Raw genomic sequence first — 57,671 nt, 5'->3', positions numbered from 1 at the left:
CCACCGACACCGGCAGGGCCTTGGCCGGGTAGCGCAACAGCAGGATCAACCAGGTGATGACCAGCAGAATGCCGATGAACATGTCGCACAACCTCGAAAAGAGAGAGGGTCATCCTACCTAAGCGTAGGTGAGGTTGGCGATGGGCATCGGGACTTGCGGTGTCTGACCGGGCCTCTTCGCGAGCAGGCTCGCTCCCACAGGGGAGTGCATTTCAAGTGTGGGAGCGAGCCTGCTCGCGAAGAGGCCATTTCAGGCGACACAAAATCATGACAAAAAAAGCACCCGCCCAACCCGCTGCGGATAGGGGACGCAGCGGGCTGGACGGGGGCTTCTTGTTTTATCGATCAGTTATTGCGCGATGGTTTTCACCGACACGCCGCGTTCGATCGGGGTGGAGCGGCCGTAGATATCTTCGAAACGTTCGATATCGTCTTCACCCAGGTACGAACCCGATTGCACTTCGATAATTTCAAGCGGGATCTTGCCCGGGTTGCGCAGGCGGTGCACCGAGGCGATCGGGATGTAGGTCGACTGGTTTTCGCAGAGCAGGAACACGTTTTCATCGCAGGTCACTTCGGCGGTGCCGCTGACCACGATCCAGTGCTCGGCGCGGTGGTGGTGCATCTGCAGCGACAGGCATGCGCCCGGTTTCACCGAGATGTGCTTGACCTGGAAACGCCCGCCCATGTCCACCGAGTCGTACGAACCCCACGGACGGTACACCTCGCAGTGGTTCTGGGTTTCGCTGCGGCCCTGTTCGTTGAGCGTGTTGACCATTTGCTTGACGCCCTGAACCTTGTCTTTGTGGGCGATCATCATGGCGTCTTTGGTCTCGACCACGACGATGTTTTCCAGACCGATCACCGACACCAGTTTGCCGTTGCCGTGGATCATGCAGTTCTTGCTGTCCTGAATCACTACATCGCCTTTGGTGACGTTGCCGTTGGCGTCTTTCTCGTTGACTTCCCACAGCGACGACCAGCAACCGACATCGCTCCAGCCAGCGGTCAGCGGCACGACGCAGGCGCGCTGGGTTTTTTCCATGACGGAGTAGTCGATGGAGTTGTCCGGGCAGCAGGCGAAGGTGGCTTCGTCGAAGGTGATGGTGTCGGCGTCCTGCTGGCTGCGTTCGAGGGTCAGCAGGCAGGTGTCGTAGATGTCCGGGTCGTGCTTTTTCAGTTCTTCGAGGAAGCGGCTGGCGCGGAACAGGAACATGCCGCTGTTCCAGTAGTAACCGCCGGATTCGACGTACTCGGTGGCACGTTTCACGTCAGGTTTTTCGACGAAGTGCGAAACGCGGCTGACGCCTTCTGGCAGCAGCGAATCGCCGGTGGATTTGATGTAGCCGTAACCGGTTTCCGGTTTGGTCGCCGGTACGCCGAACAGGACCATTTCGCCGTTTTCGGCAGCGACGGTGGCCAGGGCCAGAGCACGTTGCAGGGCTTTCTGGTCTTCCAGTACGTGGTCGGCCGGCAGTACCAGCATCAGTTCGTCACGGCCTTCATTGACCAGCATCATCGCGGTCAGCGCTACGGCTGGCGCAGTGTTGCGGCCGAACGGCTCCATGAGAATGCGTTGGCATTCCAGTTTGCGATTGGCCAACTGCTCGTTGACGATGAAGCGGTGATCCTTGTTGCAGACCACGATCGGGGTGTCCATGCCTTCGAACACCAGGCGCTCGAGGGTCTGCTGGAACAGCGTGTGTTCGCCGGTCAGGGCGAGGAATTGCTTAGGGAACTGCTTACGCGAAAGCGGCCAGAGACGCGAACCGCTACCACCTGACAAGATCACCGGAATCATATTGTTTACTCCATAAAATCGATTGGTTAGAGGCACGAACGCTGTGTCGTTTCACTCTTGTTTTTGTCTCGTACCCGAACTGACAACCCGATTCATTGTGGGAGCGAGCTTGCTCGCGAAGGCGGCGTATCAGTCGACACATCTGTTGAATGTCAGACCGCTTTCGCGAGCAAGCTCGCTCCCACAGGGGATATGTGTCAGTCAGGAAAAATGATTAGCGAGTCGATACCGGGCGTTTCACCCAGACTGGCGACAGGCTGCTGCCGCTGCCGGTGACGTACAGCACCGCCGCTTCACCGCGCTCAAGGGCGACCGGCTTCACGTCGCCGACTTTCTTGTCACCTTCGTACAGCGCCAGGCTGACTTTCACCGGGTTGATTTCACGTTCGCCACGGCCCTTGGCGGCCACGTTCGGCACCACGTCGGTCTTGCCGTCGGCAGTCTTCAGGGTCAGCGGCTTGTCGCTGAGGTTCTGTACGCGCACCAGGGATTTCTGCTTGTTCTTGAACGGCGGCTCTTCAATCAATTGCGGCGCGCCGGAAGCGTTGTTGACCAAGGTGTAGTAGTGGTCACCGGCGAGTTTCACCGGCAGGGTCTGGCTGCCAACTTTGGCGCTGTAATCACCGCCCGGCATGAAGCTGAAGTCACTGCTGGCCAGTGGCGCAACGTCGCTCAGGTTGGTGCTGCCGACAGTGGCGCTGACTTCAGCGTTGCTGGCGTTATAGACACGCACAAAGGTCGAGCCTTTCGGTGCGGTCGGGCCGTACAGCGCGGCGTCGCCACCGGCGAAGGCAGGCACGGAAAGCACGCTGAGGCCAGCAACCAGTGCGAAGCTTTTAGCGAGACGACGAGGAGTAGTAGTGAAAGTCATGGTGTACCTCTCTTTCAGTTTTGCGCCCGATCGGGCGTCTCGGATTTAGTGTTGATGGCTACGTTTTGTTGGCGAGCACCGGCTTGTTTAAGCTCTGCGACCCACTGCGGGTCGGCGTCGCCGATTTCGTTGTTCACAGGCAGATAACGTTCAGGAAACTCCCAGATCAGCACCTGTGGCGGGCTGTTCTTGAAGTCATCGCTTTTCAGGTAGCTGAGCATCGGCAGGATCGGGCCGTGGCCGTCTTCGGCGTAGCTCACCACGTCGCTGTGCAGCGCTTGTTTCAGCGCACCGACGAAGTTCCAGTTGGGGTTGGCGCTGTAGCTGGTGCCGACCAGTGCCACCGGCACTTCATTGCTGGCGAACAGCGCGTCGTCACCGGCAGGCTGCTCGCCAGCCGCGACGGTATTGCGCTTTTGCAGCGGCTCTTGCGCCGGCATCAGGTTTTCGAACAGCGGATCGAGCGGCAGGAACAGACGCAGGTCGCCCTTGTGCGTGACCTTCTCGGCTGGCGTGGTGACGAAGCGCTGCGGCTCGCCGCTGAGCGGGAACTTGTCGGCGATGGTTTTCGCCAGGGTGTTGGCGGCGATCTCGGCGCCTTCCGGCGTCCAGTGGGTGTCAGTCCGCAGGAACACTTGCTGACCGTTCTGCTTGGCCTGTTGCAATGGCTTGAGCAGGTCCGGGGCGAGGATCTTGTCGGCCGCCACACGTTGGTGGAAATCCTGATAGAGGTTTTCGTGGATGCTCGCCGGTTTCACTTCACCCAGATGCTCCGGGTACAGACGAACCTTGGCCGGCACGATCGCCATCACCAGTTTCACGCCTTTCGCTTTCAGGGTCTGGCGTACGCCTTCGACCAGCGCGTAGTTGCCTTGCAGGTTCAGCTCTTCGTTGACGATCGGGTTGAATTCCTCATCGCTGTACAACCACTGATCGCGACCGAGCACCACGCCCGGACGACCTTCGTTGAACAGTTTGAAATCCAGCGCGGCCCAGAGATTGGTGCCCAGACGCTTGATCGGGAATTCATCGTCGTAGTGGGTTTCCACAGCCTTGGTCCAGCGACCGTTGAGCACCGTAGCGTCGGCATTGGTGCTGAAACCGAAGAAGCTGCGAACCGACCACAAACCAAGGACCAACAGGGTCACCAGGAACAGGGCAATGTAGAAGATGCGTAATGAGCGGGTCATGTCAGATCCCTCAGAACTGGAAGTAAAGGAACGGCGAGAAGCTTTGCGCCGAGAGTTTGAGAATCGAGGCGATGAACAGCAGCAGGATCAGACCGCGCATCACGTAACGGGACCAGTCCGCCGTCCAGTAAGCCGGCTGCACCTGGGCTTCGACGCCGACGGTGTAGCCAGGTTCATGGATGCTCGCCGGGTTTTCGCCGGGTGCGGCTTTGATCATTCCCGGGGTCGCGGTGGCAGGGCCGTTGGCCTCGACGTTGACTTCAGGCTTGGTCTTGGCTGGCGGCTGATTGGTGTACAAATCGCGCAGACCGAAGAACGCCAGCGTCACGTACGCAACAACCAATGTCGCCACTTGCAGGCCGGTGAGGCTGGCCTGATTGAGTTCCGACAGCGACCAGTCGCCAAAGCTGAACATCGCGCCGTACATGCGCCCGGCAACGTGCAGGTTCTCGGCACGGAAAATCACCCAGCCCATGACCACCAGCAGGAAAGTCAGCGCCCAGCGGATCGGGTTGAGGCTGCGCGGCGAGGTGTTCAGGCCCAGCGCTTTTTCAATCGCCAGCCACATGCCGTGCCACGCGCCCCAGACGATGTAAGTGATGTTCGCGCCGTGCCACAGACCACCGAGGAGCATGGTCAGGAACAGGTTGCGATAGGTCATCAGCGTGCCTTTACGGTTACCGCCGAGGGTGATGTACAGATAGTCACGCAGCCAGGTCGACAGGCTGATGTGCCAGCGGCGCCAGAACTCGGTGATCGACTGACTGATGTACGGCTGCTTGAAGTTTTCCATGAAACGGAAACCCATCATCAGGCCCAGACCAATCGCCATATCGCTGTAGCCGGAGAAGTCGAAATACAGCTGCGCGGTGTACGCCAGCGCGCCAAGCCAGGCATCGCCGGTGGTCGGGTTTTGCAGGGCGAAGCAATGGTCAGCGACCACCGCGAGGGTGTCAGCGATGAAGACCTTCTTGATGAAACCCTGCATGAACCGCGTGCAGCCCTCGGAGAACTTGTCGAGGGTGTGCGTGCGGTTGTTGAACTGGTCGGCGAGGTCGCGGAAACGCAACACCGGGCCGGCGATCAAGTGCGGGAAGATCGCTACGAACGCGGCGAAGTCGATCAGGTTGCGCGTGGCCGGGGTGTCGCCGCGATACACGTCGATGATGTAGCTGATCGACTCGAAGATGTAGAACGAGATACCGATCGGCAACAGCACGTGGGTGAGGATGAACGGCTCAAGACCGACCGAGGTCATCATCGCGTTGATGCTGTCGACACCGAAGTTGGCGTACTTGAAGTAGCCGAGGATGCACAGGTCAACCGCGACGCCAAGCAACAGCCAGCGCTGCGCCGGTTTGGTCCGCACACCGGCGGCACCGACTTTAAGGCCGATCCAGTAGTTCCACAGCGTGACAGCTGCGAACAGCGCGAGGAAGTCCACACGCCACCAGGCGTAGAACACGTAGCTGGCGATCAGCAGCAGCAGGTTGCGATAGCGTTGCCCGCTTAAGTAGTACAAGCCGAGAAAGATCGGCAAGAACAGAAACAGGAACACGTTGGATGAAAATACCATCCCGATCTCTCCATGTTTGAACCAACAGTCAAGGGCCAAAGCCCCCCCAAACCCCCCGTGGTCGTGGAGGGGTGAAACGGTGTTTCTGTCAGGGTTGTGCCGGGCCTTGAAAACTTGCCCTCACCCCCCGCCCTCTCCCGGAGGGAGAGGGAGCCTGATCTCCATGGTTTTCAAAAATGGAGATCGACTCGGTATTTCTGTGCAGCCTGATCTCGATTGTTTTTCAACACCTGAGATCAACTCGGTATTTCTGTGCCGCCTGATCTCGGTTGTTTTTCAACACCTGAGACCGACTCGGTATTTCATTTCGGCGTAACTCGCACAGCCACCTCGGTCAGTCCCCTCTCCCTTTGGGAGAGGGTTAGGGTGAGGGGCTTTTGCTTTATGAGCCTTTGTTGCCCTTCTCATGCGACGGGTCGTAGACCTTGGTCAGATCCCCACCCAGGCGGAAAGTCTTGAACGGCTGCATGCCGTGCTTCTTCTCGATCACATCCGGCGCACAGGTGTAGAGCGTGCAAAACGGTTCGAGCCAGGCGAATTTCATGTCCTCTTTCAGATCGGTCATGTCCTGCTCTTTGCCGTTCTTCTTCTCGAACTCATCCGGGTCTTTCACCCCCGACAACACTCGATCACCGAGACGTTTCAGCGCGCCGTTGTTTTCCTGACGCAGATCGACACCGTTGACCTGGGCGAAACTGGCGATCATCGCCAGCGGCGGCAGGGCGTAGTTGTGATAGGCGAGAGCGCGTTGCTGACGCTTGAGTTCGTTCGGCAGGAAGCCGTCGGCATCGACTTGATTGACGCCAACCTTGTATTCCTTCACTGCCCAGTCAAACAGGTCGCGGCGGTTGGTCGCGACCGAAGTCGCCATCACCGACCAGGCGGCCCAGTACGAGTGGTTGTTGGTTTTTTCCAGCGGCAGGTTGTCCCAGTCGCTGACGACCTGATCGGCCATTTTGCTGAACCACGCCTCGATCAACTGCGCCTCCTGCTGATGCTGCGCCAGCGGGTGCGAGTCGGAGAACTTCAGACGAATGTACGAAGAGGCCATGCTGCCCAACGCCCATTTGCGCATCGACTTGCCGGTGTGGTTGAAGTCTTTCGACATCAACGCATCGGCCTTGGCCCACGCGGTCAGCCAATTCAGCGTGCAATCGAGTTGCTCCGGGCGACCGTCGCGCATGAACTGCATCACCCGTTTGGCGGTGCCGCGTTCCAGCGTGGTGATGTCTTTGGTGGTGTCGCGAAAGGCTTTTTCCGACTGCACGTTCAGCGTTGCGCGGGCCTTGTCCGAACCTTCGTATTTGCTGCGAAATTGCAGCGGCCCGGTGTACGGCGTCGGCATCGCATCGCAGCCTTCGCTTTTGTCACCGGTCTTGAATTTATCCACAGGCGCAAAATAGCCCTGAGGTGGACGCAGTGGCGCGGCGGCCTGCGCGGTGCCGGCGAAGATTGCCAGCCCGAGCAGCGTCGGCGCTAAAAGAGTTTTCAGTTTCGAGTTTCGCATAGCAGACCTCATTGCCCGACCTGAGCGGTTTGTTGCCCAGCGCCCGGGAATACGTTGCGTTTGCAGATTTTCGCTTCGACTTTCTGTGGCGCGGTGCCCGCTTCCGGGCCCTGGACTTCGACCGCCAGCAGGTTTTGCGAGGCCCAGTCTTCGTCCGTGCGCAGCTCAAAGGCGAAACGACCGTCGGTGTCGGAGGTTTCCGGTTTCTCGATCTTGATGTCCTCGTGGCGACCGTTCATGTACCAGAGGGTGGCTTGCAGGGTTTTCACCGAAGGGTCGGCGAAGCGGATGTCGACCTGATGGCTGCTGTTCTGCAGGTTCAGGTTCTTGCTGTTGACCAGCAGTTCTTGTTTGCTGCCCGGCTTGAGCGTGGTGCTCGCGGACATTTGCGCGTCTTTGCCTTCGCAGCCGTTGTCGAGAAGAGACATCATCTGGCGATAGATGGTTTCCTGGTCGAGGCGGTACAGCGGCGAGAATTCCCAGATGAGAATTTTCGGCGGGGTCTTCTGGAATTCGTCGCTGCCGAGGTACTGCAACATCGAACCTTCCAGACCACCGCCGGGGAAGGCGACGTTGAGAATGTCAGCGCCGATGGCTTCTTCGAGGAAGCCGGCGAAGTTGTAGTTCTTGCCGCTGTGCGAGGTGCCCACAAGGGTGATTTGCGGGTTGCCGGAATCACCGAACAGGTCGCCATCGCCAGCCTCACCTTTCGGCTCGGTGGTGAACTGGTCCATGTACTGGATCGCGTAACTGGTGCCGCACAGTTGCCCGGCCATGTTGTGCAAGGTACCGGTCTTGCCCATGCGCCCGGAGCGCTTGGTTTCGAATTCACGCTTGGGAATGTCGGCGAAGGCCGGGATCTGCTTGACCTTCTCGGCAACGATTTTCGCCGTGCGCTGTGCGCCGTAAGGGGTCCAGTGCTGGTCGCCGCGGAAGTAGAAATCGTGGGCGGGCAGGGTGTCCGGCAGCGATTCGTTGGTCAGCGGCGACAGATCCGGCACCACGTAACCCATCTTGGCGAAACGGCCGAGCATGGTTTTGTAATTGCCCAGCGCTTTCTCGTAATCGAACGCGGCTTTTTCCTGCGGGTTGAGCTTGTTGCGGTTCACCAGGCCACGGGTCGGCTGGTAAACGATCACCAGCTCTACGCCTTTGGCTTTGAACGCATCGTGCAGCTGTTGCAGGCGTTTGTAGCCGGCCGGGGTGGTGTTGAACTCGGTGCGCAAATCTTCCTGAGTCCGGAACAGCCAGTCGCCTTGCGCCTGCACCAGGGTGGTGAAGTTTTGCTGATAACGCGTGGTGTAGTTCTTCGCGTCATGGGCGGCCGGGCACAGGTTGCAGCACGGTTCGGCGCTGAACTTCGGCGGTGTGGCAGCGGCGCCTTCATCGGCGCGCGCACCGTTGCTGGCCGCGAGAATGCCCACGGTCAGGGCCGACAGGCTGAGTAATTTGATCAAGTGTGGGTGCATAAAATTATCCTCAGTCCTGCATTTCGGTCTGGCGTTCGACAGGGTCGATCAGCACGGCTTTCTGCTGGCGCACCAGCAGGTCGAGAATTTCATCCTGGCGCTCGCCGAGGATGCCGTTGAAGCTGATGCCGCTGGATTTGGTCGGCGCCAGCATCGACACGCGATACAGCTCGACACTCAAAGGCGAATCGATCGACAGCGGGCCGCTGCCATTGGCTGCCAGTTCACCGCCAACGACGATCAGCGACACCTGTGCATCGAACGGGTCGAGCTTGATGTCACGGTCGGTGTCGGTGAGGTCTTTGATGTGGCCGTAGACACCGGTCAAACCGTTGGCCATGGCGACGTTTTCGTAGAGGCGGATGTTTACGCTGTTACGAATGCGGATGCCGTGGCGCTTGTTGCTGATGACCTTGTTGCCCCACAGCAGGTTGTCGGCAGACTCGTAGAGGGTGATGCCGTCGGTGTGGTTCTTGTAGATCTCGTTGTAGGCAATGATGTTGTTGACGCTGTTACGGTCGATCACCAGGCCCGAGAGGTGGTTGTCGAAGCTCTTGTTGTTGAAGATGAAGCTGTCGTTGACCTCACGGGAAATAATGATCCCGTGCTTCTTCTTCGTACCGTACACGGTGTTCTCGGCAATGATCAGACCGTGGGAACGGTCGTGCGGGTCGATGCCGTAGACGATGTTGTCTTTGTAGGTGTTGCCCTTGACCACGAAGTCGCGGGTCTCGTAGCAGTAGAAGCCGTACCACATGTCGGAGAACTCGGAACCGACGATCCAGCCGGTCGGTTCAGGACGCTTGAGCACCTTGGCCATGTTCGGCGTGTACTGGGAAATACTCACGCCGTAGGACTTACTGTTGGCGTAACCGAAACTGGCCATCTTGCTGTTGACGATGTAGGTCTCGGTGCCACCCCAGGCGAGCAGGAACGGACGGAATTCCTTCGGCGAACGGAAGGTCGCCGGGCCGTTGTCCTTTTCGCGCCAGCCGGTGACTTTGGTGTCACGCACAAACAGTTGGCCGTCGTTGACCAGGAACGAACCGGCCTCTTGCGACAGGCGCAGTTCCTGGGTCTGACCGTCGATTTCGAGGATGCCTTTACGGCCGACGACGATCGGCAGCTTCGACAGGTACACGCCCGGCGAGGTCTCGCTGAAGTACTGCTTGGGCAGTTTCTGCGCCAGGTCCTTGAGGTTCATGTAGCCGTCATCGACGAAGATCGCCTGGGGGATGCCGTGCTGACGCACCACCCATTCGGCCATCTTGTTGTCGCCGCCGATAAAGTCCTTCAGCGCGTCTTCCTGCATCATCCGGCGCACGCTGACTTTGCCTGCTTTGCTGCGGACGATTTTCGCCGCAGCGGCTTCGGCGGTGTAGCCGGAAATGTCCGGTAGTTTCGGCGCGGCCAGGTTCAGCGCCTCCGTCGGCGCGCTGCTGACGGTGTAGGTTTTTGCTTGCTGCAATTCCTTGGCAGTCGTCACCGGCTTGGCCGGTTCGACAGTGGCGAAGGCGCCAGCCGAGGCCAGCAACATCGCGCCGGCCAACAGGCTGAGCGAGCCTTTCCTTGCATGGTGCATGTCGGGCACTCCCTTGGCGGTTTGCATCAGAAGCGCCAGATCACGTCGATGAACGCGCGGTGCATGTACGAATCAACCTGCTTGCCGTAGGCATCGCCCGGTTTGAACACACCGCCACGGAAACGCACCAGGGCCGATGGCTCGTCGATCGACTGGCTCAACGCCGCCGGCAACAGGCCTTGCTTGAAGTACTTGGTGACGACCAGGTCCATCTCCTGACCCAGATCCTTGTTGCCGTCTTCAAGCGGCAGCGAGGTGCTGGAAAGGATCGCGCCGGTGGCGTCGTCGGTGTTGTTTTCCACGGCGTTGATGCCGTTGCTGCCCACCGGTTTGTTGCCGTCGACGCGCCAGAACTTGTGGTAGATCAGGCTGGCGTCGTACTCGTCGTTGACCATCCACGAACCGAACAGGGTGGCGGTCTGCATGTTGTTCATTTCGCCACGGAAGGCTTCACCGAAACGGTGCACACGCGAACGAGTACCGGTGTAGTTGGAGCGGTTGCTCTCCAGACCGTTCTGTTCGTAATCGGCGCTGGCGCGGGCGTAGGCACCGCCGACTTGCCATTGCGGATCGAGGCGCAGGCGTACGCCGATGTCGGTGGCCCAGCCGTTGACGTCATCACTGCGCTTGGCTTGTGCCGGACGCGAGCCATCGGCGTTCAAGGCGTTGACCGTATCGCGGTCGCCGCTCATGCCGGTGATGCTGCCCCAGTAGTTGACGGTGTTGGTGTTGCGCCAGTTGTAGGCGTCGCTGTCGGCGGTCAGGCCGAGCCAGCTGATGTCGCCGTTCTCGGTTTTATCCAGCGAATCGCGCGCTACGCCCGGCTCGGCGTAATCGAGTTTGCCGTCATCATGAGTGTGGTGACCGCGAATGCCGACCCAGTTGCCCGGCGTCCACTGATAGGCGGCATCGGCGTAGGCGTGCAGGCGATCCTTGTCTTTCGGCGCCAGCTCTTTGAGGTCGGTGCGGTATTCGCTGAAGCGTTCGGCGACACCGGCGTTGGCGCGCAACAGGGTGGTGTCGAAGGTCCAGTTCAGCGCTTCGATGTTGGTGTCGCGCCATTGGCCGTCGTCATTGCGCAGGCGCTGGCGACCGAACTTGAGCATCTCGCCCGGGTACGGGGTGAGGCCGCTGTAACCGACCCAGAACTCGCGCATCGCCAGGTAGTTTTTCTTGGTTTTGCGATCACTGTTGTCGGTGGCTTGTTCACCGTCGGATTGTTGCAGGGTGTCGGTTTCGATGATGTCGGTCGAGGTCACGGCCTGGCCCATGGCGTAGGCGCTCCACGCGCCGCTTTCGCCGTAGATCCACGGACGCAGGTCGAGGCCGACGCCGTTGACGTCACCGCCCTTGGCGGTGCCGAGGTCACGGTCGTCTTCGGACTGGCCGGTGACTTTCACTTCGAGGCCGAAGTTCTTGGTTTCAGTCATCGCTGCCAGTGTCGGGCAAGACCAGATCAGCGCGAACGAAAGGCCAATGCCGGCCTTCACGAATGGATTCAACTTCATAATTTTTCCTCGCCGTCTTCTTCTTGCAGGGCGTGCAGTTGCAGCGTGTTCGGGTTCAGAGCGCCACGGCTGGCTTGCTCTTGTTGCAGCAGACGTTGGGCTTCGGCCAGACGCTCGGGCGGCAGTTGCGCGGCGAGGGTGGTCGCCAGCTCATCGGCTTGCGGAGTGTTTTGTGCTTTGGCCAATTGGCTGAACACGTAGGCGTTGAGCGGGTCGGGCTTGGTGCCTTTGCCTTGGGAAAACAGCTGGGCGATGGCGAAGTCGGCGCTGTTCTGGCCGTTGCGCGCAGCGGTCAGCAGGTGGTCGAGGGCTTTCTGCGGATAGACCTTGCCGAGGTAGCCACGGCGATAGATCTGGCCGAGGTAGTAGTCGGCGGCGACTTCGCGCCCGACGGCTTTCTGGAAATGTTCTTCGGCGACTTTGGCGTCGGCCGGGACCAGTTTGCCTTCGTAGTAGAGCTTGCCCAGCAACAGCTCGGCGCGTGGCTGGTCGGCGGCGCGGCCGTTGTCGAGGTACTTCATCATCTGGTCGACGTCGCCCAGTTCCGGGTAGTCGTAGAGCAGTTGTGCGAGGGTCACCCACGACGCCGGGTAACCCGGAGCGATCGGCTCCAGCAGCGACTGCGCGGTTTTCTCGTCAGTCTTGCCGAGGGTCGAATCGGCCAATACACGGGCGACGGAATCGACACGCTGCGCGGTGACCGTGCCACGGCTGTAACCGGCCTGCATCTGCTTGATCAGCTCGGCCTGTTGCTCTGGCTGGGCACGTTTCTGATAGACCGTGGCCAGTTCGACGTAGCAGATGTCGGTGGTGTTGAGCGCGGCTTTGCAGATCTTTTCCACGTCATCCAGGTGCTGGTCGTAGGTGCCTTGGGTGCGATACAGCAGCACCTGCGCCAGACCCGCTTCCGGGTAGCCGGATTTGCGCCACTGATCGATCTGCTGCTGGGCGTTGATGTTGGGGAAGCTGTGCGGGTATTGCAGGTACAGCATCGCCAGCGGGATCAACGTGTTGCCTTCGCCATTGGCGGCGGCTTTTTTCAGCAGGCTTTCGGCTTCGTGGTGCTCGGCTTCGGTGGAGCCCGGCTTGGCCACCAGCAAACGGCCGAGACGGGCCTGAGCGCGCGGCGAAACACTGGCAGCGGCGCGGTAAGTCGCTTCGGCCTGTTTCATTTGCTCAGGGTCGCGGCTGTCGACCTGGATATCGGCGAGGCCGACTTGCGCTTCGCTGTAACCGAGATCGGCCAGTTGCTGATAATTCTGCGCGGCGGTGGCGGTGTCGCCACGTTTGAGCGCTTCGTTGGCCAGACGCTGATCGGGCAGGCCGGCGCAACCGGCGAGACTCACCGCCAATGCCAATGCGCACACTGAACCCATGTGGGAGCGAGCTTGCTCGCGAAAGCGGTGTGTCAGTCGGCACTGAGGCTGAATGTCAGAATGCATTCGCGAGCAAGCTCGCTCCCACAGGGTTTGTGGTGTGCTTGAGATGGGTGGAGTAGTCACAGGCATATCCTCGACTTAAAGACCGGCAGCCATGGCTTTGTCGATCAGCCAGTTCAGGTTCGGGCCACGGTCGCTGTTCACTTCCACCGGGCGGCCGGCCAAGCTGCTGTCGAGCGGCTCGTCAGGCTGGATCTGCACGCGGATGTCGGAGGACAGGTCGGCGCTTTTCAGGCTGGTGCTGCTGACGATCTTGCCGGTGCGGGTCTTGTCTTCGCCGGCGATCTGGAAGCTCACCGGGGTGCCCGGACGCACGTCGCCGAACTGGCGATAGGAGAAGCGCGCATCAACGGTGGCCTGGGTATTGCGCGGCACCAGTTGGAAGATCACATCGCCTTTGCTCGCGTATTGCCCGTCAGCCACCAGTTGCTGGGCCACGGTGCAATCGCATGGCGAGGTCAGGGTGCCGGTCATTTGCTTGCCGAACAGTTCTTCAACCTTGGCCGGGGACAGTTGATCTTCTTCCAGATGACCCTTGAGCACATCGAGCATGCTGGTGCTGAAGGTCGCCAGTGGCGCGCCTTTCGCTGCAACGCCGTCGGACTTGACCAGGCTCTGCACGGTGCCGTCGCGCGGCATGGTGATGTTCATCCCCGGTACGCTGACCAGACCGGCCTGCGCGTGGCTGACGAAGTACATGCCGTATACCGATTTGAAAATGAAGCCCGCCGCGACCAGGCCGACCGCGAAGATACCGGCGCTGAAGGTCACTGCTTTCAGGCGCCCGAACGGGGTCATGCCGGAGCCGCCGTCCTTGACCTTGCGTGCCTTGGTGAAGTTGTCGCGCTGCAGGGTCGCCAGCACTTCGCCGATGCTGACGATGTCGCCGGCCAGGTGCGAGGTGATCAAGTGGCGCAGGGTAGAAATATCCTGCGGTTCCAGATTCTGGAACTGGCAGCCGGCGCGGCCGGTCTGGCGGTCGAAGGAGCGCACCTGCAATTCAACGTCCATGGCGATGCCGAGGTTGTCGATGACGAATTGCAGACGCGCCTTGTACACCTGGCCAATGGTCAGCGGCAGTTGCCCGGCGTTGAACGCCAGACCACCGGCGGACAGGTCCAGGACCCGCGCTTCGACCGGCGTCCGGTCGGGACCGAAGAAGCGCAGTTTGGCCGGGATTTTCACGCGGGCGTGTTGGCGCTGGGCTTCGGATTCATGCACTACGTTGGCGTTGACGGCGGTATTCATGGGGGCGATTTCCTTGTTAATTCAATAGGGGCAGGTCAGACCATCATCAGCAGCACGGCGACGAAAATGCTGCCGGCGGAGAAGGTCATGGTCCGAGACGACCAGGTGTTGAACCAACGTTGAAAGCTGGCGAGATCACGGGTCAGGGAAGTGGGTTGGCGAGTCCAGGATTGCTGGTCGAGGCGGAAGAACACGTAGATCTTCACCAGCGCACCGACGATCTGGTTGTAATAGAGAATCGCTGGGTAAGCCGGGCCGATGCGGTGACCGGAACACGACAGCAGTAAGGTCAGAATCAGGCGGGTGATGCCGATCCACAGCAGGTAAACCAGGATGAACGCGGTGCCGTACTTGAAGCTGGCGATCATCGCCACGGTCAGGCCAAGCAAGGAGGTCCACATCGACACGCGTTGGTCGAACAGCACCACCGAGGTGAACGCGCCAAGGCGTTTCACACCCAGGCCCAGCGCTCGCGAGTTCTGCCGCAGGTTGTTGCCGTACCAGCGGAACATCAGTTTGCGGCTGGCCTTGATGAAGCTCTTTTCCGGCGGGTGTTCAACAGTGTTGATCGCTGCGTCAGGCACGTAGAAAGTGTCGTAACCGAGGCGCATCAGGCTGAACCAGCTGGACTTGTCGTCGCCGGTCAAAAACTTGAAACGGCCCAGACGCCAGTGTTGCAGCGAGTCGCTTTCAACGTCGGCGATGAATTCCGGGTTGGTCACCACGGTGGCGCGAAACACTGACATACGACCGGTCATGGTCAGTACGCGTTTGGACAGGGCCATCGAGCACATGTTGATGTGGCGCTGGGCGAAACGCAGCTTGTGCCATTCGCTCATGATGTAGCCGCCGCGCACTTCGCAGAACTCGTTGGTGGTCAGGCCGCCGACGTTGCCGAACAGCTGGAACCACGGCACGGTCTTGCGCACGGTGCCTTCGCCGAGCACGGTGTCGCCATCGATCACGGCTACCACGGCGCGGTCGTCCGGCAAGTGGCGGGAAATCGCGCGGAAACCATAGGCCAGGCCATCACGTTTGCCGGTACCGGGAATGCGCACGAAGTCGAGCTTCACGCGGTCTGGCGGATTCATTCGCGCCCACAGCGCCTTGACCAGCAGCTCATCGGACATTTCCACGATCGAGCAGACCACGGTGGTCGGCAGTTCGCAGTCGATGGCTTCGCGGATCACCGAGCTGTAGACCTGCGCCGTGGTCAGCGCGTCGATCCGGAAACTGGTAACCATCAGGAACACATGCGACGGGTCCGCCGCCTTACCCAGCTTGCGTACTTTGCGACGCAGGTGCGGGTAAACGATGTAGAGAAAAATCATGCCGCGCACAAAGTGCGTTGCACCCATCGAGTAGCGCCAGATACCCACGGCGCCAATCAGGAAAATGAAGTCCTTCGACTCGGAGTCGAATGTGGACGTGGGCAGCATCAAGGCCAGGCCCATCAGCAGACTGAGATAAAAAAGCCAGCCGGCTGATTGCAGAAAAAAATGTTTGAGCTTGCTCATCAGCGTCATCCGAAGGTAAGGGAGGCTTCAAGCTGCAAGCTTCGGGCTGCAAGTACTGCAGCTCGAAGCTTGTCGCTTAGGTCTGCATTACCAGCAGATACCCTCGGTGCGCGTACCGGCGTCGGTGGCTTTGGCCATGAAGCCGACCAGGTCGATGACCTGTTTGCCGTGCGGCGCTTGCTGGGCCAACGGGCGGAACTTCTCGTCGCGGTTGCCGAGGATGATCACGTCGGAGTTATCGATCACCGAATCGAAGTCCGCGTTGAGCAGGGACGACACGTGCGGGATCTTCGACTCGATGTAGTCCTTGTTCGCGCCGTGAACACGGGCGTACTCGACGTTGCTGTCGTAGATGCTCAGGTCGTAACCCTTGCCGATCAGCATCTCGGCCAGTTCCACCAGCGGGCTTTCGCGCAGGTCGTCGGTACCGGCCTTGAAGCTCAGGCCGAGCAGGGCGACTTTGCGTTTGTCGTGGCTTTCCACGATGTCGAAGGCGTTCTGCACTTGCGATTCGTTGCTGCGCATCAGCGAGTTGAGCAGCGGCGCCTCGACGTCCAGCGAACCGGCGCGATAGGTCAGGGCGCGCACGTCTTTCGGCAGGCACGAACCGCCGAAGGCGAAGCCCGGGCGCATGTAGTACTGGGACAGGTTGAGGGTCTTGTCCTGGCAGACCACTTCCATCACTTCACGGCCATCGACGCCGACTGCTTTGGCGATGTTGCCGATCTCGTTGGCGAAGGTCACTTTGGTCGCGTGCCAGACGTTGCAGGTGTACTTGATCATCTCGGCAACGGCGATGTCCTTGCGGATGATCGGTGCGTCGAGTTCTTCGTACAGCGATTGCAGAACGTCGCCCGAAGCCTTGTCGAACTCGCCGATGACGGTCATCGGTGGCAGGTCGTAGTCGGCGATGGCGGTGGATTCACGCAGGAATTCCGGGTTGACCGCAACGCCGAAGTCGACGCCAGCCTTCTTGCCCGAGCAGTCTTCGAGAATCGGGATCACCACGTTGGCCACGGTGCCCGGCAGCACGGTGCTGCGCACGACGATGGTGTGGCGGGTGGTTTTTTCACGCAGGACAAAACCGATCTCGCGGCATACCGCTTCGATGTAGTTCAGTTCCAGGTCGCCGTTCTTTTTGCTCGGCGTACCCACGCAGATCATCGACAGGTCGGTGTCGCGAATCGCCTCGGCGAAGTTGGTCGTGCCACGCAGACGACCGGTCTGGATACCCTGTTGCAGAAGTTCGCCCAGGCCGGGTTCAACAATCGGCGACTTGCCGGCGTTGATCATGTCGATCTTGTCTTTGGCAACATCGACGCCAACTACGTCATGGCCCCGTGCAGACAGGCAACCGGCACATACTGCGCCAACGTAACCCAAACCAAATATGCTGATGCGCATCGCAATTACCTCTGTATATATCAGGCCTTAGAGGCCGGAGTTAATGGTGTTCAGCGTTCATTAGTGCACTCGAAAGTGCGGCACACAGGCGCCACAATGCCGTGTGCAGGCATACTAAGTTTCGAGTGTCTAAATAAGTGCACTCAAGATGTGCGCAACCAGGCCTTGTTGTTATGACTTGCCCTGTTATGCAGCCGATCCTCTTTGGAGAAGACTCTTGTGCAATCGTCTTGCGCGCTCGATGTCAGGATGAAGGTCCCGTAAATCAAGCGGTTGGGTGCTCAGGCGAGCACGTTTATTAGGGCGCGGCCATGGCCTTTGTAGGGGATATAAATGGTGCGTATCTCCTGTCCATCGTCTGTTTTGAGACTAGTTAGTCATCTAGGCAAGTTGCTGTGACAACTTGGTTACATGGCTATCTGCTCTGCGTAAGTTATCTCGTACAAACTCGGCGAGAATCGTTACCGGTGGTATGAGCTATGCATTCGGACGAAGTTCCTGTCCGCTCATCGCGAAATCTGAAATTTCTTGAAATATTGTCAGAGATGGCACTAGTCTCAATTTGATAGCACTTTCGTTTTCGACCTTTAATAACAGGCGAAAAATCACGTTAGATAGTTTTGTGCCACTACGCTGAAAAAAGTTAGGTGCCACTACTGAAAAAAATGATCAGTGTCGAGTGAAACTAATCTTAGAAAAGACAGGGAGGTTTTTCTGGCGCCATTAAAATGGCGAAATGGTGCGAGGGTTTTTTGACATCGTGCGAGCTGCACGACTCTTTATACAAAGAGTCGTGCATTGGGCATGCTTTATTCTGGGGCGTGGTCGCGCAAAAACACCAGATTGTCGGGTTTCGACTGTTCGACGCTGTAGCGATAACCCTGCACATCGAACTGTTTGAGCTGGGCCGGATCGTTGATCTTTTCCTGGATCACGAAACGGCTCATCAGGCCCCGGGCTTTTTTCGCGTAGAAGCTGATGATCTTGTACTGACCGTTCTTCTGGTCCTTGAACTCGGTGTTGATGATCCGCGCGTTCAGGGCTGTGCGTTTCACCGCCGAAAAGTATTCATTGGAGGCGAGGTTGAGCAGCACGTCGTCGCCCTGATCGGTCAGCGCTTCGTTGAGCCATTCGCTGATGCGCGTACCCCAGAAGGCGTACAGGTCTTTGCCACGGGCGTTGGCCAGTTTGGTGCCCATTTCCAGACGATAGGGTTGCATCAGGTCGAGCGGGCGCAGCAGCCCGTAGAGACCGGAGAGCATGCGCAGGTGTTTTTGCGCGTAATCGAAATCGGTTTCGCTGAAGGACTGGGCGTCGAGACCGGTGTAGACGTCGCCCTTGAACGCGAGCAGTGCCTGTTTGGCGTTTTCCGGGGTGAAGGCAGGCGTCCAGCTGCCGAAGCGCGCGGCGTTGAGCCCACCGATTTTGTCGGACACGTGCATCAGTTCGCTGATCTGCGCAGGCGTCAGGTCGCGCAGTTGCTGGATCAGTTCCTGGGAATGGTCGAGGTATTGCGGCTGAGTGAAGCGCTGGGTCGCCGGCGGTGTTTCGTAATCGAGGGTCTTGGCGGGGGAAATCACCATCAGCATGAAGTCGTCTCCTTTAATCGTGGGGGCGATTCTAGGGGGTTGTCCGATTTGACTCCAGCTATGGGGGTTATAGGTATGAGTAAGCTCCGGCATTTGCGACGGCTGGTGGATTTTTCCCTCACCCCAGCCCTCTCCCGGAGGGAGAGGGGGCTGACCGAGTTGTACTGTCGATTTACGCCGACATGATCTATCGAGTTGAACTCAAATTTTGAAATCAATGAAGGTCAGCTCCTTCTCCCTCCGGGAGAGGGCTGGGGTGAGGGCGGCGTCCTTCAGCCTTGCACATCAGCTATAGTGCCGCGCGGGTTTTGTTATGGAGACATCCCTTTTGCGCATTGTTCTTTTATTCACCGCGTGGCTGTTGAGCTTCGGTGCCGTCGCGGCGCCGGGCGATGTGGCGACGCTGGATCGCAGTACCTGGCCGGAGCAGCTTAGCAACCCGACCCTGTTTGACGTGGCGTCACGGGCGGAAATCCTGATGTTCGCCCGTGTCCTGCTGGGCACCGAGTCGATGGACGAGGCCGCTCTGGCGCAGCGTCTAGGCTTGCGCACGGTCAATATCGATGCGGTCAACATTCTGCGCCAACGCCTCTGGCCGCGCCTGCTGGCCAACTACAACTTCGCCCAGCAAAGCTGCGATCAGGACGCCTCGTTCTGCTTCCTTGTAGAAGACTTGCCAACGCTGCGCGAGCAAGCCGCCAAGTTCGTCGTCAGTGACGACAGTTATTACACCAAGTGGGCCGAGCCGAGCCGGATCTTCCATGTGCAGTACCTCGACGAGTTGTTGCGCAAGGCCGCGTTGTCGCCGCAGAGCAGCAACGAATTCGATCGTTTCGGTGACTACGAGCGCAACGGCGACGCGATGCACGACCGGCTGTTCCTGCTGACCTTCGACAGTGCCGCCAATCTGCAACCGGACAACACCGGCTGGCTCACCGAATACCTACGCAAATCGAACCTGAGCGGCACGTTCTTCGTGCTGGGCAAGGATATTCAGGCGCGACTGGCTGATCGCTCGGTGAGCAGCCTGCAAGCAGAGTTCTCGAAACAGTGCGTCGGCGTTCAAGGTTGGGAGTTCCGCTCCCACAGCCACTGGCAGGACTGGCAGGATTCGGTGCGGCGCAGCGCAGATCTGGTGAAGAACAAGTTGCCGGAAAACTACGTGCCGCTGTTTCGTCCGCCGGAAGGGCAGCGCCGCAGCGATGCGCAAGGTTTCTTCAACACACAAGGCCTGCAAGTGGCGCTGTGGGACATCGATGCCCAGGACGGCGCCGGCAAACTCAAGGGCGCAGCGAGCGCGCAGAGGGTGCTGACTCTGATGCTGCTGTGGCGACACGGGGTGATCAATTTCAACATGAAACAGGACGCGGTGAAGACCTCGTTACCGTGGTTGATCACGCAGACCGCGCAGAGCGGTATCGGTTGGGAAGACTGTCAGGACGCTTTTCGCTGAGAAACGAAAAAAGCCCGGAAACATTGGGCTTGGGGCGATTTTTTTGAAGAGTTCGATGCAGGCGGACTTCCGACTTTAGCGGGGTCTGGGCAGTCCGCCAAGGGCTTTTCGTCACTCTGAAAAATAAACTTAAAAAAACCGTCAAAGTACTTTTTTATGTCATCGGTTTTGGAGTATTACGAAGACAGACCGCCGAAACCTGCAACACAGGTGGCGTCTTCCAAGACCCGTTTGTTTGCAGTCACTTGAATCTCCGCAGGTGAGATTTCGGCAGTCACTTCGAGGCGCAGCACCGCTCAGGTATTGCGTCCAATGGCTCTGACAAAGGTGACCGAGTATGGATGATCACGGACGTAGCCCTTCCTCCAACCAGCCAATCCTTTATGTACTCGATACCAACGTATTGATTCACGATCCAAATGCCCTGCTGAATTTCGAAGAACACCACGTCGCGATCCCGATGACCGTGCTTGAAGAGCTGGACAAGCTCAAGAGCGGGCATCACAGCGTTGCCGCCGAATGCCGTCAGGCCATCCGGCTGATCGACAAGACCTTGGGCGACGCTTCCCCTGAAGACGTCGAGCTGGGTGTGCCGATCCAGCGCGGTAAAGGCGGGCCGAAGGGCTTGCTGTCAATTCTGATGAGCAAACAGGCCGAATCGAATCTGATTCTGCCCGAGCATCTGAACGACAATAAAATCATCAACCAACTGATCGATTTGCACACCCGCGATCCGAAAAAGCCTGTGGTGCTGGTCACCAAAGACATCAACATGCGCCTCAAGGCGCGCGCCTGTGGCATCGATGCCGAGGATTACAGCACCGACCAACTGGTCGATGACGTGTCCCTGCTGCCCAACGGCTATCACAACATGACCGGCTCTTTCTGGGACCGCGTGAGCAAGGTCGACACCCGCCAGGATCACGGCCGCACCTGGCACCAAGTGCAACTGATCGACAACCTGCCGGCGGTGCACATCAACGAGTTCATCATCGACGAACAGGGCTTTGTCGGCTGGATCAAGGAGATCGACGAGGCCAAGCTGCTGATCCTCGACCTGCATCAGGAACCGCTGCTGCATCAAGAGGCCTGGGGGCTGAAGCCACGCGACATCTATCAGAGTCTGGCGCTGTACGCGCTGCTCGATCCGGACATTCATCTGGTCAACCTGTCGGGTGCCGCCGGTTCCGGTAAAACCATTCTGGCTCTGGCCGCGGCGATCGAGCAGACCATGGTCAGCAAGCGTTATCGCCGCATCATTGCGACCCGCAGCGTGCAGGGCCTGGACCAGGAAATCGGCTTCCTGCCCGGGACTGAAGCGGAAAAAATGGAGCCGTGGCTGGGCGCCATCACCGACAACCTCGAAGCCTTGCACATGGATGACGAAAACACCCATGGCAGCGTCGACTACATCCTCAGCAAAGTGCCGTTGCAGTTCAAATCGCTCAACTACATTCGCGGTCGCAGCTTCCAGCAGAGCCTGATCCTGATCGACGAATGCCAGAACCTCACGCCGCATCAGATGAAAACCATCATCACCCGGGCCGGCGCCGGTTCCAAAGTGGTGTGCCTGGGCAACCTCGCACAGATCGACACCCCTTACCTGTCCGCGACCAGTTCCGGGCTGACCTACCTGACCGAACGCTTCAAGGATTTCCCCAACGGTGTGCACATCACCCTGCAAGGGGTGCCTCGTTCGATTCTGGCCGAATACGCCGAATCGCATTTGTAACCCTTCACCCAAAACCGGGCGGCCCACCAGCCGCCCGGTTTTTTTATGCCTGGACACAAATCCAAATGTGGGAGCGAGCTTGCTCGCGAATGCGGTATGCCAGTCACCATAGATGTAGCCTGATGCACCGCCTTCGCGAGCAAGCTCGCTCCCACAGGATGCAACGGTGATTTCATAATCAATGATGCGGAAATTTGACCCGCAGGTTTACAATCGTCGCTCCTGATCAGGAGTAATCCCGTGCTGACTCATCTCGATTCCCAAGGTCGCGCCAACATGGTCGACGTCACCGAAAAAGCCGTGACGTTCCGTGAAGCGACGGCCCAAGCGCTGGTGCGCATGCTCCCCGAAACGCTGCAGATGATCGTCAGCGGCGGCCATCCCAAGGGTGACGTGTTCGCCGTGGCGCGCATTGCCGGCATTCAAGCGGCGAAGAAAACCAGTGATCTGATTCCCCTGTGCCATCCGCTGATGCTCACCGGCGTCAAAGTCGAACTCAGTGCTGATGGCGACGACACCGTGCGCATCGTTGCTCGCTGCAAGCTGTCCGGGCAGACCGGCGTTGAGATGGAAGCGTTGACCGCTGCCAGTGTTGCCGCCCTGACCATTTACGACATGTGTAAAGCCGTCGATCGCGGCATGACCATTGAAAGCGTGCGTCTGCTGGAGAAGGTCGGTGGCAAGAGCGGGCACTTTCAGGCGGAGCAGCCATGAACCTGACCGTGAAGTTTTTTGCCCGTTACCGCGAAGCGCTGGGCGTGGATTCGGTAAGAATTGAAGGTGATTTCGCCACCGTCGAGGACGTTCGCGCATTGCTCGCGCAACGTGACGGCGCCGAGGTGTTGAGCGAGCAGAACCTGATGTGCGCACGCAACGAAGACCTCTGCCAACTCGATGAGCCGGTGGTCGATGGCGACGAAGTGGCGTTTTTCCCTACCGTGACCGGGGGCTGATCCATGGCGATTCGCGTGCAGGCCACGCCGTTCGATCCGGGCGCTGAAGTCAACGCGATGCATGCGGCCAATGTCGGCGTCGGCGCGGTGGTGAGTTTTGTCGGCTACGTGCGCGACTTTAACGACGGCCTCGATGTAGCGGGGATGTTCCTCGAACACTATCCGGGCATGACCGAAAAAGCCCTCGGCAAAATCGCCAGCGAAGCCGAACAGCGCTGGCCGTTGCTGAAACTGGAAGTGCTGCACCGCATCGGCGCATTGGAGCCGGGCGAACCCATCGTGTTCGTCGGCGCCGCCAGTGCCCATCGCCAGGCTGCCTTCGATGCCTGCGCCTTTGTCATGGACTACCTGAAAACCCGCGCGCCGTTCTGGAAGAAAGAAAACACCAGTGACGGCCCGCGTTGGGTTGAGGGGCGCGACAGTGATCATGCCGCGGCGGATCGCTRGAAAAAGTAATTCCTGTAGCGTCCCTCAGTACGCCTTCGCGAGCAAGCTCGCTCCCACATTGGATCTGTGTCGTTCACAAATCCAATGTGGGAGCGAGCTTGCTCGCGAAGGGGCCATCTGTAACAGCAAAAACCTCGCAGACACTCTCTTCTCGCGGATTGACGGCTTGTACCTATAAGTCCAATATGGATTTCCAAGTACAAAAAAGTTTCAGTCTTGCCGCTCGTAGCTCCCCGCTAGCAGCTGCTCTTCTTCATCTTGCCAAACCAACAACAACCCCGCGAGAGAACGAACATGAAGAAACTCCCCCTCATCACCGGTCTGGCCCTCAGCCTGTTGGCCTCAGCCAGCGTGTTCGCCGCCGAGCAAACCCTGCGCATCGGCATCGAAGCCGCTTACCCGCCATTTGCGTCGAAAACCGACAAAGGCGAAATCGTCGGTTTCGACTACGACATCGGCAATGCCCTATGCGCGCAAATGAAGGTCAAGTGTGTGTGGGTCGAAGGTGAGTTCGACGGTCTGATTCCTTCGCTGAAAGTGAAGAAAATCGACATGGCGCTGTCCTCGATGACCATCAACGAAGACCGCAAGAAATCGGTGGATTTCACCCATAAGTACTACTTCACCTCGTCGCGCCTGGTGATGAAGGAAGGCGTCACGGTCGACGATCAATACGCCAGCCTCAAGGGCAAGAACGTCGGCGTGCAGCGCGCGACCACCACCGATCGTTATGCCACCGAGGTGTTCGAGCCGAAGGGCATTAACGTCAAGCGCTACAGCAACAACGAAGAAATCTACATGGACCTGGCAGCGGGGCGGCTCGATGCGATTTTTGCCGACACCATTCCGCTGAATGACTTTTTGTCGATGCCGCGTGGCAAGGGTTATGCGTTTGTCGGGCCTGAGTTGAAGGATCCGAAGTACGTGGGCGAGGGCGCAGGGATTGCAGTGCGCAAGGGTAATGCAGAATTGGTCAGCCAGTTGAATGGCGCCATCGATGGCATTCGCGCGAGTGGCGAGTACCAGAAGATTTCCGAGAAGTATTTCAAGTCCGACATTTACGGCGACTGATCTACCGCTTTCGCGAGCAGGCTCACTCCTACATTTGGAATGCGTTCCCCTGTAGGAGTGAGCCTGCTCGCGATGGCGTCAGAGAAATCACCGCAAATCTCTAGCCCTTCAATTCCTTCAAATGCTTGTACACCGTCGCCCGCCCCATGTTCAGCACGTTGGCCACATAGTTCGAGGCGCTCTTGCCCTTGAACGCGCCTTCGGCGTGCAGCGCCAGCACCAGTTCGCGTTTGTGATCGCGGGTCAGCAGGTTCAGGCTCAGTTGCCGCTCGCGCAGCCAGGCGTGGAGGAAGGTGTTGATGCGTTCCTGCCAGTCATCGCGAAACAGTGAGTCCGGTTGCGGGATCAGTTTGCTCGGCGAGAGAAACAGGTCCAGCGCGGCCTTGGCATTCTCGAACAGCGAAATATTCAGGTTGATGCACAACACCGCCAGTGGCCGGCCTTCGCTGTCGCGCAGCACGGTGCTCAGGCTGCGAATCTTCTGGCCATCCCAATTGAGCTTTTCGTACGGGCCGATATTGCGGTCGCTGACATCCTCGCTGAGCATGTCCTCCAGTGACGAGTCGTCGCCGATCTCGCGCTTGGACAGGTTGTTGGCGATGTAGTCGACCTTTTGCGTGCGCAGGTCGTGCAGCACCACTTCGGCGTGGGGAAAGAACAGCGTGGCGATGGCGTCGGCAACAGCGCGGAAGTTATCCAGCGCCGGGTCGAATTCAGGGGCAGTCATGACAGTGGAGCTCCAGGCAGCGTCAACGCCCCCGTGATCAGGAGGCGCTGCGAGTGTGCCGCAATCCGTTGGGCGCGTCATCCGTGGACAATCAGGCGAGGCGAGCGGGGGCTAGCATGGCGCTGTCTAGCCCGAACTGCTGCAAGTGCTCGGGCAACGGCTCGCCGCGTACCAACGCCGCGCTGGCCTGGCCCATCGCCGGGGAAGTCTGAATGCCGTAACCACCCTGTGCCGCCACCCAGAACAGCCCCGGCACCTGTTGATCGAAACCGCTGAGCAAATCACCGTCGGCGACGAAGCTGCGCAGGCCGGCCCACGTACGCGTCGGACGGCGGATGGTCAGCGTGGTGGCCTCTTCGATCTGGTAGATGCCCATGGCGATGTCCAGTTCTTCCGGCTGCACATCGTGAGGCTCGACCGGGTCGGCGTTGGCGGGCGAGCCGAGAAACATGCCAGCGTCGGGCTTCATATAGAAGGATTCGTCGAGGCTGACCAGCATCGGCCAGTGATGAATGTCGACGCCTTCCGGCCCGGCGAAAATGAACGCGGCGCGGCGCTTCGGTTGCAGGCCCAGCGGTTGGGCGCCGGCCAGTGTGCCGATCTTGTCGGCCCAGGCGCCGGCGGCGTTGATGATCACTGGCGCGCTGAACGTCTGGCCGTTGGTCTGAACACTCCAGCGGCCCTCGGCATCGCGACTGAGGCCTAGCACTTCGCAATCGGTGTGCAATTCGCCGTTGTTGCGGCGAATCCCGCGCAGGTAGCCCTGATGCAAGGCGTCAGTATCGATGTCGCTGGCGCTCGGGTCATAGATCGCGCCATGGACTTTTTCCCGGCGCAGGATCGGCAGTCGCGCGCAGGCTTCGTCGGCGCTGAGCAGTTGCATCTCCGGCACGGTGGCTTTGGCGCTGAGATATTGGTTGTTGAGTTCGGCGGCATCACCGGTGAAATCCACGGTCATTTCACCGCGTGGGGTGAGCAGTGGGTGTTCGCAGAAACCGGCTGGCGGGTGGTCAAAAAACGCCCGGCTGGCCTGGGTCAGCGCGCGAACTTGTGGCGTGCCGTACGCGGCGGTAAACAGCGCGGCGGAGCGCCCGGTGGAGTGATAGGCCGGGTGGGATTCACGTTCGAGCACGATCACTTTGCCGTGCGGCGACAGCCAGAAACCGGTGGATGCGCCGGCAATCCCGCCGCCGATGATGATGAAATCTGCCTGGCTCATGTAGGTCTCCTGATGCTCGAAATATGAAAATACACGCAATCCCTGTGGGAGCGAGCTTGCTCGCGAAAGCGATCTATCAGTCAACACATTCGGTGAATGTCAGACCGCATTCGCGAGCAAGCTCGCTCCCACATGGATTGCATCAGGCTTAATTCTGGTGATGGAGGAGATAAACCGCATTGGCCAGGGCGATGTCTTCCAGGCCGAGGCCGATTGAACGGAAGAACACGTGACGATCGTAATCGGGGCGCTGCACTTTCTCGCTGAGCAAGTCGGCGAGGTCGCCGACAATCGAATCCTTGCTCCAGCCATGCTGTTCACTGGCAATCAGCATCTCACCTGCCGAACCCGGCGTGGTCAGACGATAGTCGCAGAACACCTGCATGTCGTTGAGGCTCTGCGGCGGCACTTCATGGGCGCGCGGAGCGTTGGTGCTGATCGAGGTGATCAGGGCTGGTTTGCTCAGCGCGGCCGGATCGATCACCGGGCCGGCGGACGAGGTACACAGCATGATCACGTCCGCCTCGACGAGGGCGGCTTCACGGCTGTCAACGATCCTCAGGTTGGGAGTGATGGCTTTCAACAGTGCCTTGGTTTGCGCGTCGGCGGACAGGCTTGGCGAATACAGGCTGATGTTCTGCCAGTCGCGCAGACCTTTCACATAATGCAGATGCGCCTGCGCAACCTTGCCACTACCGATGATTGCCAGTCGCGTGGCGTTTGTCGGAGCGAGGGTGTCGACCGCCACAGCCGTGGTCGCGGCGGTGCGCGCGGTGGTCAGTTCAGCGGCATCGCAGAGCAGCAGCGGTTGACCGGTTTTCATCGACATCAACAAGGTCCATGCCGTCACCAGCGCACCTTGCTCGCGAACGATATACGGCGAGGTCTTCACGCCGTACACGCCGTCTTCGGCCAGCACGCCCAGATAATTGATGAAGTCGCCGGCACCTTGCGGAAATTCCACCAGTTGCTGCGCCGGTTGTACGGCGTTACCCGCCGCAAGATCACGGAACAGCTTGCGCAGGATTTGCGGCACATCAATGCGCGCCAGCAGCTCACGGGCCTGATGCTGGTCGATCACGTAGGGCGTACTGGACATATCAGGCTCCGAAAACGAAAAATAAACTTATTTGTCTATTATGGACTTTTGGTTTTCTCTCGCAAGCACCTGATGAAACACCGGGCGAAAAAAAAGCGCAGTCCGTTGCCGGCTGCGCTTTTCTTTTAAACGTCGTTTACTGCGGACGCTTGCGCTCAACCGCGCGCAACAGATGCGTCGGCGGCGTTTCACAGCTGATCTTGCGACCGAGCTTCTCTTCGATGGACGGCAACTGGTAGGAGTCGTCCTCACCGGCGAAGCTGATCGACACACCGTCGGCGCCGGCACGACCGGTACGACCGATGCGGTGCACGTAGTCGTCCGGGACTTCCGGCAGGGTGAAGTTGATCACGTGGCTGATGCCGTCGATGTGGATGCCGCGACCGGCCACATCGGTGGCGACCAGTACGCGAATCTTGCCTTCGCGGAAACCTTCCAGGGTCTTGATGCGTTTGTGCTGCGGCACATCGCCGGACAGTTGCGCGGCGTTGATGCCATCGCGCACCAGGCGTTCCTCGATGCGGCGCACTTCGTCCTTGCGGTTGGCAAACACGATCACGCGTTCCCAGCCGTTATCGTTGACCAGGTTGTAGAGCAGTTTGTACTTGTCGGCACCGGCCACCGCATAGATGTGCTGCTCGACGTTTTCGTTGGCAACGTTGGTGATTTCGATTTCGACGATCGCAGGGTCAGTGGTCCACTGCTTGGCGAGGTTCATCACGTCTTCGGTGAAGGTCGCGGAGAACAGCAAGGTCTGGCGTTCGGACTTCGGTGGCGTCTGGCGAATGATCTGACGTACCTGCGGGATGAATCCCATGTCGAGCATGCGGTCGGCTTCGTCCAACACCATCACTTCGACCATGTCCAGGTGCACGTCGCCACGCTGGTTGAAGTCGAGCAGACGGCCGGGTGTGGCGACGAGGATGTCGCAGTGACGCGCTTCGAGGTGCTTGAGCTGCTTGTCAAAGTCCATGCCGCCAACAAACGTCATGACGTTGAGGCCGGTGTACTTGGTCAGGTCAGCGGCGTCCTTGGCGATTTGTACCACCAACTCACGGGTCGGCGCGATGATCAGCGCACGGGGTTCGCCCATGTAGCGTTCTTTCGGCGGCGGGGTCTGCAGCAGTTGGGTGATGATCGAGATCAGGAACGCGGCGGTTTTACCGGTGCCGGTCTGCGCACGGCCAATGGCGTCTTTGCCGGCGAGGGTGTAACCCAGCACCTGCGCCTGAATCGGCGTGCAGTACGGAAAACCCAGATCCTGGATGGCGTGCATCAGTTCTGGAGACAGCTTGAAATCGTGGAAGCGAGTTTTGCCTTCCTGTGGCTCGACGACGAAATCCTCGAGTTTCCACGGAATAACCGCTGCCTTGGGCTTCGGTTCGCGGCGCGGTCTGGCCGGTTTCGGCGCTTCGCTGCGGGCAGGTTCGGCGGCGATTGGCGCGGCCGGTGCAGGTTGTGGTTCTGCCTTCGGTGCCGCTACGTGAGCGGGGCGCTCGGCCTGTGGCGCATCGTTGCGATGACCGGGGGCGTGCGACGGCGCACTGGGAACTGGTGCGAGCTGCTCAGCCTCGCTTTTACCGAACATCTTCTTGAGTGCTTTGAGCACGGTCATCTCATCAATTGGTTAAGGAATGTACGCCGGCCAGTGTAATGCAAGAAACGGGCGCGGCGTAGTGGGAGGGATCAAAGGGCGGTTTTAATCTCGACGCTTAGCGCAAACGTTCGCTCAACCAGGCACCGATGTCGCGAATTTCCTCGGGTAACACTTCGTGCTCCATTGGGTATTCCTGCCATGTCACGGTGACACCATGCTTCACCAAATGCTCATAAGCACTGCGCCCCATCGAGTTTTGCACCACGCCATCGAACTGGCCGTGCAGGCATATCGCGGGGATCCGCTGCTGACTGGCTGACAGCTCCATCTCATCACTGAAGGTCGGCGCATATGTCGACAACGCCAGCACGCCGCCCAATGGCCCCTGCCATTTCACAAATGCAGTGTGCAACACCACCGCGCCACCTTGGGAAAACCCGGCGAGAAAAATTCGCGAGGCGTCTATTCCGCTGGCGCGCTCGTTTTCGACCAATTCGATGATGCGATCCGCCGACGCTTCCAGCTCATCACGATCGATCGCGCGCGCCGGGCTCATGGCTTTGATGTCGTACCAGCTTGGCATGGCATATCCGCCATTTATCGTCACTGGACGAGTTGGCGCCTGTGGCAACACGAAGCGCGTGCTCAGCAGGCTTTCCTGCAATGCCTCGGCCACCGGCAGGAAGTCGTAACGGTCGGCGCCGAGGCCGTGCAGCCAGATCACGCAGGCGTCTGCGGGCTTAACAGGCTGAAGAATCAAGGGCTCGGTCATGTCTGCTCCAAAAATGTGCGGGCGCTCTCATTAAGTGCGTGGTTCGAGTGCGCGTCCGGTTGATCCGTTAAGAAGATGTCGCAAGGTTACAAGTTTTGCTATTGACCTGTCGCCGAATCGATTCGGTGAGCGGTGTGGTACGGGCTTTGCTATGGCTTGAACCGTGCAACCGATCTTGCGTGGGCGGTAACACTATCAGTGTACGACCCGCGACGGGATTGCAAAGAATCCGGTGATGGATGTTCGCCAATGGCCGCTACGGGCTTAGCGAATGTGAAAGGGCTACAGCCCGTTCGGCCGATTGGTGAGAAGTGAGTTGTCCATGATGTGGATTTTCTCCTACTAGACTCATAGCGAAGGTCTTACGTCGGTTGACCCCAAAAAAAGCCAACACGGGTCAACAACGCCTCAAAAGGGTGCGACTGGACTCAAGCTCCGACACAACAAGAGCAAAACTGGAGGTTTGAATGAAGATGTTGAAATCCACTCTGGCGATCGTGACTGCAGCAACAGTTCTCGGCGTCAGCGGGTTCGCTCAGGCGGGTGCAACCCTGGATGCCGTGCAGAAGAAAGGTTTCGTGCAGTGTGGCGTGAGCGACGGTCTGCCGGGCTTCTCGGTACCGGACGCAACCGGCAAGATCCTCGGGATCGACGCTGACGTCTGCCGCGCTGTGGCCGCTGCCGTATTCGGCGACGCGACCAAGGTCAAATTCAGTCAGTTGAACGCCAAAGAGCGCTTCACCGCGCTGCAATCGGGCGAGATCGACATCCTGTCGCGCAACACCACCATGACCAGTTCGCGTGACGCGGGCATGGGCCTTAAATTCCCGGGCTTCATTACCTACTACGACGGCATCGGTTTCCTGGTGAACAACAAGCTGGGCGTGAAAAGTGCCAAAGAGCTGGACGGTGCAACCATCTGCATCCAGGCCGGTACCACCACCGAGCTGAACGTTTCCGACTACTTCCGTGGCAACGGTCTGAAATACACCCCGATCACCTTCGACACCTCCGATGAAAGCGCCAAGTCGCTGGAATCCGGTCGTTGCGACGTGCTGACCTCCGACAAGTCCCAACTGTTCGCCCAGCGCTCCAAGCTGGCCTCGCCGAAGGACTACGTGGTTCTGCCGGAAACCATTTCCAAAGAACCGCTGGGCCCGGTCGTACGTAACGGCGACGACGAGTGGCTGGCCATCGTGCGTTGGGTTGGCTACGCGCTGCTCAACACCGAAGAAGCCGGCATCACTTCGAAGAACGTTGAAGCTGAAGCCAAGTCGACCAAGAACCCGGACGTTGCCCGTATGCTCGGCGCTGACGGCGAGTACGGCAAAGACCTGAAACTGCCGAAAGACTGGGTTGTGCAGATCGTCAAACAAGTCGGCAACTACGGCGAAATCTTCGAGAAAAACCTCGGCAAGAGCACTCCGCTGGAAATCGACCGCGGCTTGAACGCCCTGTGGAACAACGGCGGCATTCAGTACGCACCACCAGTGCGCTAATGGTTCTATCGCCCGGCGGGCCAACCGCCGGGTGATGTTCTTGTTCCATTTCTTCCGGGGCACTTCATGCAAAATTCAATCGGCGCACCAAAGCAGAGGCTCAGCCTCAGCGATCCACGAGTGCGTGCGTGGCTATTCCAGATCATCACCGTTGTGGCGGTGGTCTCGCTGGGCTGGTACTTGTTCGACAACACGCAAACCAACCTTCAGCACCGGGGCATTACTTCCGGTTTCGGCTTTCTGGAGCGCAGTGCCGGATTCGGCATCGCTCAACACCTGATCGACTACACCGAAGCGGACAGCTATGCCCGCGTCTTTGTCATCGGTCTGCTCAACACCCTGTTGGTAACCGTGATCGGCGTGGTTCTAGCGACGATCCTCGGTTTCATCATCGGTGTGGCACGGCTGTCGCAGAACTGGATCATCAGCAAACTGGCGACCGTGTATGTGGAAGTGTTCCGCAACATTCCGCCGCTGCTGCAAATCCTGTTCTGGTACTTCGCGGTATTCCTGACCATGCCGGGACCGCGCAACAGCCATAACTTCGGTGACACCTTCTTCGTCAGCAGCCGTGGCCTGAACATGCCGGCCGCGTTGGCCGCTGATGGTTTCTGGGCGTTCGTGATCAGCATCGTGGTGGCCATCGTCGGCATCGTGCTGATGTGCCGCTGGGCCAACAAGCGCTTTGAAGAAACCGGCGTGCCGTTCCACAAGTTCTGGGTCGGTCTGGCGATTCTGCTGGTGATCCCGACCTTGTGCGCACTGATCTTCGGCGCTCCGCTGCACTGGGAAATGCCTGAACTCAAAGGCTTCAACTTCGTCGGCGGCTGGGTGCTGATCCCGGAACTGCTCGCCTTGACCCTGGCCCTGACCGTGTACACCGCGGCGTTCATCGCTGAGATCGTGCGCTCCGGGATCAAGTCGGTCAGCCATGGCCAGACCGAAGCGGCGCGCTCGCTCGGCCTGCGCAACGGCCCGACCCTGCGCAAGGTGATCATTCCGCAAGCCCTGCGCGTGATCATTCCGCCCCTGACCAGCCAATACCTCAATCTGGCGAAGAACTCCTCGCTGGCGGCCGGTATCGGTTACCCGGAAATGGTGTCGCTGTTCGCCGGCACCGTGCTCAACCAGACCGGTCAAGCCATCGAAGTGATTGCCATCACGATGAGCGTGTACCTGGCGATCAGTATCAGCATCTCTCTGCTGATGAACTGGTACAACAAGCGCATTGCGCTGATCGAGCGGTAAGGAAAAGCGCATGAGTACTCATACTTTCAAACCCGACATGCCCCCACCGAACAGCAGCATCGGTGTGGTGGCATGGATGCGCGCGAACATGTTCTCCAGCTGGCTCAACACCCTGCTGACCCTGTTTGCGTTCTACCTGATCTACCTGGTGGTGCCACCGATCCTCAGTTGGGCGATTGTCGATGCCAACTGGGTCGGCACCACTCGCGCCGACTGCACCAAGGAGGGCGCCTGCTGGGTGTTCATTCAGCAGCGTTTTGGCCAGTTCATGTACGGCTACTACCCGACGGAACTGCGCTGGCGCGTCGACCTGACCGTGTGGCTGGCGGTGATCGGCGCGGCGCCATTGTTCATCTCGCGTGTGCCGCGTAAAGCGATCTACGGGCTGAGCTTTCTGGTGCTGTATCCGATCATTGCCTTCACCTTGCTGCACGGCGGTTTTGGTCTGAGCAATGTGGCGACCAGCCAGTGGGGCGGCCTGATGCTGACCCTGGTTATCGCCACTGTCGGTATCGCCGGTGCGTTGCCGCTGGGGATTGTGCTGGCGCTGGGCCGTCGTTCGAACATGCCGGCGATTCGTGTGGTCTGCGTGACCTTCATCGAGTTCTRGCGCGGCGTGCCGTTGATCACTGTGCTGTTCATGTCCTCGGTGATGCTGCCGCTGTTCCTGCCTGAAGGCATGAACTTCGACAAACTGCTGCGGGCACTGATCGGCGTGATCCTGTTCCAGTCGGCCTATGTGGCCGAAGTGGTGCGTGGCGGTCTGCAAGCGATCCCTAAAGGTCAGTACGAAGCGGCCGCGGCGATGGGCCTCGGTTACTGGCGTTCGATGGGCCTGGTGATCCTGCCGCAAGCCCTGAAGCTGGTGATCCCGGGCATCGTCAACACCTTCATTGCGCTGTTCAAGGACACCAGCCTGGTGATCATCATCGGCCTGTTTGACCTGCTCAACAGCGTCAAACAAGCCGCTGCCGATCCGAAATGGCTGGGCATGGCCACCGAAGGCTACGTGTTCGCCGCCCTGGTGTTCTGGATTTTCTGTTTTGGTATGTCGCGCTATTCCATGCATCTGGAACGCAAGCTCGACACTGGCCACAAGCGTTAGGAGTCTGTAAATGAGTGAAGCAATCAAAAAGCCTGTAGGTCCTGAAGGCATTATTCAAATGCAGGGCGTCAACAAGTGGTACGGCCAGTTCCACGTGCTCAAAGACATCAACCTCAACGTCAAACAGGGCGAGCGTATCGTCCTGTGCGGCCCATCGGGTTCCGGCAAGTCGACCACCATCCGCTGCCTCAATCGTCTGGAAGAACACCAGCAGGGCCGCATCGTCGTCGACGGCGTGGAGCTGACCAACGACCTCAAGCAGATCGAAGCGATCCGCCGTGAAGTCGGCATGGTGTTCCAGCACTTCAACTTGTTCCCGCACCTGACCATTTTGCAGAACTGCACCCTGGCGCCGATGTGGGTACGCAAGATGCCCAAGAGCAAGGCCGAGGAAATCGCCATGCATTACCTGGAGCGCGTACGCATTCCGGAGCAGGCGCACAAATTCCCGGGGCAACTGTCCGGCGGTCAGCAACAGCGTGTGGCGATCGCCCGCGCGCTGTGCATGAAGCCGAAAATCATGCTGTTCGATGAACCGACCTCGGCGCTCGACCCGGAAATGGTGAAAGAAGTGCTCGACACCATGATCGGTCTGGCTGAAGACGGCATGACCATGCTCTGCGTGACTCACGAAATGGGCTTTGCCCGCACCGTGGCCAACCGCGTGATCTTCATGGATAAAGGTGAAATCGTTGAGCAAGCGGCGCCGAATGACTTCTTCGATAATCCGCAGAATGAGCGGACGAAGTTGTTTTTGAGTCAGATTTTGCATTGATGGTATGTGCGTAAAAACAACCCGGCCTTGTGCCGGGTTTGTTTTTTGTGGGTCAGGAAACGGTCAGGGTTTCGTGTTCCTTGTGCACTGTGTGCGTGAAACCTCGCAGGTCTGCGCCTTCAGCCAAGGTCTGGATATCGACGAGCATGTAGGGATGACGATCCAATAAGCGCATCAGCAGCACCAATGCTTTTGGGGGAAGTAACTCGCCCCGTTCGTAGCGAGAGAATGCGTTATGCCCGCCACCAGAGAGCAGTTGCACTGTCTCTTTCTGCGTCAGGTGCAATTTGCGTCGAATTCGTTTCATCTCGGCGCCGATCATTTGTCTGCCAGCGAGAACCAACTCATCACCGGCATCACAATAACGCTCAGCACTATCGGTGTCGAAATCCCATTCCACTTCACCGCACTTCTGGCACTCCCAACCAGATAGATCGTCTACTCGGCGCTCCATGCCTTTGACACTCAGGGTTTCTCCGCGACCCTGGAAATGCCTCATTCCCTCACGTGCACCGCAGCTGACACATTGCTGGGTTTTCATGGGTTTTTCTCCTTGAAGGAGATTACCGGTGGGCTGCCGCCGGGGCGATAGGTCACCTTGATGTAAATCTCCTGATCTCGTGAATTGATGTGATACACGTCTTGCCAGATTCGATGATCGTCATAAGTCGTCATCGATTTGTACAACATCCTGGTTTGTAGCTCGAAAACGATCTCTAGCATTTCGCTGAGGTTGAAGCCGAGTTTCTCAGCTGATTTGACCGAAGCTTTGGTGAAAGCTTTTCGACCTAACCGCCTCACCTCAGCCTTGATCACCGCCAGCTCATATTGGGGTGTGTTCTTTTCCATAAGAAACCAAAACCCTGTCCCTGAAATTACCCTTAAAGGGTAATTTTGACCAATCGAAAATCCCGCTCCATGTGTCTCCGATTGACCCTAGGTGGTTGCCGTCCTACACGGGTCTGACTAACATGTCAGAAAATTCATCCTATGATTGGATGAAAGGGAAAATCCTATGTCAGACATTTCTCCACTCGTTAAGCGATCCCTGGTCGATCAGGCTCTGGATCAGCTTCGTCAGCGCATCAACAGCGGTGCCTGGCAGGTTGGCGAGCGTTTGCCGACCGAACCCGAGCTGTGCGCCGAGCTGGGTATCAGCCGCAACACCGTGCGCGAAGCCATGCGCGTGCTGGCGTTTTCCGGACTGATCGAGATTCGCCAGGGCGATGGCAGTTACCTGCGCGCCGTGGTTGATCCGCTCGACACGCTCAAAGCCTTGTCGCGCTGCTCGCTGGATCAGGCGCGGGAAACCCGGCACATCCTCGAAGTCGAGGCCATCGGCCTGGCAGCGTTGCGCCGTACCGACGAGGACATCGTCGCCTTGCGTGAAGCGCTCGGCACCAGCGGCAGCCACTACCACGGCGATCTCGACACCTATATCGCCTGCGATCTGGTGTTCCACCGTCGTCTGGTCGATGCCGCGCACAACCCGACCCTCAGCGAGCTTTATCGCTATTTCTCCAGCATCGTCGGCGCGCAATTGCGCCAGACCCTGAATATCGTCCCGCGCCGTCAGGAAGTGTTCGACTTGCATATCGAGTTACTCGATGCGGTCGAGCAACGCGACCCGGAACGAGCCAAAGCTTTGTCGAGGCAGTTGATCAATGAACCTTGAAACCGAGAAATCCATGTCCCGCAGTGAGCTATCCACAACCCCAAAGCGCACGGCAGAGCTTGAAGAGCTGCTGATCGACGCTGAGGCCGACGACGAGCAAGTGCAACAAAGCCATCCGCTGGTGCGCCGGCCGTGGTTGTTGCTGCTCGGCTTGATTCTGGTCGCGCTGAATTTGCGCCCGGCGTTGTCGAGCATGGCGCCGCTGCTCAGCGACGTGTCGAAAAGCCTTGGTTTGTCGGCGGCTCAGGCCGGTTTGCTGACTACGTTGCCGGTGTTGTGCCTCGGTTTGTTCGCACCACTGGCGCCGATTCTGGCGCGGCGTTTCGGTGCTGAACGCGTAGTGCTCGGAATTCTGCTGGCACTGGCCGGCGGGATTATTTTGCGCAGCAACTTCGGCGAGATCGGCCTGTTCGCCGGCAGCGTATTGGGTGGCGCCAGCATTGGCATCATCGGTGTTCTGCTGCCGGGGATCGTCAAGCGCGACTTTGCCAAACATGCGGGCACCATGACCGGCGTGTACACCATGGCGTTGTGTCTGGGCGCGGCGATGGCGGCGGGTTCCAGCGTGCCGCTGAGTGAACATTTCGGTCACAGTTGGGCGATGGGCCTCGGTTTCTGGGTGATTCCGGCGCTGGTTGCAGCGGTGTTCTGGCTGCCGCAAGTCGGGCAGAAACATGGCGCGCACAATGTCGCTTATCGTGTGCGCGGGCTGCTGCGTGATCCGCTGGCCTGGCAGGTGACTTTGTACATGGGCCTGCAATCGTCGCTGGCCTACATTGTGTTCGGCTGGTTGCCATCGATCCTGATTGGTCGCGGCCTGACGCCGACCCAGGCCGGTCTGGTGTTGTCCGGTTCGGTGATCATTCAGCTCGCCAGTTCGTTGGCTGCGCCGTGGCTGGCGACGCGCGGCAAGGATCAGCGTCTGGCGATCGTCGTGGTCATGGCGCTGACTCTTGGCGGGCTGTTCGGTTGCCTGTACGCGCCGATCGAAGGCCTGTGGGGCTGGGCGATTCTGTTGGGGCTGGGGCAGGGCGGTACGTTCAGTCTGGCGTTGACGTTGATCGTACTGCGCTCGCGTGATTCGCATGTTGCGGCGAATCTGTCGAGCATGTCTCAGGGCTTCGGTTACACGTTGGCGTCGATGGGGCCGTTTGCGGTCGGCGTGGTGCATGACTGGACCGGCGGCTGGAATGCGGTGGGCTGGATCTTTGGCATTATCGGCACCGGTGCGATCATTGCTGGCCTCGGTGCCGGGCGTGCGCTGTACGTGCAAGTGCAAAGCGAAAAAATCTGACGCATAACCCTTTTTTGGGGCCAGTGATATCCAATGTGGGAGCGAGCTTGCTCGCGAAGACGGTGGTTCAGGCAAAGATCATGTTGAATGTGCCGGCCTCTTCGCGAGCAAGCTCGCTCCCACAGTTTTTGGGGCGCCTTGAAGATCTTGCGTGGTATTCGGTTTACGAATGCCGATAGTGTTTCTGCGCATTGCAGATTATCGTGCTGGCACTCTGTACCTATTTTGGAGTTTGCCCATGAGCGAAGCCCACGCCGCGTTGATCACCCGCTTCTACCAGGCCTTCCAGCGCCTCGATGCCGAAGCCATGGCCGCCTGCTACACCGACGACGTCGTGTTCAGTGATCCGGCCTTCGGCGAACTGCGCGGGCGCGATGCCGGCGACATGTGGCGCATGCTCACCACTCGGGCCAAGGATTTCTCGCTGACTTTCGACAACATCCGCGCCGATGAGCGCAGCGGTGGCGCACATTGGGTTGCGACCTACCTGTTCAGCCAGACCGGCAACATCGTCATCAACGATATCCAGGCCCGCTTCGTCTTCCGTGACGGCAAGATCTGCGAACACCACGACCACTTCGATCTGTGGCGCTGGTCGCGTCAGGCCCTCGGTTTCAAAGGCCTGCTGCTGGGCTGGACACCACTGGTGCGCAACGCCGTGCGCGCTCAGGCGCTGAAGGGACTGAAGGCATTTCAGGCCGGTCGCTGATAAGATCGCCGCCTGTTTCCTACACGCCTTGATCCCGAAGTGACCAGCCTTAGCGAAAATTCTGTCGACGTCGCCGAACCCGTGAGCAAGTCCTGGTTCGTCTACCTCGTTCGCGCCGCCAATGGCTCGTTGTACTGCGGGATCAGCGACGATCCGGTGCGTCGTTTCGCCAAGCATCAAAGTGGCAAAGGCGCACGGTTCTTCCTCTCCAGCCCGGCGATGGCGCTGGTTTATACCGAACTGTGCCGAGACAAGAGCGATGCGCTGCGCCAGGAACGTTTGATCAAAAAACTCAGAAAGAGCGCCAAGGAATGTCTGGTCGCGTCTTATCAATCTGACTGATCAGTTCCCATCAGGCAGATCTGTAGGCTGCTAAGCAAATGCACGCTAAGCTGCGGGCTCACTATCTGAGCGGCGGAGCCGAGCATGTCCGAGTTGATTCTGCATCATTACCCGACCTCCCCATTTGCCGAGAAGGCCCGTCTGCTGCTGGGCTTCAAAGGCTTGTCGTGGCGCTCGGTGCATATCTCGCCGGTGATGCCGAAACCGGATCTGACCGCCCTGACCGGCGGCTATCGCAAGACCCCGGTGTTGCAGATTGGCGCTGACATCTATTGCGACACGTCGTTGATCGCTCGTCGTCTCGAGCAAGAGAAGGCTTTGCCAGCGTTCTTCCCCGAGGGTCAGGAGTTCACCACCGCCAGTTTCGCCACTTGGGCTGACTCGGTAGTGTTCCAGCATGCGGTGAGTCTGGTGTTTCAGCCAGAATCGGTGGCGGTTCGTTTTGCCAAGCTGCCGCCGGAAGCGATCAAAGCGTTTATTGCCGACCGCGCCGGTTTGTTCTCGGGCGGCAGTGCCACACGTCTGTCCGCCGAACAAGCCAAGCATCAGTGGCCGACGATCATGGCGCGTCTGGAGCAGCAGTTACAGCGCGAGCAAGGCGACTTCCTGTTCGGCGAGCCGTCGATTGCTGACTTCGCATTGGCGCATCCGCTGTGGTTCCTCAAGGCTACGCATGTCACGGCTCCGCTGGTGGATGAATATCCGGCTGTTTCGGCCTGGTTGAGTCGAGTACTGGGCTTTGGCCATGGCGCGGCGAGTGCGATGACGTCGGAAGAGGCGCTTGAGGTCGCACGCAACGCTACACCGGCGGCATTGCCGGATGAGCAGTTTGTTGATCCGAACGGCTTCAAGGCTGGCCAGCAGGTGGCAGTCTCGGCGACGGATTACGGGGTTGATCCGGTGGTGGGTGAGTTGCTGTTTGCCGGCAGTGAAGAGCTGATCATTCGTCGCGAAGACGAGCGTGGCGGCGTGGTGCATGTGCACTTCCCGCGATTCGATAGCGGTGTGTCAATGGCGGATTTATCGACTGACACACCGCTATCGCGAGCAGGCTCACTCCTACAGGTTATTTCAGGGCGGCGAGAATCTCGTCCGGGTCAAATCCGCGAATCAACGTGCCATTCACGTCGATCAACGGAATCCCGCGTCCACCCAATGCCTCATACGCCTTGCGCGCCTCTGCATCCTTCTCGATATCGAACTCCTTGAACGCAATTCCTTTGCTGTCGAGAAAGCGTTTGGTCTGCTTGCAGTAGCCGCACCAGTCGGTGGCGTAGAGCACGACATTGGCCTGCGCCCGCGTCTGCTCCGAGACCATTTGTGACGGGTTGAATACCCGCTCAATCTTGCCCCAGTTCTGATAGACCACCACGACAAGCAGTACCAGCAGAACCTTCTTTAGCACATTGCCGAGCATCAGTTGCGGCGCTTCAATTGATCGGTGAGCGACGTTGGCAGGCCCTTGATCACCAGGGTGCCAGCCTCTTCGTCGTATTCGATCTTCGAGCCCAGCAGGTGCGCTTCAAAGCTGATCGACAGGCCTTCGGCGCGGCCGGTGAAGCGGCGGAATTGATTCAGGGTGCGTTTGTCCGCCGGGATCTCCGGCGACAAGCCGTAATCCTTGTTGCGGATGTGATCGTAAAAGGCTTTCGGACGCTCTTCGTCGATCAGCTCCGAGAGCTCTTCCAGGCCCATCGGTTCGCCGAGTTTGGCTTGGCTGCTGGCGTAATCGACCAGGGTCTTGGTCTTCTCGCGGGCGGAGTCTTCCGGCAGATCTTCGCTTTCGACGAAGTCGCTGAACGCCTTGAGCAGCGTGCGGGTCTCGCCCGGGCCGTCGACACCTTCCTGGCAACCGATGAAGTCGCGGAAGTACTCGGAGACCTTTTTGCCGTTCTTGCCTTTGATGAACGAGATGTATTGCTTGGACTGCTTGTTGTTCTGCCACTCGGAAACGTTGATCCGCGCCGCCAGGTGTAACTGGCCGAGGTCGAGGTGACGCGACGGGGTCACGTCCAGCTCATCGGTCACCGCCACGCCTTCGCTGTGGTGCAGCAGGGCGATGGCCAGGTAATCGGTCATGCCTTGCTGATAGTGGGCGAACAATACGTGACCGCCGACCGACAGGTTCGACTCTTCCATCAGCTTCTGCAGGTGCTCGACCGCGACTTTGCTGAACGCGGTGAAGTCCTTGCTGCCTTCCATGTATTCCTTCAGCCAGCCGCTGAACGGGAACGCGCCGGACTCCGGATGGAACAGGCCCCAGGCTTTGCCCTGTTTGGCGTTATAGCTCTCGTTGAGGTCGGCGAGCATGTTCTCGATGGCTGCAGACTCGGCCAGTTCCGTGTCACGGGCGTGCAGAACTGCGGGCGTGCCGTCGGGTTTTTTGTCGATCAGGTGGACGATGCAATGACGGATCGGCATGGGCTTCTCGGCTGTAGGAAGGGAGGAGGGCTGGCTCCCCCGAAAAAGCGCTAAGTGTACCGCAACCACTGGTTTTGGCGCGGGTTGTAGGGCAAAACCGGGGCGCGCACTGACGCATATGCAGTTTTTTACCGATTTAGCGCAATAAAGCTGACCAAATGGGTAGCTAGAGGCGGATATTTCCCCGTCTCTGTGCTAGTTTTGCCCGGTCTTACGCGAAGTCACTGCGTTAAGCGTGCAATCAGCATTTGTCAGGTCGAACCAAACCCTGATTTCGGTATCTATAACCCGACTCGTCGTGGTTATCGCCGAGGGTGCCAGATCCAGAAGATCGGGCTCGATGGCTGACACTGCACTCTGCAATCCATATGAATTTGATAGGGAAGGAACACTACATGGCTCTTACTAAAGACCAACTGATCGCCGACATCGCTGAAGCTATCGACGCGCCGAAAACCACCGCGCGTAACGCTCTGGACCAACTGGGCCAAATCGTTGCCGATCAGCTGGAAAACGGCGGCGAAATCACCTTGCCAGGTATCGGCAAGCTGAAAGTGACCGAGCGTCCTGCCCGCACTGGCCGTAACCCTTCGACTGGCGCTGCCATCGAAATCCCTGCTAAGAAAGTGATCAAGCTGGTTGTGGCCAAAGGCCTGACCGACGCTGTGAACAAGTAAGACGCAGCAATAAAAAACCGTGCACCGGAGTGATCCGGGCACGGTTTTTTTGTGCCTGCGATTTGGCAAGCACTTAGATCCCATGTGGGAGCGAGCTTGCTCGCGAAGGCAGTGTGTCAGTCAGAGTTGAATTGACTGATGCTCCCCATTCGCGAGCAAGCTCGCTCCCACAATTGATTTGTGTCCGGTGATGCGGTGTTTAGCGAACCCAGCGCTCGCGGCGCCAGATCTGCTGCTCGGACTTGGTCTGGAAGGTCCAGGCCACAAAGCGGCTCTGCTTCTGGCCCTGAGACATCTCGACGACCTGGCTTTCCAGCACCCCGGCTTTTTTCAGTGCGGTTTCGATGGCCGGCAAGTTCGAAGCTTTCGACACCAGCGTGCTGAACCACAGCACCTTGTGCTGGAAGTTGGCGCTCTCGGCGATCAGTTGCGTCACGAAACGCGCTTCACCGCCTTCACACCACAACTCCGCCGACTGACCGCCGAAGTTCAGCACCGGCAGTTTGCGTTTCGGGTCAGCCTTGCCCAGTGCGCGCCATTTGCGCTCGCTGCCCTTGGTCGCTTCGTCCATCGAGGCGTGGAACGGCGGGTTGCACATGGTCAGGTCAAAGCGCTCGCCCGGCTCCAGCAAGCCAATCAGGATGTGCTTGCGGTTTTCCTGCTGACGCAGCTGGATGACTTTGTTCAGGTCGTTGGACTGAACGATGGCTCTGGCGGCCGCCACAGCAGTCGGATCAATCTCCGAGCCGAGGAAGTGCCAGCGGTATTCGCTGTTACCGATCAGCGGATACACGCAGTTGGCGCCCATGCCGATGTCCAGCACGTTGACGATCGCGCCGCGCGGGACCTTGCCGTCGTTCATGCTCGCCAGCAAATCGGCGAGGAAGTGCACGTAATCGGCACGGCCTGGAACTGGCGGGCAGAGGTAGTCTGCCGGGATGTCCCAATGCTGGATGCCATAGAACGACTTGAGCAGCGCCCGGTTGAACACGCGCACCGCATCGGGGCTGGCGAAGTCGATGCTTTCCTTGCCGTACGGGTTGGTGATCACGAACTTCGCCAGTTCCGGCGTGGTTTTGATCAGCGCCGGGAAGTCGTAACGACCCTGATGGCGATTGCGCGGGTGCAGGCTGGCCTTTTCACGCGGCTCGACGGTCTTGGCCGGGGTCGCGGAATCAGGCTTCTTGCGCGCAGGTTTGGGTGTGCGGGGGGCGTTCATGGGCGTGATCGATTCGGGTATGGCTGAAAGTGGCGGGTATTGTCCCACATCCAGCCGCTGCGAACTCAATATCAGCAACACCACCGATCTCTGTGGGAGCGAGCTTGCTCGCGAAAGCGTCCTCTCAGTCAACATCACTTTCGCCTGACACGGCCTCTTCGCGAGCAAGCTCGCTCCCACAGGGATTGGCATTGGATGAAGGAAAGTAGGCAATAAAAAAGGCGCGTCACCCGATCGGGTGGCGCGCCTTTTTAATGCGATTTACCAGTTACAGACTGGCAATCCGCGCGTGCTGCTCGGCCAGTTTGCCCAAGGCTTGTTCAGCCTCGGCCAGTTTGGCGCGTTCCTTCTCGATGACTTCGGCCGGGGCCTTGTCGACGAAACCGGCGTTGGACAGTTTGCCGCCAACGCGCTGGACTTCGCCCTGCAGACGCAGGATTTCCTTGTCCAGACGCGCCAGTTCAGCGCCCTTGTCGATCAGGCCGGCCATCGGCACCAGCACTTCCATCTCGCCAACCAGCGCGGTGGCGGACAGCGGCGCTTCTTCGCCAGCCGCCAGAACGGTGATCGATTCCAGGCGCGCCAGCTTCTTCAGCAGCGCTTCGTTCTCGGTCAGACGGCGCTGGTCTTCAGCGCTGACGTTCTTCAGGTAGATCGGCAGTGGTTTGCCCGGGCCGATGTTCATTTCGCCACGGATGTTGCGCGTGCCGAGCATCAGTTCCTTGAGCCATTCGATGTCGTCTTCGGCAGCCGGATCGATGCGCTCTTCGTTGGCCACTGGCCACGCTTGCAGCATGATCGTCTTGCCCTGAATGCCGGCCAGCGGCGCGATGCGCTGCCAGATTTCTTCAGTGATGAACGGCATGAACGGATGCGCCAGACGCAGCGCTACTTCCAGTACGCGAACCAGCGTACGGCGAGTGCCGCGCTGACGCTCAACCGGCGCGTTCTCGTCCCACAGCACTGGCTTGGACAGTTCCAGGTACCAATCGCAGTACTGGTTCCAGATAAACTCGTACAGCGCTTGCGCCGCCAAGTCGAAACGGAACTGATCGAGTTGACGGGTCACTTCGGCTTCGGTGCGTTGCAGCTGCGAGATGATCCAGCGATCTGCCAGCGACAGCTCATAGGCTTCGCCGTTCTGGCCGCAGTCTTCGCCCTTGTCCAGAACATAACGCGCGGCGTTCCAGATTTTGTTGCAGAAGTTGCGATAGCCTTCAACGCGGCCCATGTCGAACTTGATGTCGCGACCGGTCGAGGCCAGCGAGCAGAAGGTGAAGCGCAGGGCGTCGGTGCCGTAGCTGGCGATGCCGTCGGCGAACTCGTCGCGGGTCTGCTTCTCGATCTTCTTCGCCAGTTTCGGCTGCATCATGCCGGAGGTGCGCTTCTGCACCAGTTCTTCCAGCTCGATACCGTCGATGATGTCCAGAGGGTCAAGGACGTTGCCCTTCGACTTGGACATCTTCTGGCCCTGGCCATCGCGCACCAGACCGTGCACATACACGGTCTTGAACGGAACCTGCGGGGTACCGTCCTCGTTCTTGATCAGGTGCATGGTCAGCATGATCATCCGGGCAACCCAAAAGAAAATGATGTCGAAGCCCGTCACCAGTACGTCGGTGGAGTGGAATTTCTTCAGGAATTCGGTCTGCTCAGGCCAGCCCAGAGTGGAGAACGTCCACAGACCCGAACTGAACCAGGTGTCGAGTACGTCGTTGTCCTGCTGCAGGGCAACGTCCGGACCGAGGTTGTGCTTGGCACGCACTTCGGCTTCGTCGCGACCGACGTAGACTTTGCCCGACTCGTCGTACCAGGCCGGAATCCGGTGGCCCCACCACAGCTGACGGCTGATGCACCAGTCCTGGATGTCGCGCATCCACGAGAAGTACATGTTTTCGTATTGTTTCGGCACGAACTGGATACGGCCGTCTTCAACAGCGGCAATCGCAGGCTCGGCCAAAGGCTTGGTCGACACGTACCACTGGTCGGTCAGCCACGGCTCGATGATGGTGCCGGAGCGATCGCCTTTCGGTACTTTCAGGCCGTGGTCGTTGACGCTGACCAGCAGGCCGGCGGCGTCGAACGCAGCAACGATTTGCTTACGCGCTTCAAAACGCTCAAGACCGGCGTACTCAGCTGGAATCGCGCCGTCGATACTGTCGTTCAGCGTGCCGTCGAGGTTGAACACCTGGGCTGCCGGCAGCACGTTGGCGTTCTTGTCGAAGATGTTCAGCAGCGGCAGGTTGTGGCGCTTGCCGACTTCGTAGTCGTTGAAATCGTGGGCCGGGGTGATTTTCACGCAGCCGGTGCCGAATTCAGGATCGCAGTAATCGTCGGCGATGATCGGGATGCGGCGGCCAACCAGTGGCAGCTCGACGAATTTGCCGATCAGGGCTTGGTAGCGCTCATCGTTCGGGTTAACCGCGACGGCGGAGTCGCCGAGCATGGTTTCCGGACGGGTGGTCGCGACGATCAGGAAGTCGTTGCCATCAGCGGTTTTCGCGCCGTCGGCCAGCGGGTACTTCAGGTTCCACAGGAAACCTTTCTCGTCGTGGTTTTCCACTTCGAGGTCGGAAATCGCCGTGTGCAGTTTGGTGTCCCAGTTGACCAGACGCTTGCCGCGATAGATCAGACCGTCTTCGTGCAGGCGCACGAACGCTTCTTTGACCGCTTCCGAGAGGCCGTCGTCCATGGTGAAGCGCTCGCGGCTCCAGTCGACGGACGAGCCGAGGCGGCGGATCTGACGGCTGATGTTGCCGCCGGACTGATCCTTCCACTCCCAGACCTTCTCGAGGAATTTCTCGCGGCCCAGATCGTGACGATTCTGGCCGGTGGCTTCCAGTTGACGCTCCACCAGCATTTGCGTAGCGATGCCAGCGTGGTCGGTGCCCGGCTGCCACAGGGTATTGCGACCCTGCATGCGGCGGAAACGGATCAGGGCGTCCATTATCGCGTTGTTGAAACCGTGACCCATGTGCAGGCTGCCGGTGACGTTCGGCGGCGGGATCATGATGGTGTAGGAGTCGCCCGCGCCTTGCGGGGCGAAGTAGTTCTCGGACTCCCAGGTGTTGTACCAGGAAGTTTCAATGGCGTGCGGCTGGTAGGTCTTATCCATGCGCGGCGGGACCCTATTGGCATTAATTCAGGAAAAGCCGACGAGTATAGCGGGGCATGGGGCCGAGGGCGAGCGGGGGAGGCCTGGCGGGGATCTAAATGTAGGAGTGAGCCTGCTCGCGATGCAGGCGCTGCGGTTTTTCAGGAAAACCGAGGTGCTGCTATCGCCAGCAGGCTGGCTCCCACAGGGGTTGGGGGGTTATTCGTATTGGCTGAGCAGTCGTTCCATGCGTGCGTCGAGGCGGCGCTTGATTTCGGTTTCGATGTGCGGCGCGAAGTCGTCGATCACGTCTTGCATGATCAATTGCGCGGCGGCGCGCAGTTCGCTGTCCAGGTGGAGCAGGGCGTCCGGGCCTTTATTCGCGTGGGGCGCAGGTTGCGCGGCCGGCGCCGGAGTTGGAGCGGGTTGCGGTTCGACTGCGACTGCGGCCGGTTCGGCGCCGACAGAGTCAAACAACATCGGAATCTGTTCCTGTTCGCCATCGTCGACCGTGTCGGTCAACAGCGGTGGTTGCAGGTTGTCATCGCCGAGCAACTGGCGGATCGATTCAAGATCATCCAACAGGTGTGCGGACTTTTGTTGCGGTTTCGGAGTGTCCATTGGAATGCTCAGAGTCGCTGTAAACGGTGGTCTTGCAGAGGATAGCCCTGTTCGCGGTAGAAACGGAAACTCTCCCGCGCGGCCGCCCGAATTGTCGGATCTTCCACCACCACTTCCGCCACACGGGCGAATTTGCTGGCGAAGGCCGGGACTTTCAGGTCGAGGTTGACCAGCAAATCCTGGTGCTGACCGCAGTCATCACCCAATCCCAACACAATCAAACCGTCCGGTTCGCTGTCAGCCGGGCCATGCGGCACGAACGTTTCGCCCTTGAATGCCCACAAGCGCGCATCGAGATCGTCGCGCTGAGCGGCATCGCTGCAATGCAGGTAGATGCGATGGCCCATGCGCCAGGCTTTCTCGGTGAGCTTGCAGGCAAAGTCCAGGCGCGCCGAAGGGTCAGCGCTGGGCAGGATATAGAAGTCGACTTTGGTCATTGCGGTTCCAGAGCAGCAAGCGGCGTCACCCGAAGGTAACGCCGCCCGTCAGCGGGTTCAGGCTTTGGCGCGATCCAGCAGGTACTGGGTCAACAGAGGCACCGGACGACCGGTTGCGCCTTTGTCCTTGCCGCCGCTGGTCCATGCGGTGCCGGCGATGTCCAGGTGCGCCCAGTTGAGGTTCTTGGTGAAGCGCGACAGGAAGCACGCAGCAGTGATGGTGCCGGCTTTCGGCCCGCCAATGTTGGCGATGTCGGCGAACGGGCTGTCCAGTTGCTCCTGGTATTCGTCGAACAGCGGCAATTGCCAGGCGCGGTCGTCGGCAGTCTGGCCAGCGCTCAACAGTTGGCTGATCAGTTCGTCGTTGTTGCCCAGCAGGCCCGAGGTGTGTGCGCCCAGTGCCACGACGCAAGCGCCGGTCAGGGTGGCGATGTCGATCACCGCTTGCGGCTTGAAACGCTCGGAGTAGGTCAGCGCATCGCACAGCACCAGACGGCCTTCGGCGTCGGTGTTGAGGATTTCCACGGTCTGGCCGCTCATGGTGGTGACGATGTCGCCCGGACGCGAGGCATTGCCGCTCGGCATGTTTTCCGCGCAGGCGAGGATGCACACCAGGTTGATTGGCAGTTTCAGCTCAAGCACGGCACGCAGGGTACCGAACACGGAGGCTGCGCCGCCCATGTCGTACTTCATTTCGTCCATGCCGGCACCCGGTTTCAGGCTGATGCCGCCGGTGTCGAAGGTGATGCCTTTACCGACCAGTGCGTACGGTTTCTCGGATTTCTTGCCGCCGTTGTATTGCATGACGATCAGGCGCGGCGGTTGCTCGCTGCCCTGGCCGACGGCGTAGAACGAGCCCATGCCCAGGGCTTTGATCTTCTTCTCGTCGAGGACTTCGACTTTCAGATCCTTGAACTCTTTGCCGAGGTTCTTCGCTTGTTCACCAAGGAAGGTCGGGTGGCAGATGTTCGGCGGCAGGTTGCCCAGATCGCGGGTGAAGGCCATGCCGTTGGCGATCGCGGTAGCGTGATTCACCGCGCGCTGCACTTCGGCCTGAGCAGCCTTGATGGTCAGCAGGGTGATTTTCTTCAGGGCGCGCGGTTCGGCTTTCTGGCTCTTGAACTGGTCGAAGGTGTATTCGCCATCAACCAGGGTTTCTGCCAGCAGACGGGTTTTACCGTAGCTGTCGCGGTTTTTGACAATGATTTCATCCAGTGCCAACACGGCGTCGCTGCCGCCCAGACCTTTCAGGGTGTTGAGAATGCCGGCAACGATTTTACGGAATGGACGGTCGCCCAGTTCCTCATCCTTGCCCACGCCGACCAGCAACACGCGCTCGGCTTTCAGGTTCGGCAGGCTGTGCAGCAGCAGGCTTTGACCGACTTTACCAGCCAGATCGCCACGCTTGAGGACGGCGCTGATCGCGCCACCGCTCAGTTCGTCGACCTGTTTGGCGGCGACACCGAGTTTGCGGCCTTCGCCGACGGCAACCACCAGGGTGGCGGTTTTCAACGTTTCTGGGCTAACGCTTTTTACAACCAGTTCCATGTCCGGATCCCTGAATGAATGGTCAACACGCAGGCGTTCGACGGTGTCCGCAGTCGCCTGCTTATAGAGAGAAGAGGCGCAGGCCAAAGCCTGCGACAAGGGCCGCAGTTTGAACCCCGCTCCCCGCGCCTGACAACCCTAGGGGGCGTTCTCAATTAGTTTTCACACCGCGTTGTCGCCTTAAAGCCAGCCAGGCAAGGCGCAGGCCGCTGGGAATGGTTGTTCCCTTTCCAAGGCCTGCAACGCAGGCTGGCCGGCTTTAAGGCACAACCCGAAGGGCCGGGCCTGCTGTTGTGCAGGGCTGCGTTGCTCGAAGCTTATTTGGAATGACCAAACCACGCTTCTCGCGCCTTGCCCAGCACAACAGCAGACCCGGCGCGGTGTGAAAACTAATTGAGAAAGCCCCCTAGGTTGTACGATCTGCAAAGGATTACAGACATGGATGAGTGTGCGCAGTGACAGGCGCCCTCAATCACAGGATAATGCCGCATCTTTTTTCGACGGCTCTGCGTTGCGGGCCGGTCGATGTGTTTGCTTGTTTGGCCGCCTTAGCCTGACAACCCTGGAGTGTCTGGTTTGATCGTCTTCCGTTATCTGTCCCGCGAAGTCCTGTTGACCCTCAGCGCCGTGAGTGCCGTGCTGCTGGTCATCATCATGAGCGGTCGTTTCATCAAATACCTCGCTCAGGCCGCTGCCGGCCAGCTCGATCCGGGCTCGCTGTTCCTGATCATGGGCTTTCGTCTGCCGGGGTTCCTGCAACTGATTCTGCCGCTGGGCCTGTTCCTCGGGATCCTGCTGGCGTACGGTCGCCTGTACCTGGAAAGCGAGATGACGGTGCTTTCGGCCACCGGCATGAGCCAGCAGAAGCTGTTTCGCATGACCCTGTTCCCGGCGACGCTGGTGGCACTGGTGGTGGCATGGCTGAGCCTGGGCTTGGCCCCGCAAGGCGCCAATCAATTCCAGTTGCTGCTGAACAAGCAAGACGCCCTGACCGAATTCGACACCCTCGAGCCGGGTCGCTTTCAGGCCCTGCGTGATGGCACTCGGGTCACCTATACCGAGACCCTGAGCGACGATCGCGTCAATCTGGGCAGCGTATTCATTTCGCAGAAAAACCTCGGTGCCGATCAAAAGGATCGCGGGATTTCCGTGCTGGTGGCCGAAAGCGGTCGCCAGGAAGTGCGCCCCGACGGCAACCGCTATCTGATCCTCGATAACGGCTACCGCTACGACGGCAGCCCGGGTCAGGCCGATTACCGCGCCATTCACTACGAAACCTACGGTGTGCTGCTGCCCAAGCCAGACGTCAGCGAAGAAGTCACCGACCGTGACGCCATGCCGACCTCGTCTCTGCTGGGCAGCGATGACATCCGCTCCAAAACCGAACTGCAATGGCGTGTGTCCCTGCCGCTACTGGTGTTTATCGTGACCCTGATGGCGGTGCCGCTGTCGCGAGTCAATCCGCGCCAAGGGCGTTTCCTCAAGCTGCTGCCGGCGATTCTTCTTTATATGGCTTACCTGACCATTCTGATTGCCGCCCGCGGCGCCCTTGAAAAAGGCAAGATTCCGCCAGCCCTGGGCCTGTGGTGGGTGCATGCGATCTTCCTGTTCATCGGTCTCGGTTTGCTCTATTGGGAGCCGCTGCGTCTGAAGATGGCCAGCCGTCGCGCTGCAGCGCTGGAGGTGGCCCGTGGTTAAACTCGACCGCTACATCGGCAGCAGCGTGTTCATGGCGATCATTGCCGTGCTGGCAATCATTCTCGGTCTGGCAACCTTGTTCGCCTTCATCGATGAGATGGGCGACGTCAGCGACACCTACACCCTCGTCGATGTTCTGAGCTTTGTGTTGCTGACCGCGCCACGCCGTCTCTACGAAATGCTGCCGATGGCGGCGTTGATCGGTTGCCTGATCGGCCTCGGCAGTCTGGCCAGTAGCAGTGAGCTGACCGTCATGCGCGCCGCTGGCGTGTCCATCGGCCGTATCGTGTGGGCTGTAATGAAGCCCATGCTGGTGCTGATGCTGGCTGGCGTGCTGATCGGCGAATACGTCGCGCCGGCGACCGAGAGCATGGCCCAGGCCAATCGCTCGCTGGCGCAGGGCAGCGGCGACGCGCAAAGTGCCAAGCACGGTATGTGGCACCGTCAGGGTGAAGAATTCATCCACATCAACGCCGTGCAACCCAACGGCCTGCTGTATGGCGTGACCCGTTATCACTTCGACAAAGAGCGTCACCTGCTGAGTTCGAGTTTCGCCAAGAAGGCCGAGTTCGACGGCAACAAGTGGCAGCTCACCGACGTTGCCACCACGCTGTTCCATGAACGCAGCACCGAAGTCGTCAATACCCCGAGCGAGCAATGGGACGTGGCGTTGAGCCCGCAATTGCTCAGCACCGTGGTCATGGCACCGGAATCGCTGTCGATCAGTGGTTTGTGGGGCTACATCCACTATCTGTCCGAGCAGGGCCTGAGCAACGGCCGCTACTGGTTGGCATTTTGGGTCAAGGTGTTGCAGCCGCTGGTGACCGCAGCACTGGTGCTGATGGCGATCTCCTTCATTTTCGGTCCGCTGCGCTCGGTAACCCTCGGTCAGCGGGTGTTTACCGGCGTGCTGGTGGGCTTCACCTTCCGTATCGTCCAGGATTTGCTCGGCCCGTCGAGCCTGGTGTTTGGTTTCTCGCCGCTGTTTGCGGTGCTGGTGCCGGCCGGGGTCTGTGCGCTGGCGGGTGTCTGGCTGCTGCGAAGAGCCGGTTGATGACAGGCGATTGACCTGTGTTTTAAACCTCGAAAACGCCTCGGTCGACAGATCGGGGCGTTTTTGCATGCAATCCGGGTGACAGGCGAACGTGACGCTTGCGCCGTGTATCAGGTACAATTCCCGGCTATTTTTCGGCGGGCTATGCCTGCAGCCTTTTTGAGTGTTGATCCGTGAGTGATTTGAGTCATATCCGCAATTTCTCCATCATCGCCCACATTGACCATGGCAAGTCGACGCTGGCCGATCGCTTCATCCAGATGTGCGGCGGCCTGGCCGAGCGTGAAATGGAAGCCCAGGTGCTGGACTCCATGGACCTGGAACGTGAACGCGGGATCACCATCAAGGCCCACAGCGTCACCCTGTATTACACCGCCAAAGACGGCATCAAGTACCAGCTGAACTTCATCGACACCCCGGGCCACGTCGACTTCACCTACGAAGTCAGCCGTTCCCTGGCTGCGTGTGAGGGTGCCTTGCTGGTGGTCGATGCCGGTCAGGGCGTTGAAGCTCAGTCCGTAGCCAACTGCTACACCGCGATCGAGCAGGGCCTTGAAGTCATGCCGGTGCTGAACAAGATCGACCTGCCGCAGGCTGATCCTGATCGCGTAAAAGACGAAATCGAGAAAATCATCGGCATCGATGCCACCGACGCCGTTACCTGCAGCGCCAAAACCGGTCTGGGTGTCGACGAAGTACTCGAGCGCCTGGTGCATACCATTCCTGCGCCGACCGGCAACATTGAAGATCCGCTGCAAGCGTTGATCATCGACTCGTGGTTCGACAACTACCTGGGCGTTGTTTCCCTGGTACGTGTACGTCATGGCCGCGTGAAGAAGGGCGACAAGATCCTCGTCAAGTCCACCGGCAAGATTCATCTGGTCGACAGCGTGGGCGTGTTCAACCCTAAACACACCGCCACCACTGATTTGAAAGCCGGTGAAGTGGGCTTCATCATCGCCAGCATCAAGGACATTCACGGTGCACCGGTCGGTGACACCCTGACCCTGGCCTCGACCCCGGACGTTGAAGTGCTGCCCGGCTTCAAACGCATTCAGCCACAGGTTTACGCCGGTCTGTTCCCGGTCAGTTCCGACGACTTCGAGGACTTCCGCGAAGCGCTGCAGAAGCTGACCCTCAACGACTCGTCGTTGCAGTACACCCCGGAAAGCTCCGACGCACTGGGCTTCGGCTTCCGTTGCGGCTTCCTTGGCATGTTGCACATGGAAATCATCCAGGAGCGCCTCGAGCGCGAGTACGACCTGGACCTGATCACCACTGCGCCAACGGTAATTTTCGAGCTGGTGCTGAAAACCGGTGAAACGATTTACGTCGACAACCCATCCAAGCTACCGGATGTGTCGTCGATCGAAGACATGCGCGAGCCGATCGTGCGGGCCAACATTCTGGTGCCGCAAGAACACTTGGGCAACGTCATCACCCTGTGCATCGAGAAGCGTGGCGTTCAAGTCGACATGCTGTTCCTCGGCAATCAGGTGCAGGTCACCTACGACCTGCCGATGAACGAAGTGGTCCTGGACTTCTTCGACCGTCTCAAATCCACCAGCCGCGGCTATGCTTCGCTGGATTACCATTTCGATCGTTACCAATCGGCTAATCTGGTGAAACTGGACGTGCTGATCAACGGCGACAAGGTCGATGCCCTGGCGTTGATCGTGCACCGTGACAACTCGCACTACAAAGGTCGCCAGTTGACCGAGAAGATGAAAGAACTGATTCCTCGTCAGATGTTCGACGTAGCCATTCAGGCCGCCATTGGTGGTCAGATCGTTGCCCGGACAACCGTCAAGGCGCTCAGAAAGAACGTATTGGCCAAATGCTACGGCGGTGACGTCAGCCGTAAGAAGAAACTGCTCGAGAAGCAAAAGGCCGGTAAGAAACGCATGAAGCAGGTCGGCAACGTGGAAATTCCACAAGAAGCCTTCCTAGCAGTGCTCAGGTTGGATAGTTAGGTCCTATGTCACTAAATTTCCCGCTGTTGCTGGTCATCGCCGTGTTCGTCTGCGGCCTGTTGGCGTTGCTTGATCTGTTGATCCTGGCGCCGCGTCGGCGTGCTGCCATTGCCTCCTATCAAGGCAGTGTCAGCCAGCCTGATGTAGTGGTCGTTGAAAAACTGAACAAAGAGCCGCTGCTGGTCGAATACGGCAAGTCGTTTTTTCCGGTGTTGTTCATCGTGCTGGTGCTGCGCTCGTTCCTTGTGGAACCGTTTCAGATCCCTTCGGGCTCGATGAAACCCACCCTGGACGTCGGCGACTTCATTCTGGTGAACAAGTTTTCTTACGGGATCCGTCTGCCGGTGATCGACAAGAAAATCATCGAAGTGGGTGATCCGCAGCGCGGTGATGTGATGGTGTTCCGCTATCCAAGTGATCCGAACGTCAATTACATCAAGCGTGTAGTCGGCTTGCCGGGCGATACGGTGCGTTACACCGCTGACAAGCGTCTGTTCATCAACGGCGAGTCGGTGGCCGAACAGTTGGTCGGCCCGGAGCCAGGCATGCTCGGCAGCGCCGAGTTCTACAAAGAAAAACTCGGCGCTGCCGAACACCTGATCCGCAAGGAAATGAGCCGTTACCGCGCCACGCCGGACCATACCTGGACCGTGCCGGCCGGGCACTACTTCATGATGGGCGACAACCGCGACAACTCGAACGACAGTCGCTACTGGGATGATCCGAACATTCCCAAAGATCTGCTGGGCATGGTTCCAGACCAGAATATCGTCGGCAAGGCCTTCGCGGTCTGGATGAGCTGGCCGGAATCAAAACTCAGTCACCTGCCGAATTTTTCGCGGGTTGGCCTGATCAAGTAATTACACACGGCGCTGTTGACCACAGCGCCGAATGCATTTCTGGAGCCGGCACAATCGGCTTCGCAATCGCCAGGATTTAATTTTTGAACACAGCGTTAATTGTCCCAGGCCTGCGCCGCATCCCGGCGATGGCAGTGGAATTCAGCCACGAACTCAGCGTGGGTAAACCGTGAGCGTTTCTCTAAGCCGTCTCGAGCGCCAGCTCGGTTACACCTTCAAGGATCAGGAGCTGATGCTGCTGGCCCTGACGCACCGAAGTTTTGCCGGGCGCAACAACGAGCGTCTGGAATTCCTCGGCGATGCCATCCTCAATTTTGTCGCCGGCGAGGCACTGTTCGATCGCTTCCCGCTGGCCCGCGAAGGCCAGTTGTCGCGTTTGCGCGCACGCCTGGTAAAAGGTGAGACGCTGGCCGTACTGGCTCGCGGTTTCGACCTTGGCGATTACCTGCGACTGGGTTCCGGTGAGTTGAAAAGCGGCGGTTTCCGTCGCGAATCGATTCTGGCCGATGCCCTCGAAGCCTTGATCGGCGCGATCTACCTTGACGCCGGCATGGACATGGCGCGCGAGCGCGTGCTGGCCTGGCTGGCCGGCGAGTTCGAAGGCCTGACGCTGGTCGATACCAACAAGGATCCGAAGACCCGCCTGCAGGAACACCTGCAATCGCGCGGTTGTGAACTGCCACGCTACGAAGTGGTGGATATCCAGGGCGAGCCGCACTGCCGAACCTTCTTCGTCGAGTGCGAAGTTGTCTTACTGAATGAAAAAAGCCGAGGTCAGGGTGTAAGCCGTCGTATTGCCGAACAGGTAGCGGCCGCCGCAGCACTGATTGCCCTGGGCGTGGAGAATGGCAATGACTGATACAAACGCAACTCGCTGTGGCTATGTTGCCATCGTCGGCCGTCCCAACGTCGGTAAGTCGACGCTGCTGAACCACATCCTTGGCCAGAAGCTCGCCATTACCTCGCGCAAGCCGCAGACCACTCGCCACAACATGCTCGGGATCAAAACCGAAGGTGACGTGCAGGCGATCTACGTCGATACCCCTGGTATGCACAAGGGTGGCGAAAAGGCCCTGAACCGTTACATGAACAAAACCGCTTCGGCAGCGTTGAAAGACGTCGACGTGGTGATCTTCGTCGTTGACCGCACCAAGTGGACCGATGAAGACCAGATGGTGCTGGAACGCGTGCAGTACGTCACCGGCCCATTGATCGTCGCGCTGAACAAGACCGACCGCATCGAAGACAAAGCCGAGCTGATGCCGCACCTGAGCTGGTTGCAGGAGCAGTTGCCGAACGCGCAGATCATCCCGATCTCCGCGCAGCACGGGCACAACCTCGACGCGCTGGAAAAGGTTATCGCTGATCATCTGCCGGAGAACGATCACTTCTTCCCGGAAGACCAGATCACCGACCGCAGCAGCCGTTTCCTCGCCGCTGAACTGGTGCGCGAGAAAATCATGCGCCAGATGGGCGCCGAGCTGCCGTACCAGATCACCGTCGAAATCGAAGAGTTCAAGCAGCAGGGCAAGACCCTGCACATTCATGCTTTGATCCTCGTTGAGCGTGACGGCCAGAAGAAGATCATCATTGGCGACAAGGGCGAGCGTATCAAACGCATCGGCACCGAAGCGCGCAAGGACATGGAGCTGCTGTTCGACTCCAAGATCATGCTCAACCTGTGGGTCAAGGTGAAGGGCGGCTGGTCCGATGACGAGCGTGCGCTGCGTTCGCTGGGTTACGGCGACCTGTAAGTACACGGTTGTCGCAACACCGAAAAAACCTGTGGGAGCGAGCTTGCTCGCGAAGGCGTAGTGCCAGACGACATATTTGTTGACTGACACCCTGCTTTCGCGAGCAAGCTCGCTCCCACATTGGTTTTGGGGTGAATAAAAAACCGCGTTTTTATCAATGAGAGCTCCATGTCGCAAAACCCGCCTCCCGCCCAACCCGCCTACGTCCTGCATTCTCGCGCCTACCGCGAAACCAGTGCGTTGGTGGACTTCCTCACGCCGCAAGGTCGGCTGCGGGCGGTGTTGCGCAGTGCGCGGGGCAAGGCCGGGACATTGGCGCGGCCGTTCGTGGCGCTGGAAGTCGAGTTTCGTGGCAAGGGCGAGCTGAAGAACGTCGGGCGCATGGAGAGCTCTGGCACCTCGGCGTGGCTCAACGGTGAAGCGCTGTTCAGCGGTCTCTATCTCAATGAATTGCTGATTCGCCTGCTGCCTGCCGAAGACCCGCACCCGGGTGTCTTCGATCACTACGCCGCGACCTTGCTGGCATTGGCCGAAGGTCGTCCACTGGAGCCGTTGCTGCGCTCCTTCGAATGGCGGCTGCTGGACGATCTCGGTTACGGCTTTTCGTTGAATACCGACGTCCATGGCGAACCTGTTGCGCCGGATGGTCTTTATCGTCTGCAAGTGGATGCCGGGCTTGAGCGGGTCTTTCTGCTGCAACCCGGCCTGTTCAACGGCGTCGAATTACTGGCCATGGCCGAAGCCGACTGGACCGCCCCCGGCGCGCTCTCCGCCGCCAAGCGCTTGATGCGTCAGGCACTGGCTGTTCACCTGGGCGGTCGCCCTCTCGTCAGTCGCGAGCTGTTTCGCAAGCCCTAAGGGTCTGTTTACGTCTGGACGCGGCGCAACGGGCGCTGGCTGCGCGCAGGGCCGCGTTGCTCGGAACTCATTTGGCGCAACCAAACTTCGTTCCTCGCGCCTTGCCCTGCACTCAGCCAGCATCCCGTTGCCGCCGCGCCCAGACGTAAACAGACCCTTCACCGTGTATGCTGTGCGCCGAATCTTTTTCTTCAGGAGCGCGCATCCGTGACCACCAGCAATCGCATTCTTCTTGGCGTGAACATCGACCACGTCGCCACCCTGCGTCAGGCTCGTGGCACGCGCTACCCGGATCCGGTCAAGGCGGCATTGGACGCGGAAGAGGCGGGGGCCGATGGCATCACCGTGCACCTGCGTGAAGACCGTCGGCATATCCAGGAGCGCGATGTCTTGCTGCTCAAGGATGTGCTGCAAACCCGCATGAACTTCGAAATGGGCGTCACCGAAGAAATGATGGCGTTTGCCGAACGCATTCGTCCGGCGCACATTTGCCTCGTCCCGGAAACCCGTCAGGAGCTGACCACTGAAGGTGGCCTGGATGTGGCGGGACAGGAAGAGCGCATCAAGGCAGCGGTTGAACGTCTGTCGAAGATCGGCAGCGAAGTGTCGCTGTTCATCGATGCCGACGAGCGCCAGATCGCAGCGTCGAAGCGTGTCGGTGCGCCGGCCATCGAACTGCACACCGGCCGTTACGCCGATGCCGAAACCCCGACCGAAGTGGCAGAAGAGCTCAAGCGTGTCGCCGATGGCGTGGCGTTTGGTCTGGCCCAAGGCCTGATCGTTAACGCGGGTCACGGCTTGCACTACCACAACGTTGAAGCCGTAGCGGCGATCAAAGGCATCAACGAACTGAACATCGGCCATGCGCTGGTGGCGCATGCGTTGTTCGTGGGCTTCAAGTCTGCGGTAGCAGAAATGAAGGCGCTGATCCTGGCTGCTGCCAAGCCTTAAGCTTCAACTCAAAACCCTTGTAGGAGTGAGCCTGCTCGCGATATCGGTGTGTCAGACAAAATTAATTGACTGACCCACCGCTATCGCG

51 protein-coding genes and 1 pseudogene (1 of these 52 running past the window's edge) are annotated in these 57,671 nt (G+C 59.2%); 24 read left to right on the top strand and 28 right to left on the bottom strand.

Translation table 11 applies throughout. From position 1 onward, the window contains the following. The 14 genes from AC1DVF_RS22130 to yaaA form a co-directional block, all read right to left on the bottom strand. Positions 1–82, bottom strand: partial view of a multidrug transporter gene (locus AC1DVF_RS22130; protein WP_122609540.1) — the start only. The gene continues 383 nt to the left of window position 1, outside the view; only the first 82 of its 465 coding nucleotides appear in the window; it begins with the start codon at positions 80–82; its stop codon lies beyond the left edge, outside the window. Positions 83–349: 267 nt separating this feature from the next. Next, entirely contained in the window at positions 350–1,801 is a 1,452-nt protein-coding gene (locus tag AC1DVF_RS22125) for a mannose-1-phosphate guanylyltransferase/mannose-6-phosphate isomerase (protein WP_007914094.1), read from the bottom strand. Between the two features lie 214 nt (positions 1,802–2,015). Next, on the bottom strand, positions 2,016–2,672 hold the full coding sequence (locus tag AC1DVF_RS22120) for an alginate O-acetyltransferase AlgF (protein WP_007914291.1): 657 nt from the start codon (positions 2,670–2,672) through the stop codon (positions 2,016–2,018). 14 nt (positions 2,673–2,686) lie between these two features. Continuing rightward, positions 2,687–3,862: an alginate O-acetyltransferase gene (locus tag AC1DVF_RS22115; protein ID WP_186624995.1), complete on the bottom strand. Its 1,176-nt coding sequence runs from the start codon at positions 3,860–3,862 to the stop codon at positions 2,687–2,689. Between the two features lie 10 nt (positions 3,863–3,872). After that, entirely contained in the window at positions 3,873–5,438 is a 1,566-nt protein-coding gene (locus AC1DVF_RS22110; RefSeq protein ID WP_093436261.1) for an MBOAT family O-acyltransferase, read from the bottom strand. Between the two features lie 382 nt (positions 5,439–5,820). Further along, on the bottom strand, positions 5,821–6,945 hold the full coding sequence (locus AC1DVF_RS22105) for a mannuronate-specific alginate lyase (protein WP_093436266.1): 1,125 nt from the start codon (positions 6,943–6,945) through the stop codon (positions 5,821–5,823). 8 nt (positions 6,946–6,953) lie between these two features. Continuing rightward, entirely contained in the window at positions 6,954–8,414 is a 1,461-nt protein-coding gene (locus tag AC1DVF_RS22100; RefSeq protein WP_038357618.1) for an alginate O-acetyltransferase, read from the bottom strand. 10 nt (positions 8,415–8,424) lie between these two features. Continuing rightward, positions 8,425–9,996: a mannuronan 5-epimerase AlgG gene (gene algG, locus AC1DVF_RS22095; RefSeq protein WP_460130880.1), complete on the bottom strand. Its 1,572-nt coding sequence runs from the start codon at positions 9,994–9,996 to the stop codon at positions 8,425–8,427. Between the two features lie 26 nt (positions 9,997–10,022). Next, entirely contained in the window at positions 10,023–11,504 is a 1,482-nt protein-coding gene (locus AC1DVF_RS22090) for an alginate export family protein (protein ID WP_099758055.1), read from the bottom strand. Then, entirely contained in the window at positions 11,501–13,012 is a 1,512-nt protein-coding gene (gene algK / locus AC1DVF_RS22085) for an alginate biosynthesis TPR repeat lipoprotein AlgK (RefSeq protein WP_477783135.1), read from the bottom strand. Before algK ends, AC1DVF_RS22090 begins: the two co-directional genes overlap by 4 nt. Before the next feature lie 9 nt (positions 13,013–13,021). Then, positions 13,022–14,191, bottom strand: a complete 1,170-nt coding sequence (locus AC1DVF_RS22080) for an alginate biosynthesis protein Alg44 (protein ID WP_108226222.1) — start codon at positions 14,189–14,191, stop codon at positions 13,022–13,024. A 35-nt stretch (positions 14,192–14,226) separates the two neighbouring features. After that, on the bottom strand, positions 14,227–15,708 hold the full coding sequence (alg8, locus tag AC1DVF_RS22075; RefSeq protein WP_161986611.1) for a mannuronan synthase: 1,482 nt from the start codon (positions 15,706–15,708) through the stop codon (positions 14,227–14,229). A gap of 87 nt (positions 15,709–15,795) precedes the next feature. Then, complete coding sequence (locus AC1DVF_RS22070) at positions 15,796–17,112, bottom strand: nucleotide sugar dehydrogenase (protein ID WP_007914305.1); 1,317 nt, start codon at positions 17,110–17,112, stop codon at positions 15,796–15,798. Between the two features lie 809 nt (positions 17,113–17,921). Continuing rightward, a complete protein-coding gene (gene yaaA, locus AC1DVF_RS22065) occupies positions 17,922–18,701 on the bottom strand; it encodes a peroxide stress protein YaaA (RefSeq protein WP_093436290.1) in 780 nt (259 codons plus the stop codon). Positions 18,702–19,029: 328 nt separating this feature from the next. Between yaaA and AC1DVF_RS22060 the strand changes: the two genes are divergently transcribed. The 6 genes from AC1DVF_RS22060 (at position 19,030) to AC1DVF_RS22035 (ending at position 24,357) form a co-directional block, all read left to right on the top strand. Further along, a complete protein-coding gene (locus AC1DVF_RS22060; RefSeq protein ID WP_099758058.1) occupies positions 19,030–20,154 on the top strand; it encodes a polysaccharide deacetylase family protein in 1,125 nt (374 codons plus the stop codon). 337 nt (positions 20,155–20,491) lie between these two features. Beyond that, the gene (locus AC1DVF_RS22055; protein ID WP_007914309.1) at positions 20,492–21,886 is read left to right on the top strand and encodes a PhoH family protein; all 1,395 of its coding nucleotides are present in this window, start codon (positions 20,492–20,494) and stop codon (positions 21,884–21,886) included. Between the two features lie 240 nt (positions 21,887–22,126). After that, positions 22,127–22,600 (top strand): cyclic pyranopterin monophosphate synthase MoaC, encoded by a 474-nt coding sequence (gene moaC, locus AC1DVF_RS22050; protein ID WP_093437022.1) that lies wholly within the window; start codon positions 22,127–22,129, stop codon positions 22,598–22,600. Beyond that, complete coding sequence (locus AC1DVF_RS22045; RefSeq protein ID WP_093437018.1) at positions 22,597–22,839, top strand: MoaD/ThiS family protein; 243 nt, start codon at positions 22,597–22,599, stop codon at positions 22,837–22,839. The genes moaC and AC1DVF_RS22045 overlap by 4 nt, the downstream gene beginning before the upstream one ends. 3 nt (positions 22,840–22,842) lie before the next feature. Then, positions 22,843–23,295 carry a molybdopterin synthase catalytic subunit MoaE gene (gene moaE / locus AC1DVF_RS22040; RefSeq protein ID WP_477783134.1) on the top strand — a complete coding sequence of 151 codons (453 nt, stop codon included), beginning with the start codon at positions 22,843–22,845 and terminating at the stop codon, positions 23,293–23,295. Positions 23,296–23,580: 285 nt separating this feature from the next. Then, positions 23,581–24,357 carry an ABC transporter substrate-binding protein gene (locus tag AC1DVF_RS22035; protein WP_477783133.1) on the top strand — a complete coding sequence of 259 codons (777 nt, stop codon included), beginning with the start codon at positions 23,581–23,583 and terminating at the stop codon, positions 24,355–24,357. Between the two features lie 100 nt (positions 24,358–24,457). Here the strand turns inward: AC1DVF_RS22035 and AC1DVF_RS22030 are convergent, their stop codons facing one another. The 5 genes from AC1DVF_RS22030 to AC1DVF_RS22010 form a co-directional block, all read right to left on the bottom strand. Continuing rightward, positions 24,458–25,084, bottom strand: a complete 627-nt coding sequence (locus AC1DVF_RS22030) for a helix-turn-helix transcriptional regulator (protein WP_064586076.1) — start codon at positions 25,082–25,084, stop codon at positions 24,458–24,460. A gap of 91 nt (positions 25,085–25,175) precedes the next feature. Next, positions 25,176–26,303: an NAD(P)/FAD-dependent oxidoreductase gene (locus AC1DVF_RS22025; protein ID WP_116254617.1), complete on the bottom strand. Its 1,128-nt coding sequence runs from the start codon at positions 26,301–26,303 to the stop codon at positions 25,176–25,178. 148 nt (positions 26,304–26,451) lie between these two features. Continuing rightward, positions 26,452–27,402 (bottom strand): ornithine cyclodeaminase family protein, encoded by a 951-nt coding sequence (locus tag AC1DVF_RS22020; protein ID WP_116254616.1) that lies wholly within the window; start codon positions 27,400–27,402, stop codon positions 26,452–26,454. Between the two features lie 136 nt (positions 27,403–27,538). Next, positions 27,539–29,017, bottom strand: a complete 1,479-nt coding sequence (rhlB, locus tag AC1DVF_RS22015; RefSeq protein ID WP_460089937.1) for an ATP-dependent RNA helicase RhlB — start codon at positions 29,015–29,017, stop codon at positions 27,539–27,541. A gap of 97 nt (positions 29,018–29,114) precedes the next feature. Continuing rightward, entirely contained in the window at positions 29,115–29,771 is a 657-nt protein-coding gene (locus tag AC1DVF_RS22010) for an alpha/beta hydrolase (RefSeq protein WP_460089938.1), read from the bottom strand. A 467-nt stretch (positions 29,772–30,238) separates the two neighbouring features. Here AC1DVF_RS22010 and AC1DVF_RS22005 point away from each other — a divergent pair, with 467 nt between their 5' ends. The 4 genes from AC1DVF_RS22005 to AC1DVF_RS21990 all read left to right on the top strand — a co-directional run bounded on the left by AC1DVF_RS22005 (position 30,239) and on the right by AC1DVF_RS21990 (position 34,398). After that, positions 30,239–31,270 carry an amino acid ABC transporter substrate-binding protein gene (locus tag AC1DVF_RS22005; protein WP_007914328.1) on the top strand — a complete coding sequence of 344 codons (1,032 nt, stop codon included), beginning with the start codon at positions 30,239–30,241 and terminating at the stop codon, positions 31,268–31,270. A gap of 66 nt (positions 31,271–31,336) precedes the next feature. Beyond that, the gene (locus AC1DVF_RS22000) at positions 31,337–32,518 is read left to right on the top strand and encodes an amino acid ABC transporter permease (RefSeq protein ID WP_099758062.1); all 1,182 of its coding nucleotides are present in this window, start codon (positions 31,337–31,339) and stop codon (positions 32,516–32,518) included. Between the two features lie 10 nt (positions 32,519–32,528). Next, positions 32,529–33,623, top strand: a complete 1,095-nt coding sequence (locus AC1DVF_RS21995) for an amino acid ABC transporter permease (protein ID WP_477783132.1) — start codon at positions 32,529–32,531, stop codon at positions 33,621–33,623. 10 nt (positions 33,624–33,633) lie between these two features. Continuing rightward, positions 33,634–34,398 (top strand): amino acid ABC transporter ATP-binding protein, encoded by a 765-nt coding sequence (locus tag AC1DVF_RS21990; RefSeq protein ID WP_477783131.1) that lies wholly within the window; start codon positions 33,634–33,636, stop codon positions 34,396–34,398. A gap of 52 nt (positions 34,399–34,450) precedes the next feature. Here the strand turns inward: AC1DVF_RS21990 and AC1DVF_RS21985 are convergent, their stop codons facing one another. Together AC1DVF_RS21985 and AC1DVF_RS21980 are read right to left on the bottom strand one after the other, a co-directional pair. Beyond that, on the bottom strand, positions 34,451–34,939 hold the full coding sequence (locus tag AC1DVF_RS21985; RefSeq protein ID WP_034154577.1) for a type II toxin-antitoxin system MqsA family antitoxin: 489 nt from the start codon (positions 34,937–34,939) through the stop codon (positions 34,451–34,453). Next, positions 34,936–35,247 carry a type II toxin-antitoxin system MqsR family toxin gene (locus tag AC1DVF_RS21980; protein ID WP_477783130.1) on the bottom strand — a complete coding sequence of 104 codons (312 nt, stop codon included), beginning with the start codon at positions 35,245–35,247 and terminating at the stop codon, positions 34,936–34,938. Before AC1DVF_RS21980 ends, AC1DVF_RS21985 begins: the two co-directional genes overlap by 4 nt. Positions 35,248–35,413: 166 nt before the next feature. Between AC1DVF_RS21980 and AC1DVF_RS21975 the strand changes: the two genes are divergently transcribed. The 5 genes and pseudogenes from AC1DVF_RS21975 to AC1DVF_RS21955 form a co-directional block, all read left to right on the top strand. After that, on the top strand, positions 35,414–36,073 hold the full coding sequence (locus tag AC1DVF_RS21975) for a FadR/GntR family transcriptional regulator (protein WP_477783129.1): 660 nt from the start codon (positions 35,414–35,416) through the stop codon (positions 36,071–36,073). Continuing rightward, the gene (locus tag AC1DVF_RS21970; RefSeq protein WP_460089939.1) at positions 36,063–37,367 is read left to right on the top strand and encodes a CynX/NimT family MFS transporter; all 1,305 of its coding nucleotides are present in this window, start codon (positions 36,063–36,065) and stop codon (positions 37,365–37,367) included. Before AC1DVF_RS21975 ends, AC1DVF_RS21970 begins: the two co-directional genes overlap by 11 nt. Positions 37,368–37,605: 238 nt before the next feature. After that, positions 37,606–38,076 (top strand): nuclear transport factor 2 family protein, encoded by a 471-nt coding sequence (locus AC1DVF_RS21965; protein WP_331694817.1) that lies wholly within the window; start codon positions 37,606–37,608, stop codon positions 38,074–38,076. Between the two features lie 39 nt (positions 38,077–38,115). Then, entirely contained in the window at positions 38,116–38,418 is a 303-nt protein-coding gene (locus AC1DVF_RS21960) for a GIY-YIG nuclease family protein (protein WP_477783128.1), read from the top strand. 84 nt (positions 38,419–38,502) lie between these two features. After that, positions 38,503–39,411, top strand: a pseudogene (locus tag AC1DVF_RS21955) (glutathione S-transferase family protein); the annotation flags it as partial. Positions 39,412–39,484: 73 nt separating this feature from the next. On the opposite strand, the gene AC1DVF_RS21950 reads toward AC1DVF_RS21955, so the two are convergent. After that, entirely contained in the window at positions 39,485–39,835 is a 351-nt protein-coding gene (locus AC1DVF_RS21950; RefSeq protein ID WP_099758069.1) for a glutaredoxin family protein, read from the bottom strand. Then, entirely contained in the window at positions 39,835–40,839 is a 1,005-nt protein-coding gene (yejK, locus tag AC1DVF_RS21945) for a nucleoid-associated protein YejK (RefSeq protein ID WP_095050956.1), read from the bottom strand. The genes AC1DVF_RS21950 and yejK overlap by 1 nt, the downstream gene beginning before the upstream one ends. Before the next feature lie 395 nt (positions 40,840–41,234). On the opposite strand from yejK, the gene AC1DVF_RS21940 reads away from it, so the two are divergent. Further along, positions 41,235–41,516 carry an HU family DNA-binding protein gene (locus AC1DVF_RS21940; RefSeq protein ID WP_003221909.1) on the top strand — a complete coding sequence of 94 codons (282 nt, stop codon included), beginning with the start codon at positions 41,235–41,237 and terminating at the stop codon, positions 41,514–41,516. 199 nt (positions 41,517–41,715) lie between these two features. Here AC1DVF_RS21940 and rlmF read toward each other — a convergent pair whose 3' ends face one another. The 5 genes from rlmF to AC1DVF_RS21915 all read right to left on the bottom strand — a co-directional run bounded on the left by rlmF (position 41,716) and on the right by AC1DVF_RS21915 (position 48,435). Beyond that, positions 41,716–42,735, bottom strand: a complete 1,020-nt coding sequence (gene rlmF / locus AC1DVF_RS21935) for a 23S rRNA (adenine(1618)-N(6))-methyltransferase RlmF (RefSeq protein WP_095119373.1) — start codon at positions 42,733–42,735, stop codon at positions 41,716–41,718. 268 nt (positions 42,736–43,003) lie between these two features. Then, positions 43,004–45,850 carry a valine--tRNA ligase gene (locus AC1DVF_RS21930; protein ID WP_477783127.1) on the bottom strand — a complete coding sequence of 949 codons (2,847 nt, stop codon included), beginning with the start codon at positions 45,848–45,850 and terminating at the stop codon, positions 43,004–43,006. A 198-nt stretch (positions 45,851–46,048) separates the two neighbouring features. Continuing rightward, entirely contained in the window at positions 46,049–46,450 is a 402-nt protein-coding gene (locus AC1DVF_RS21925) for a DNA polymerase III subunit chi (RefSeq protein ID WP_099758071.1), read from the bottom strand. Between the two features lie 8 nt (positions 46,451–46,458). Beyond that, complete coding sequence (locus tag AC1DVF_RS21920; RefSeq protein WP_007909049.1) at positions 46,459–46,887, bottom strand: DNA polymerase III subunit chi; 429 nt, start codon at positions 46,885–46,887, stop codon at positions 46,459–46,461. A gap of 57 nt (positions 46,888–46,944) precedes the next feature. Then, positions 46,945–48,435: a leucyl aminopeptidase gene (locus AC1DVF_RS21915; RefSeq protein ID WP_093436923.1), complete on the bottom strand. Its 1,491-nt coding sequence runs from the start codon at positions 48,433–48,435 to the stop codon at positions 46,945–46,947. Between the two features lie 576 nt (positions 48,436–49,011). Between AC1DVF_RS21915 and lptF the strand changes: the two genes are divergently transcribed. The 8 genes from lptF to pdxJ all read left to right on the top strand — a co-directional run bounded on the left by lptF (position 49,012) and on the right by pdxJ (position 57,583). Then, positions 49,012–50,133 carry an LPS export ABC transporter permease LptF gene (lptF, locus tag AC1DVF_RS21910; RefSeq protein ID WP_093436918.1) on the top strand — a complete coding sequence of 374 codons (1,122 nt, stop codon included), beginning with the start codon at positions 49,012–49,014 and terminating at the stop codon, positions 50,131–50,133. Then, positions 50,126–51,187 (top strand): LPS export ABC transporter permease LptG, encoded by a 1,062-nt coding sequence (gene lptG, locus AC1DVF_RS21905; protein ID WP_093436914.1) that lies wholly within the window; start codon positions 50,126–50,128, stop codon positions 51,185–51,187. Before lptF ends, lptG begins: the two co-directional genes overlap by 8 nt. Before the next feature lie 173 nt (positions 51,188–51,360). Further along, positions 51,361–53,160 (top strand): translation elongation factor 4, encoded by a 1,800-nt coding sequence (gene lepA / locus AC1DVF_RS21900; RefSeq protein WP_008083639.1) that lies wholly within the window; start codon positions 51,361–51,363, stop codon positions 53,158–53,160. 5 nt (positions 53,161–53,165) lie between these two features. Continuing rightward, positions 53,166–54,020, top strand: a complete 855-nt coding sequence (gene lepB, locus AC1DVF_RS21895) for a signal peptidase I (RefSeq protein ID WP_093436909.1) — start codon at positions 53,166–53,168, stop codon at positions 54,018–54,020. A 169-nt stretch (positions 54,021–54,189) separates the two neighbouring features. Further along, positions 54,190–54,879: a ribonuclease III gene (gene rnc, locus AC1DVF_RS21890; protein ID WP_093436904.1), complete on the top strand. Its 690-nt coding sequence runs from the start codon at positions 54,190–54,192 to the stop codon at positions 54,877–54,879. Continuing rightward, entirely contained in the window at positions 54,872–55,774 is a 903-nt protein-coding gene (gene era / locus AC1DVF_RS21885; RefSeq protein WP_007909024.1) for a GTPase Era, read from the top strand. The genes rnc and era overlap by 8 nt, the downstream gene beginning before the upstream one ends. 168 nt (positions 55,775–55,942) lie before the next feature. Then, the gene (gene recO / locus AC1DVF_RS21880) at positions 55,943–56,632 is read left to right on the top strand and encodes a DNA repair protein RecO (protein ID WP_093436899.1); all 690 of its coding nucleotides are present in this window, start codon (positions 55,943–55,945) and stop codon (positions 56,630–56,632) included. Between the two features lie 207 nt (positions 56,633–56,839). Continuing rightward, the gene (pdxJ, locus tag AC1DVF_RS21875; protein WP_093436895.1) at positions 56,840–57,583 is read left to right on the top strand and encodes a pyridoxine 5'-phosphate synthase; all 744 of its coding nucleotides are present in this window, start codon (positions 56,840–56,842) and stop codon (positions 57,581–57,583) included. The last annotated feature ends 88 nt before the right edge of the window (positions 57,584–57,671 follow it).

The organism is Pseudomonas sp. P4_D7 (genome assembly GCF_056401755.1).
Note: the sequence above shows the minus strand (reverse complement) of the source record. Positions and strands in the feature narration are given on the sequence as shown.

What these genes read in the sequence shown, in the direction of transcription:
- AC1DVF_RS22125 (WP_007914094.1), bottom strand. Translation starts at nt 1,801, where the DNA reads ATGATTCCGGTGATCTTGTCAGGTGGTAGCGGTTCGCGTCTCTGGCCG.
- AC1DVF_RS22120 (WP_007914291.1), bottom strand. Translation starts at nt 2,672, where the DNA reads ATGACTTTCACTACTACTCCTCGTCGTCTCGCTAAAAGCTTCGCACTG.
- AC1DVF_RS22115 (WP_186624995.1), bottom strand. Translation starts at nt 3,862, where the DNA reads ATGACCCGCTCATTACGCATCTTCTACATTGCCCTGTTCCTGGTGACC.
- AC1DVF_RS22110 (WP_093436261.1), bottom strand. Translation starts at nt 5,438, where the DNA reads ATGGTATTTTCATCCAACGTGTTCCTGTTTCTGTTCTTGCCGATCTTT.
- AC1DVF_RS22105 (WP_093436266.1), bottom strand. Translation starts at nt 6,945, where the DNA reads ATGCGAAACTCGAAACTGAAAACTCTTTTAGCGCCGACGCTGCTCGGG.
- AC1DVF_RS22100 (WP_038357618.1), bottom strand. Translation starts at nt 8,414, where the DNA reads ATGCACCCACACTTGATCAAATTACTCAGCCTGTCGGCCCTGACCGTG.
- algG (WP_460130880.1), bottom strand. Translation starts at nt 9,996, where the DNA reads ATGCACCATGCAAGGAAAGGCTCGCTCAGCCTGTTGGCCGGCGCGATG.
- AC1DVF_RS22090 (WP_099758055.1), bottom strand. Translation starts at nt 11,504, where the DNA reads ATGAAGTTGAATCCATTCGTGAAGGCCGGCATTGGCCTTTCGTTCGCG.
- algK (WP_477783135.1), bottom strand. Translation starts at nt 13,012, where the DNA reads ATGCCTGTGACTACTCCACCCATCTCAAGCACACCACAAACCCTGTGG.
- AC1DVF_RS22080 (WP_108226222.1), bottom strand. Translation starts at nt 14,191, where the DNA reads ATGAATACCGCCGTCAACGCCAACGTAGTGCATGAATCCGAAGCCCAG.
- alg8 (WP_161986611.1), bottom strand. Translation starts at nt 15,708, where the DNA reads ATGAGCAAGCTCAAACATTTTTTTCTGCAATCAGCCGGCTGGCTTTTT.
- AC1DVF_RS22070 (WP_007914305.1), bottom strand. Translation starts at nt 17,112, where the DNA reads ATGCGCATCAGCATATTTGGTTTGGGTTACGTTGGCGCAGTATGTGCC.
- yaaA (WP_093436290.1), bottom strand. Translation starts at nt 18,701, where the DNA reads ATGCTGATGGTGATTTCCCCCGCCAAGACCCTCGATTACGAAACACCG.
- AC1DVF_RS22055 (WP_007914309.1), top strand. Translation starts at nt 20,492, where the DNA reads ATGGATGATCACGGACGTAGCCCTTCCTCCAACCAGCCAATCCTTTAT.
- AC1DVF_RS22045 (WP_093437018.1), top strand. Translation starts at nt 22,597, where the DNA reads ATGAACCTGACCGTGAAGTTTTTTGCCCGTTACCGCGAAGCGCTGGGC.
- AC1DVF_RS22035 (WP_477783133.1), top strand. Translation starts at nt 23,581, where the DNA reads ATGAAGAAACTCCCCCTCATCACCGGTCTGGCCCTCAGCCTGTTGGCC.
- AC1DVF_RS22030 (WP_064586076.1), bottom strand. Translation starts at nt 25,084, where the DNA reads ATGACTGCCCCTGAATTCGACCCGGCGCTGGATAACTTCCGCGCTGTT.
- AC1DVF_RS22025 (WP_116254617.1), bottom strand. Translation starts at nt 26,303, where the DNA reads ATGAGCCAGGCAGATTTCATCATCATCGGCGGCGGGATTGCCGGCGCA.
- AC1DVF_RS22020 (WP_116254616.1), bottom strand. Translation starts at nt 27,402, where the DNA reads ATGTCCAGTACGCCCTACGTGATCGACCAGCATCAGGCCCGTGAGCTG.
- rhlB (WP_460089937.1), bottom strand. Translation starts at nt 29,017, where the DNA reads ATGACCGTGCTCAAAGCACTCAAGAAGATGTTCGGTAAAAGCGAGGCT.
- AC1DVF_RS22010 (WP_460089938.1), bottom strand. Translation starts at nt 29,771, where the DNA reads ATGACCGAGCCCTTGATTCTTCAGCCTGTTAAGCCCGCAGACGCCTGC.
- AC1DVF_RS22005 (WP_007914328.1), top strand. Translation starts at nt 30,239, where the DNA reads ATGAAGATGTTGAAATCCACTCTGGCGATCGTGACTGCAGCAACAGTT.
- AC1DVF_RS22000 (WP_099758062.1), top strand. Translation starts at nt 31,337, where the DNA reads ATGCAAAATTCAATCGGCGCACCAAAGCAGAGGCTCAGCCTCAGCGAT.
- AC1DVF_RS21990 (WP_477783131.1), top strand. Translation starts at nt 33,634, where the DNA reads ATGAGTGAAGCAATCAAAAAGCCTGTAGGTCCTGAAGGCATTATTCAA.
- AC1DVF_RS21985 (WP_034154577.1), bottom strand. Translation starts at nt 34,939, where the DNA reads ATGAAAACCCAGCAATGTGTCAGCTGCGGTGCACGTGAGGGAATGAGG.
- AC1DVF_RS21980 (WP_477783130.1), bottom strand. Translation starts at nt 35,247, where the DNA reads ATGGAAAAGAACACACCCCAATATGAGCTGGCGGTGATCAAGGCTGAG.
- AC1DVF_RS21975 (WP_477783129.1), top strand. Translation starts at nt 35,414, where the DNA reads ATGTCAGACATTTCTCCACTCGTTAAGCGATCCCTGGTCGATCAGGCT.
- AC1DVF_RS21970 (WP_460089939.1), top strand. Translation starts at nt 36,063, where the DNA reads ATGAACCTTGAAACCGAGAAATCCATGTCCCGCAGTGAGCTATCCACA.
- AC1DVF_RS21965 (WP_331694817.1), top strand. Translation starts at nt 37,606, where the DNA reads ATGAGCGAAGCCCACGCCGCGTTGATCACCCGCTTCTACCAGGCCTTC.
- AC1DVF_RS21950 (WP_099758069.1), bottom strand. Translation starts at nt 39,835, where the DNA reads ATGCTCGGCAATGTGCTAAAGAAGGTTCTGCTGGTACTGCTTGTCGTG.
- yejK (WP_095050956.1), bottom strand. Translation starts at nt 40,839, where the DNA reads ATGCCGATCCGTCATTGCATCGTCCACCTGATCGACAAAAAACCCGAC.
- AC1DVF_RS21940 (WP_003221909.1), top strand. Translation starts at nt 41,235, where the DNA reads ATGGCTCTTACTAAAGACCAACTGATCGCCGACATCGCTGAAGCTATC.
- rlmF (WP_095119373.1), bottom strand. Translation starts at nt 42,735, where the DNA reads ATGAACGCCCCCCGCACACCCAAACCTGCGCGCAAGAAGCCTGATTCC.
- AC1DVF_RS21930 (WP_477783127.1), bottom strand. Translation starts at nt 45,850, where the DNA reads ATGGATAAGACCTACCAGCCGCACGCCATTGAAACTTCCTGGTACAAC.
- AC1DVF_RS21925 (WP_099758071.1), bottom strand. Translation starts at nt 46,450, where the DNA reads ATGGACACTCCGAAACCGCAACAAAAGTCCGCACACCTGTTGGATGAT.
- AC1DVF_RS21920 (WP_007909049.1), bottom strand. Translation starts at nt 46,887, where the DNA reads ATGACCAAAGTCGACTTCTATATCCTGCCCAGCGCTGACCCTTCGGCG.
- AC1DVF_RS21915 (WP_093436923.1), bottom strand. Translation starts at nt 48,435, where the DNA reads ATGGAACTGGTTGTAAAAAGCGTTAGCCCAGAAACGTTGAAAACCGCC.
- lepB (WP_093436909.1), top strand. Translation starts at nt 53,166, where the DNA reads ATGTCACTAAATTTCCCGCTGTTGCTGGTCATCGCCGTGTTCGTCTGC.
- era (WP_007909024.1), top strand. Translation starts at nt 54,872, where the DNA reads ATGACTGATACAAACGCAACTCGCTGTGGCTATGTTGCCATCGTCGGC.
- recO (WP_093436899.1), top strand. Translation starts at nt 55,943, where the DNA reads ATGTCGCAAAACCCGCCTCCCGCCCAACCCGCCTACGTCCTGCATTCT.